The sequence below is a fragment of the Pseudoxanthomonas spadix BD-a59 genome (genome assembly GCF_000233915.3).
Classification (GTDB): Bacteria; Pseudomonadota; Gammaproteobacteria; order Xanthomonadales; family Xanthomonadaceae; genus Pseudoxanthomonas_A; species Pseudoxanthomonas_A spadix.
In genome coordinates, this window is sequence record NC_016147.2 from 1,814,925 (window position 1) to 1,871,899 (window position 56,975).

Below are 56,975 nucleotides of genomic sequence, written 5' to 3' on the forward strand. Positions count from 1 at the left end.
ATGAAAGCCTGCTGGCCGCAGGTGGCCGCTACGCCGAACTGTTCGAACTGCAGGCCGCCGGCTACCGTTGAACGCTGCCTACGCCCCCTCATCTGCCCTGCGGGCATCTTCTCCCCCACACGCGGGGGGAGAACCGGACGCGTCTTAGCGCAGCTCGAAGCGGTCGGCATCCAGCATCGCCGGGAAGTGCTCGCGATGCGCACGCAGTGCTTCGGCCGAGACCGCCGCGTAGGTGATGCCTTCGGACCCGTCGGCTTCGGCCAGCGGCTGGCCCAGCGCATCGAGCACCACGCTGTCGCCGCAATACCGATGGCCGTTGCCGTCGGTGCCGACCCGGTTGACCGCCGCCACCACGCACAGGTTCTCGATCGCCCGCGCGCGCAACAGCGTCTGCCAGGCATAGCGGCGCGGCGAAGGCCAGTTGGCCACGAACAGCTGCAGGTCGAAATCCAGCTGGCCCGGACGCTCCACATCAAAGCGGTTGCGGCAGAACACCGGGAAGCGCAGGTCGTAGCAGACCTGCGGGTTGATCCGCCAGCCCTTCCATTCCACGCTCAGCCGCTCGCGGCCCGGTGCGTAGCGCTTGTGCTCGCCGGCATAGCGGAACAGATGGCGCTTGTCGTAGTAGGCCAGCTGGCCGTCCGGGGTGGCCCACAGCAGCCGGTTGAACACACCCTGGTCGGTGCGCAGCTGCACGCTGCCGGTGACCGCGGTGTTCAACTGCACGGCCTGCTCGCCGATCCAGGCCACGGTCGGCCCGTCCATGCCTTCGGCCTTGTCAATGGCCTCGTTGGAGAAGCCGCTGGTGAAGGTCTCCGGCAGGATCACCAGGTCGGCGTTGCCCGCGGTCGGGGCGATCAGGTCGCCGTAATAGCTGCGGTTGCCGGCCGGATCGTGCCAGCGGGTCGCGCCCTGGACCAGGGCGATGCGTAGATCCTGCATGGGTGCCTCCATCTAAAGCTTGGCCAGTCGTTCGATTGCCGCATCCAGCGTGGCCGCGTTCTTGGCAAAGCACAGCCGCGCCAGACGCTGGCCGGGCGGCGGGGTCTGGTAGAACGGCGACAGCGGAACCGCGGTGACGCCATGCTCGACGGTCAGCCACTTGACGAAGGCGATGTCCTCCAGGTCGCTGACCGCCGAATAGTCCACCAGCTGGAAATAACCGCCCGGAACCGGCAAGGGCTTGAGCCGGGTGCCCAGCAGCTGCGCGCGGAAACGGTCGCGCTTGGCCTGGTAGAACGCGCCGAGTTGCTCGTCATGCTCCGGCTCGGCGTCCAGCATCGCGGCAAAGGCGTACTGGGCCGGGGCGAAACTGGTGAAGGTGTTGTACTGGTGAACCTTGCGGAATTCGGCGGTCAGCGCTGGCGGCGCGATCGCGTATCCGATCTTCCAGCCGGTGCAGTGGTAGGTCTTGCCGAAGCTGGACACCACAAAGGCGCGCGCGGCCAGGTCCGGCCAGCGCAACACCGATTCGTGGGCGCGGCCGTCGAACACGATGTGTTCGTAGACCTCGTCGGAGACCAGGAAGATCTCGGTGCCCTGCAGGATCCTGCTCAGCGCTTCCAGGTCGGCCTTGCCCAACATTGCCCCGGTCGGGTTGTGCGGGCTGTTGACCATGATCAGCCGGGTCCTGGGCGTGATCGCCGCGCGTACCCTGTCCCAGTCCACCGCGAAGGTCTGCCGGTCCAGCGCCACGTGCACCGCCCTGGCCCCGGCCAGCTCGATCGCCGGCTCGTAGCTGTCGTAGGCCGGGTCCAGCACGATCACTTCCTCGCCCGGGCGCACCACCGCGTGGATGGCGTCGAACAGTGCCTCGGTGGCGCCGCTGGTCACGGTGATCTCGGTATCGGGATTCACCTGGGCGCCGTAGCAGCGCAGGACCTTGTTGGCGATCGCCTGGCGCAGTGGCGCCACGCCGGCCATCGGCGGGTACTGGTTGTGACCGGCGCGCATGGCCTTGTCCAGCTCGTCCACCAGCCGCTGGGGCACCGGGAAATCCGGGAAGCCCTGGCCCAGGTTGACCGCGCCGTGTTCGCTGGCCAGCTGCGACATCACGGTGAAGATGGTGGTGCCCACGCGGGGCAACTTGGTCTGCGGCTGCATGGAAGCGGCATCCGGCCTGTTCATGAGGGGCCGGCCAGTGTACGCAATGCGCCGCGCCCGCCGGCCAATGCACCGCACCTCGGCGCGCGCGCGGCGACTCGACCTTCGGCTGATGGCGTGCCTGTCCCGAACTGACCATGATGCGCGCCATGACAGGGGACATCGAGCGGACACCGCCAACGCTGGGCGAACTGGCCAGGCTGTATGCGGCCGCGCATTACTTCGTGGCGGTAGGCCGGCAGGAATGGCTGTTCCAGGTCGGCCAGCCAGCCGGCGACGTGGAGCGCCAGCTGGAGGCGCGCAGTTTCCAGTTCGTGACTGCATGGAACCCGCATTCCAGGCCCGCCGGCGAGCACCGCAACCTGGAAGCCGGCCAGGCGCTGGAGGCCAGGCTGCTGGAATCGGGCCTGACCTTCCACCGCGCGCTGGGCTGCAACGCCCAGGGCGGCGCGATCGAGCACGGCTGGCTGGTCCTGGACCTCGCGCCCGAGCAGGCCGATGCGCTGGCCCGCGACTTCGGCCAGGCCGGCACCGTGTACTGGCACGCAGGCGAGCCGGTGCGGCTGCGGATGCAGCACCCCCAGCCGCACGACTACGCCGATGACGCGTTCACCGATTGGATCGCCTGAGCCAGCGCCAAGCCGCGCTGGATGATCGCGTCCTACAATGCGCGCGATGAGTTCCGACACCTCGCGCCCGCCCCTGCTGTCCGTCCAGGCACTGGCGTTCAGCCGCAACGAGGAACCGGTGTTCGGCCCGCTCGATTTCCAGGTCGACGCCGGCGAGGCACTGCTGGTCCAGGGTGGCAATGGCGCCGGCAAGACCACCCTGCTGCGGGTCCTGGCCGGCCTGCTGCGGGCCGACCAGGGGCGCATCGTGCTCGATGGCGTGCCCGCCACCAGCGCCGCACGTGCCCGGGCGATGGCCTACCTGGGCCATCTGCCGGCACTGAAGGGCGACCTGGGCGCGCTGGAGAACCTGGAATTCCTGTGCGGCCTGCATGGCCGCCGCCCGAACCAGCAGCCGATCCAGGCCATGGCGCTGACCGGCCTGGCAGGCTACGAGGACACCCCGGCCCGCCAGCTCTCGGCCGGTCAGAAGAAACGCCTGTCGCTGGCGCGCATGTGGCTGGCGCCCGCACCGCTATGGCTGATGGACGAGCCCTACGCCAACCTGGACCTGGATGGCATCACCCTGGTCAACCACATGGTCGCCGCGCACCTGCGCAGCGGCGGCGCGGCATTGGTCACCACCCACGGCGCCTATGCGGCGCCACCGGTGCGCACGCGGATGCTGGAGTTGGGTGCCCCGTCGTGCCTGGCGGATACCCTGTCGGCCTCTGCGACGGTGAACGCCCCGCCAAGGGCGGCGGGGCCGGGCCATCCAGAGGCGGGGACGTAGCGTCATGGACGGCATCGTGACGCTTCCCGGCGTGGCCGCGGCGCTGTTGAAGCGCGACCTGCGCCTGATGTGGCGCCGCCGTGGCGATGCCTTCCAGCCGGCCCTGTTCGCGCTGCTGGTGGTGGTGCTGTTTGCCCTGTCGCTGGGCGGCGCGCCGCAGCTGCTGTCAAAGGTCGCCGCCGGCGTGCTGTGGCTGGCGGTGCTGCTGGCCGGGCTGCTGGCACTGGACACACTGTTCCGCGGCGATGCCGAGGACGGTTCGCTCGAACAATGGATCCTGGCACCGGTGCCGCTGGCCTGGCTGGTGGCCGTGCGCGTGCTCAGCCACTGGCTGACCACCGCCCTGCCGCTGGTGGTGGCGACCCCGCTGCTGGGCGAGCTGCTGCAGCTGCCGCACGCGCAACTGCCGGTGCTGATGGCCTCGCTGCTGCTGGGCACGCCGCTGCTGAGCCTGCTCGGCGCGGTGGTCGCCGCACTGACCGTGGGCATGCCTCGCTCCGGCATTCTGTTGTCACTGCTGGCCCTGCCGCTGTACGTGCCGGTCCTGGTGTTCGGCGCCGGCAGCGTGGCGGCCAGCGCGCAGGGGCTCGATCCGGTGGGCGCGCTGCTGTTGCTGGCCGCCGGCCTGGTGGCAGCGCTGGTGCTGGCGCCGCTGGCGGCGGCTGCGGCGATCCGGATCGCATTGAACTGAGACCGGTGGCCGCTGCTGGTCCGGCCCGGAATCTGTCGTTCATGCTGCGTTGCAGCTTGACGTTGTAGGCGCTCGCGCGTGACCCTCATCCCAACATCACTTACGGCGTAGCCCAGCCGCCGCTCGTTGCGGCATCGCCAGGTGCGCGGGGATGGAACGGATGCGCCGATTCATGCTGGTGATGATGTGCGTGGCAGCCGCTGGCGCGCTGGCGATCGCGGCGTGGGTGGCACCGTCCTCCGCCTCCGGCATGGACCAGGCCAGGGTCAAGCTTCCCTCGACCCACTTCGGCGCCGAAAACCCAGCGGCCGTGCATGGATTCTCGCAGGTGACCGGGTTCGACCAGGCCAAGGTGGCGGTCAATCCGCAGGCCCCCGACGCCACGCCCGTGGGCCAGGCCACCTGCACCGCCTGCCACGCCAAGGAAAACCAGAACTTCACCCACACCACCCATGCCCTGGGCATGAACGCGGCCCTGGCCGCCAATCCAGCGACCGCCACCTGCGAGGCCTGCCATGGGCCAGGCTCCCAGCACGCGCAGAACCCGTCGCTGGAGGGCGCGATCATCGCCTTCACCAAGGACCGCGGCACGCCGATCAAGACCCAGACCGAAAGCTGCCTGGGCTGCCACGCAGGCGGGCCGCGCGACCAATGGCTGGGCTCGATCCACCAGCGCAACCAGCTGTCCTGCAGTGACTGCCACAACCCGATGGCGCAGTTGTCCGCCGAAGGACTGGAAGCCAAGCAGTCGATCAACGAGACCTGCGCCACCTGCCACAAGGACATCCGCCAGCAGTTCAACCGGCGCTCGCACATGCCGTTGCCGGAAGGCCAGATGGCCTGCGTGGATTGCCACAACCCGCACGGCACCATCAGCGCCTCGCTGCTGAAGACCGATACGGTCAACGAAACCTGCTACCAGTGCCATGCCGAAAAGCGCGGGCCGTTCCTGTTCGAGCACGCGCCGGTGCGCGAGAACTGCCTCAACTGCCACACCCCGCATGGCTCCAATCAACACGCGCTGCTGGTGGCGCCGGTGCCGATGCTGTGCCAGCAGTGCCATTCGCATACCCGCCATCCCAACGACATGTTCAGCGAACAGCAGCTCGCCACCGGCATGGCGCCGGACGAGCGCCTGATGGGGCGCGGGTGCGTGACCTGCCACGCGCAGGTCCACGGCTCCAACAATCCTGCAGGTCCACGGTTCCACAAGTAAGGGGAGTGCGGCGATGCGCAAGCGCCAACGCAATACCGCCCTGCAACTGGCCACCTTGACCTCGGCGTTGCTCGCGTCCAGCGCGTTGGCCCAGGACACCGGGCTGGGCACCGACCTCCAGTTCGGCAACGCCCTGGATCCCAGCAGCGGGCCCGCCGTCTACGGCTGCGATCCCGATGGCGCCAGCTGGCTGAACGGCGAGCGCAAGCGTACGCCGACCGGCTTCCTCTATGCCTGCCCGATCGCCTGGCCGGAATTCAAGGGCCAGGGCCCCTGGCAGTATCGCGGCACGCTCACGCTGGGTTACCTGGGCGTCTCCGGCGACGCAAACAACATGATCTGGCGGCGATTCTCGAACTGGGACGATGGCGCCTACCTGGGTGCGGACCTGCGCTTCGAGAAGCCCTCCGACGGCAGCTACTTCGACCTGCGCGCCAGCCGCCTGGCCGATGACAGCCAGTACGTGCGCGCCGTTTTCGGCCGCGCCGGCAAGTACCGCGTGCAGGCCTTCGCACGCAGCCAGCCGAACATCACCAGCGGCAACGCGCGCTCGATCTGGGATGGGGTGGGCAGCAACCACCTGACCCTCAAGGACGGCCTGACCCCCGGCGCCAGCACCCCGGCGCAGGCCGCCGCGGTCTCGGCCGCGCAGCCGGAACGGCTGCTGACGGTGGTGCGCGAAAAACAGGGCGTGGGCATCAACTACCTCATCAACACGCGCTGGGCGGTATTCGCCAATGCCAGCCACGAATCGCGAGAGGGCGCGCGGCCGTTCGGCGGTCCGTTCTTCTTCAACTTCGCCTTCGCCGACAACGGCGGCGCCTACGAGACCCCGCGACCCATCGACGACAGCACGGTCAATTTCAACGGCGGCGCGCGCTTCGTCGGCAACCTGTGGCGGATGGAGTTCGCCTACTCCGGTTCGTTCTTCCGCAACGCCAAGCGCAGCTTCGACTACCAGGTGCCGTTCGGGCTGACCCCGGTGGTGCCGGGCCTGACCTCACCGGTGCTGACCGATGGCTCGTTCTCGTACGAGCCGGACAACGACTACCACCACCTGCGCACCAGCTTCAGCCGCAAGGTCGCCTGGAACGGCACCGCCTCGCTGACCGCCTCGCTGGGAACCATGCGCCAGAACGACCAGCTGGTTCCGTCCATGGCCTGCCAGGGCCAGTTCGGCATCGCCGGCATCCCGGGCACGCTGTTCGACTGCGCGAACTGGAACACGACGCAGTCGCTGTCGCGGCAGCGCTCGGACCTGAGCATCAATACCCAGATGGTGGATGCCCGCGTGGTCCTGGCACCCAGCGATGCGCTCACCTGGCGGGCGAACGTCAAGTATGACCGCCAGGACTACGACGGCACCTACCGGGCCTACAACCCCCTGACCGGCCAGTGGGGCTATCCGTCGGAAAATGGTTCGCAGGGCAGCGTGGTTCCCGGCGAGGCCGGCATCTGGGACCGCCTGTCCAGTCCCGCTTCGCTGACCAGGATCCGCAACCTGCCGCTGGACCGCGAACTCAACGAGATTTCCTTTGGCGGCGACTGGCGCATCGACGACAGGAACACGCTCGGCGCCACCTATACCTTCGACCGCACCGAACGCACTCACCGCGAGGTCGCCACCACGCGCGATCATTCGCTGAAGCTCAACTGGAGCAACCGCGCACTGGACTGGCTGAGCTTGCGCGCCAACTACACCCACCTGCGCCGCACGGGCAGCGAATACGATTACGACCCCTACGAAGTCACCATGTCCAGATCCTTGCCCGGTTACGTGCCGCCGGTCACCGGCGACTTTGCCCATACCGTCGATGCGCTGCGCAAGTACGACGTCGGCGGACGGACCCAGGACAAGATCGACCTGATGGCGACCTTCACCGCGCCGCGCGACATGACCTTCTATGCCTCGGTGCGCGGCGACTGGAACGACTACGACGCCGTCCTCGGACGCCAGGGCTACGACACCCTCGGCGGCAGCCTGCAATGGGAATGGCAGCCGAACCCGGCCACCATGGCCAGCGCCTGGTACGGCTACGATCGCTCGACCCTGGATTTCGCCAACGTCAACGACGCCGTCCTGCTGCCGGATCCCAGCCTGGGTGGCGCGACCTATCCGGAGGCCAACCGCTGGTGGATGCACGATCGCCAGCGCAACCACTACGCCGGGGCCAACCTGAGCCGGCGCATCGGCCGGGCCACGCTCAACGCCGACTGGAACTGGACCTATTCGCGCGGGTTGACCAGCTACCGCTATGCCTCGCCGACCGCCCTGGCCAATCCGACGGCCGCCCCGCTGCTGACCGGCCGGTTCCCGGCCATGGTCTATCGCACCCATGCGCTGACCCTCGGCCTGACCATCCCGATCGCCCGGGACTTCAGCCTGCGCCTGTTCGACTCCTACCAGCGCGGCAACGTCTTCGACTGGCACTACCTTGGGTTCGAGGATGGGCAGGTCATGGACCATCGCGTCTACACCGACGGTGGCCCGGAGAACTACAGCGTCAACATGGTCGGCGTGCTGCTGGAGATTCAGCTATGAAGCCCTCGCGTCCGCGGCGGTGGATCGCGGCCGTGGCGACGGCGGCGGCCTGCGCCTGCGTGGCGGCCATGGCGATGGCGCAGGGCGTACCGGCCACCGGCGCGCAGGCGCAGGCCGAGCCAGCCGCCGCTCCGGTGGCGGTGCGCTACCTGGACCTGCGCCGACCCGAGCCGATCCACGGCGACGCCGCAGCGGGCAAGGCCAAGTCGGAGGTGTGCGCGGCCTGCCATGGGGTCACCGGGACCGCGACCACAGCGATCTTTCCGAACCTGGCCGGGCAGCGCGCCGAGTACCTGTACTGGGAACTGGTCGAGTACAAACGCGGCGCCCAGCCCGAATCGCCCATGACCCCGCTGGCCACGGGCCTGAGCGAACAGGACATGCGCGACCTGGCGGCGTACTACGCCAGCCAGCAGCGACAGCCGGCTGCACAGGACCCACAGGCCACCGTCGACCCGACCCTGGCCGAAGCCGGCCGCCGACTGTTCCTGAACGGCGATCCGGACAAGGGCATTGCGCCCTGCCAGGGCTGCCACGGACCCGAGGCCCTGGGATACCCGCTGGCCGCACAGGCCGATGGCGCACACCTGTCGCCCTATGCCCTGTACCCGGCGCTGCGTGGGCAGCAGTCCACCTACCTGCAGTCGCGCCTGAATGCCTTCCAACAAGGCACCCTGCTCGACTCGACCAACGATATGATCATGCATGGCGTCGCCCAGCGGTTGGATGCGCAAACCATCGAATCGCTTGCGGCATGGCTATCGAGCCTGCCACCCTGATCGGACCATTGCCCCTCGGCAGGCCGCGTCCGGCTTTCTTCGTTTCCTGCCAGGCTGACCCACAAGGAGTTATCCCGCATGTTGTGCAAAACGCTTGTCGCCGCCGTCCTGTTCGCCTCGTTCCCGCTTGTCGCCGGAGCGGCCACCTGCTCGGCCGATCTTGAGGGCAACGACGCCATGAAATTCAGCATGGCCAACATCGAGGTGCCCAAGAGCTGCACCGCCTTCACCATCAATCTCAAGCATGTCGGCAAGCTGCCAAAGAATGTAATGGGCCACAACGTAGTGGTGGCCAAGAGCAGCGACATGGCGGGGATCAACACCGACGGCGTCAAGGCCGGGCTGGCTGCCGACTACGTCAAACCGGGCGACAACCGGGTGATCGCGCACAGCAAGGTGATCGGCGGTGGTGAGAGCACCTCGATCAGCATTCCGGTGGCCAAGCTGAGCGAAGGCCCGTACTCATTCTTCTGCAGCTTTCCCGGCCACTCGGCGCTGATGAAGGGCACCCTGACCGTGAAACCCTGATGCCGGTGGCGGCAGGCAGCGTGTCGCGTGCTTGGCTTGGCCGGGAGAGTCGGTGAAAATAGCGGCTCCGGCAGCGTCAGGGTGCGTGCCACCGGGTGCCCGCGTGCGCCAGGGCCCCTTTCAGCGAGCGATGCGATGTCCGACATGAATCCGCTGGTCCGCTGGTTCCATCAACTGGGTTCGCCACCCTATTTCGACCGGTTTGCCGCGCGCTGGTCGCCCTGGTGCCATCTGGCGGGCCTGGTCCTGCTGGGGGTCGGGCTGTGGCAGGCGCTGTTCGTGGTGCCGGCCGACTACCAGCAGGGCGACAGCTTCCGGATCCTCTACATCCACGTGCCCAGCGCCTGGATGAGCCTGTTCGTGTTCGGGCTGATGGCGCTGTACGCAGCCATCGCCCTGGTCTGGCGGATCAAGCTGTGCGAGGTCCTGGCGATGGCCTGCGCGCCGATCGGCGCCGCCTTCACCGTCATCACCCTGGCCACCGGTTCGATCTGGGGCAAGCCGATGTGGGGCACGTGGTGGGACTGGGATCCGCGCCTGACCACCGAGCTGATCCTGCTGTTCCTGTACCTTGGCGTGATGGGCCTGTATGCCGCCATCGAAGACCGCCGCGCCGCCGCGCGCGCCGCCGGACTGCTGGCCATCGTCGGGGTGGCGCTGCTGCCGGTGATCCGCTATTCGGTGGTGTGGTGGAATTCGCTGCACCAGGGCCAGACCATCCGCCTGCTGGGCCAGTCCAGCATGGACGCCAGCATGATCATGCCGCTGTGGATCATGGTTCTGGCGACCAAGTTCTGGTTCGCCGGCTCGCTGCTGGCGCGCGCCCGTGCCGACAACCTGCGCCGCGAAGCCGGCAAGGACTGGCTGACCAGGCTGGCCGGAAGCAGCCCATGAGCTACCTGCCCTACGTCATCGCCGCCTACGCGGTATTCGCCCTGGTGCTGCTGTGGGACTTCTTGGTCCCGCGCCTGCAGGTGCGCCGGCTGCTGCGCGATGCGCGCCTGCGCGGCAGCCGCCGGCGTCCCGCCCCGGCGCCGGCCGCCGATACCGAGCTGGTGCGATGAACCCGGTCCGTCGCCGCCGGCTGCTGCTGGTGCTGGTGGTCGTGGCCGCCGCGGGCCTTGCGACCGCGCTGGTGGCCATGGCCCTGCAGCGCAACGTGGCCTACCTGTACACGCCTTCGGAGGTACTCAAGGGCCAGGCCGGCGGCCAGGCGCGGTTCCGCCTGGGCGGCATGGTCGAGCGCGGCTCGTTCCAGCGCGGCGAAGGCTCGCTGGATGCGCACTTCCGGGTGACCGACGGCGATGCGCAGCTGCCAGTGGTCTACACCGGAATCCTGCCGGACCTGTTCCGCGAGGACCAGGCAGTGATCGCCACTGGCACGATGCAGGGTCGCCGGTTCGTCGCCACCGAAGTGCTGGCCAAGCACGACGAGAGCTACATGCCCAGGGAAGTGGCCGACAAGATGGGCAAGGCGCATGTGAAGCATCGGGTGGAGACGGCGCGGTGAGGCTTGATGGAGCCGGGACCCGGGACCCGGGACCCGGGACCCGAAAAAATCAAGGGCGGCGGTGGCCGGGCTCGCGCTCCTGTTCTTGCTCTTCCGGGTCCCGGGTCCCGGGCCCCGGGTCCCGGCTTCCCCATGCTTCCTGAACTTGGTCAGGTCGCGCTGATCCTGGCGCTGCTGGTGTCATGCGTACAGGCCGTGCTGCCGCTGGCCGGCGCGCAGCGCGGCACGCAGGCATGGATGGCGGTGGCCCGGCCGGCCGCCTATGCGCAGCTGGCCAGCGTGCTGCTGGCCTTCGTGGTGCTGACCGCGGCCTTCGTCGGCCAGGATTTCTCGGTGAAGTACGTGGCCGAGAACTCCAACTCCCTGCTGCCCATCGTGTACCGCTACACCGCGGTGTGGGGTTCGCACGAAGGCTCGCTGCTGCTGTGGGCGCTGGTGCTGGCGCTGTGGACCGCGGCGGTGGCCGAGTTCTCGCGGGCGCTGCCGGAGCGGGTGGTCGCGCGGGTGCTGGGGGTCATGGGCATCATCAGCGTGGGCTTTCTGTCGTTCCTGATCTTCACCTCCAATCCGTTCGCGCGGCTGCTGCCGGCCGTTGCCGAAGGCCGCGACCTCAACCCGCTGCTGCAGGACCCGGGGATGATCATCCACCCGCCGCTGCTGTACCTGGGCTACGTGGGCTTCGCGGTGCCGTTCGCCTTCGCCATTGCCGCGCTGCTGGAGGGCGAAGTGGACGCGCGCTGGCTGCGCTGGACCCGGCCATGGACCAACCTGGCCTGGGCGTTCTTGACCGGCGGCATTGCGCTGGGCAGCTGGTGGGCCTATTCGGAACTTGGCTGGGGCGGCTGGTGGTTCTGGGACCCGGTGGAAAACGCCAGCTTCATGCCGTGGCTGGCCGGTGCGGCGCTGATCCACTCGCAGGCGGTGACCGAGAAGCGCGGCAGTTTCCGCGGCTGGACCCTGCTGCTGGCCATCGCCACGTTCTCGCTGTCGCTGCTGGGCACCTTCCTGGTGCGCTCGGGCGTGCTGACCAGCGTGCATGCGTTCGCCGCCGATCCAACGCGCGGCCTGTTCGTGCTGGTCTTCCTGGGGCTGGTGGTCGGCGGTTCGCTGCTGCTCTACGCGCTGCGTGCACCGCAGTTCGATGACGGTGCGCCATTCGCCGCCGGCTCGCGCGAGACCCTGCTGCTGGCCAACAACGTGCTGCTGGGCGCGGCCTGCGCGATGGTCGCGCTGGGCACGCTGTATCCGCTGCTGGCCGATGCGCTGGAGCTGGGCAAGATCTCGGTCGGCCCGCCCTATTTCAGCCTGCTGTTCACCCTGCTGATGACGCCGCTGGTGCTGCTGCTGCCGTTCGGCCCGCTGTTCAAATGGCAGCGCGAACAAGCCTCGCGGGTGATGGCAATGCTGCTGCCATGGGCAGCGCTGGCGCTGGCTGGCGGCGCGGCGGCGTTCTTCCTGGCGCCGCAGGGCAAGTGGAAGGCTGCCGCGGCGATTGTCGCTGCGCTGTGGGTGGCCGGCGGCACCCTGCGCTTTGTCTGGAGCCGGCTGCGCGCCCAGGGCCGGATGACCGCCGAGATGCTGGGCATGAGCCTGGCGCACTTCGGCCTGGCGGTGTTCCTGATCGGCGCGCTGATGGTCGAGGCACTCAACGTGCAGCGCGAGGTGGCGCTCAAGCCCGGACAGCACGTCGAGGTGGCCGATTACGGATTCAGCTTCGACGGCGTGGTCGAAACCCAGGGCCCCAACTACATCGCCGACCGCGCCACCGTGCAGCTCAGCCGTGGTGGCGAGCCGCTGCAGACCCTGCATCCGGAAAAGCGCGCCTATGCCGGCGGCGGCCAGGTGATGACCGAATCGGCGGTGCGTGCTGGCGTGCTGGGCGATGTGTACGTGGCGCTGGGCGAATCGCTGGGCGACGGTGCCTGGGCGGTGCGCATCCAGGTCAAGCCGATGGTGCGCTGGATCTGGGCCGGCGCGGTGCTGATGGCGCTCGGCGGCCTGGTCACTGCCACCGACCGCCGCTTCCGCCGCCGCAGGGAGCCGCAGCCGGCATGAGCGCCGCATCGCAACGACGCGGCATCTCGCGTACCGCAATGGTGATCGGGATGCTGTGCCTGCTGGCGGTGTTCGCGCTGCTGCTGGTATCGGTCCAGCGCTCGGACCGTCCCGACCGCCAGGCCCTGCCCTCGACGCTGATCGGCAGGCCGGCGCCGGCCACGGTGCTGCCGTTGCTGCACCAGCCCGACAGGACGCTGGATTTTGCCACCCTGCGCGGCAGGCCATACCTGCTCAACGTGTGGGGCAGCTGGTGCCCGGAATGCCAGGTCGAACACCCCGTCGTCAGCGCCTTGGCCAGGACCGGCAAGGTGCGCGTGATCGGCTACGACCTCAAGGACGAGCCGGCCGATGCGCTGCGCTGGCTGGACCAGTTCGGCGATCCCTACGACACCATCGTCAGCGATGTGGAAGGCAGGGCCTCGCTGGACTGGGGCATCTACGGGGCGCCGGAGACCTTCCTGATCGACGCAGCCGGCATCGTGCGCTGGAAGCATGTCGGCCCGCTGGATCAGGCCGTCATCGAAGCCGAACTGCTGCCGGCGCTGGCCAAGGCCGGGGGCGCGCGGTGATCGGGAGGTCGGCCGCGGGAAACAGCAGAGCAAGCGCCGCGCCCGGCAGGCACAGGCGCGTGGCCTGGCTGCGCGGCGTGTTGTGCATCTTTACCCTGCTCATCGCCGGCCACGTCCTGGCCCAGGTCAGCGACCCCACGCCGCTGAACTTCCGGGATGCCGCCGAGGAAGCCCGGTTCAATGCGCTCACCCACGAACTGCGCTGCGTGATGTGCCAGAACCAGTCGCTGGCCGACTCCAACGCGCAGATCGCTCAAGACCTGCGCCGCGAGGTCCTGCAGCTGATGCAGTCGGGCCGCAGCGACGCGCAGATCAAGAGCTACCTGGTGGAGCGCTACGGCGAGTTCGTGCTCTACCGTCCGCAGGTCCAACGCAACACCTGGCTGCTGTGGTTCGGCCCGCTCCTGCTGCTGGCAGGCGGCGCGCTGGTGGTGTGGCGGGTGGTGCGCCGGCGCAGCGCACGCGCGCTGCCGGGCGCCGATGACGGACAGGAATGGTGATGGCCAGTTTCGTCGTGGCGGCGGTATTGCTCGGCCTGCTGGTGCTGGGCGGCGCGCTGTGGCCATTGTGGCGCCGCGCGCCGCGCGCCGCTGGCGGGCTGCTGGTCGCGCTGGGGGTGTGCAGCCTTGCGCTGTACCGGCTGGTGGGGACGCCGCAGGCACTGCAGCCGCACGCCACCCAGGCGCCGGCCACGATGGATGCCGCCATCGCCCGCCTGCAGGACGAACTGCAGCGCAACCCGCAGGCGGCCGAAGGCTGGCAGTTGCTGGGCCGCGCGCTGGCAGCGCAAGGCAAGCCCGAGCAAGCGCGCGATGCCTTCGCCCGCGCCGCCCGGTTGCTGCCCGATGACCCCGACGCACTGGTCGAAGCCGCGCAGTCGCGCAGTCTGGCCGATCCGCAGCGGAGCCTGGACCAGGAAGCCGTGACCATGCTCGAACGCGCACTTGCGCTGCAGCCCAGCCATCAGCGCGCGCGCTGGTTCCTGGGGGTGGCCCAGCGCCAGCGCGGCCAGCCCGCGCAGGCCGCCGCGACCTGGGAGCCGCTGCTGACCCAGGTCGATGCCAGCACCGCCAACAGCCTGCGCGCGCAGATCAATGCCGCCCGCACCGAAGCCGGACAGCCGCCGCTGCAAGCCGACACGCCCGCCGCCGCACCCGCCAGTGCCGGCGTGAACGTCGAGGTATCGCTGGACCCGGACCTGGCCACAGGCGTGCACCTGTCCGGCGACGCCACCGTGTTTGTCATCGCCCGCCAGGCCGGCGGCCCGCCGATGCCGGTGGCCGTACAGAAGCACACCCTGCAGGACCTGCCGCTGCGCATCACCCTCGGCGACACCGACAGCCCGATGCCGACCATGAAGCTCTCCGCGTTGAAGGAGGTCGAACTGATCGCGCGCCTGTCGGCCAGCGGCAACGCCCAGCGCGGTGAGGGCGATCTGGAATCGGCGCCGGTGCGGGTGAAGTTGCCGGCCAAGGATCCGGTCAAGCTGGTGATCGGTGGCAGATAGCGCCGCCGGGCCCGGCCCTGCGCGGCACGCTGCGTTGCCGGTCGCGCACGACCTGGTGTGACCGCCTGGATCTGGCCGCAAGCTAAACTGGCCGGATGACCGAATTCATCCCGCCAGGCACCCGCTGGCACGCCCTGTCCTCGCCCTTCCCCATGAAACGCGGCGGCGCGCTGCATGGCGCGCGGATCGCCTACGAGACCTGGGGCACGCTCGCCGCGCAGCGCGACAACGCCATCCTGATCGTCACCGGCCTCTCTCCCGACGCACACGCCGCCGCCAACGCCGACAACCCGGCCGCCGGCTGGTGGGAGCCGATGCTCGGCCCGGGCAAGGCCATCGATACCAACCGCTGGTTCGTGGTCTGCGTGAACTCGCTGGGCAGCTGCAAGGGCTCGACCGGGCCGGCTTCGATCGATCCAGCCACCGGCGATCTCTACCGCCTGTCGTTTCCCGAATTGTCGGTAGAGGATGGCGCGGCAGCGGCGGTCGAGGTGGTCCGTGCGCTTGGCATCGGGCAGCTGGCGTGCGTGATCGGCAACTCGATGGGCGGCATGACCGCGCTGGCGCTGCTGCACGCCCATCCGGGCATTGCGCGCTGCCACATCAACATCTCCGGCAGCGCTCAGGCGTTGCCGTTCTCGATTGCGATCCGCTCGCTGCAGCGCGAAGCGATCCGCCTGGACCCGATGTGGAACGGCGGCCACTACAGCGACGCGGCATATCCGGAGAGCGGCATGCGCATTGCGCGCAAGCTGGGGGTGATCACCTATCGCTCGGCACTGGAATGGGATGGCCGCTTCGGTCGCGTGCGTCTGGAGTCCGACCGCCCGGGCGAGGACCCCTTCGGCCTGGAATTCCAGGTCGAAAGCTACCTGGAGGGCCACGCGCGCCGCTTCGTGCGCCAGTTCGATCCCAACTGCTATCTGTACCTGAGCCGGTCGATGGACTGGTTCGACCTGGCCGAGCATGCCGGCCAAAAGCATGTCGACGACCGGACGCAAGGAGATGATGTGATGGCTGCCCTGGCCAGCATCAGGCTGGAAAAGGCGATGGCCATCGGCGCGACCACCGACATCCTGTTCCCGCTGCAGCAGCAGGAGCAGATCGCCCTGGGCCTGCAGGCCGGCGGCGCCGACAGCAGCTTCGTCCCGCTGCCCTCGCCGCAGGGCCATGACGCCTTCCTGGTGGATATCGAGCGCTTCGACCCTGCAGTGCGTGGCTTCCTGGCCCGGCTGTGACGGCGGCGCTCACATCGAACAACGGCACTCACTTTTTTCGGGGACTATCCGTTTCCGTGTGGATGACAGAAGATGCGCACCGCGCCATGCGGGCGCGCAGATGCCCTGGGCAAGTCCAGGCCGCCCTTGAGTAGGTAGACCATGGTGCGCAGGATCGGCGAAGGCGCAGGAGGCGCGGTCAGCGGCGTTGGCCGCCTGGAGGCCGGCATTGATCGATTCTGCCCGGGCGCTGGGTTGGCCTGCCCAGTTCTCGTCTGCCTCCGCGTGTCCGTGGTGGGACCCGGACGCAACCTTCGGTCACGCTCGATCCGGCGCGCTCCTTGCGCAGGATCCCGGCGAGCCCCCGGTGTTGCCGGCGATCGGTCCGGCCATCAACGGGAGCTCGGCTGGCAAACTCGCTTATCCTCAATCGACACGGTTTGCTGCACTGCAACTTGTTGTCCCGGAACGGTCCGTATAGGCTCCCCGGACAGATGTCGAATATCGACAATAATATCGAAATTGTAACGGGCTACCTGCTGCCGACTCTGATGCAGGATGTGCGGGCGCAGGAGTGTTCTGTAATGACCAGGCGTGAAATGCGGTGAATGCGAGAACGTCCAACGGCGTCACCATGGGAGGCGACCCGGCGTTTGCCGATGTGCCGCCGATGCCCAATGCGAGTGGGCGAAGCCTGATCGAGGCAACGTTTCAGCGGCTGCGGGCAGACATCGTGGAGGGGCGACTGGCGGCCGGATCCAGACTGGCCATCGAGGATCTCAAGTCGCGCTACGAGGTCAGCGGCGGGACCGTGCGCGAGGCACTTTCCCTGCTGGTGGCCGACAATCTGGTGCAGGCACAGGCCCAGCGCGGATTCCATGTGACTCCGATGTCCCTGGACGACATGCGTGATCTGGCCGCCACGCGGGTCGCGCTGGAGTGCGAGGCACTGCGCCAAAGCGTGCTCAACGGCGACGCTGAATGGGAGGCGCGGGTGGTCAGTGCATTTCACCGGCTGTCCTTGATCGAGGAGCGCACCATGCGCGATCCGGTGCACTTGTTCAACCAATGGGAGCCAGTCAACCGTGACTTTCACGAGGCTCTGATTTCCGCTTGTCCGTCCGTCTGGACCCGGCGGTTCCTGTCGGTCCTGTATGTGCAGATGGAGCGCTATCGCCGGTTGACCTCAAGACACAACCAGCCTGCCAGAAACGTGCATGAAGAGCATCAGGCGCTTCGCGACAGCGCGCTGGCACGTGATGCCGAGCGCTGCACGGCGTTGTTGCGCGGGCACATTGAATCATCAATTTCGGTGGTTCGGCAGTTCGGTTTGTTGCGGTGAATGCAGACGCCGCAGCTTTTTTTCGGGGTGATGGAAGATGTTGGTGTTTTTCCGCCCTGCCAAGGGCCTTCAACGGAGAATTTAAATCATGAATACTTTGATCAAAGAACTACAGGAATCCCCTGTGAATATCCATCAAAGGAAAGAAGTACACGAATCCCCTGTGAAGGGAATCCCTGAGTGGACGCCGGAGACGATCCGGGCACTGGTCGACCAGGAAAAAGGCCTGCTGGACCCGCGCATTTACGCCGACCAGGGTTTATACGAACTGGAGCTGGAGCGGGTCTTTGCCCGCTCCTGGCTGTTGCTCGGACATGAGAGTCACATCCGCAAGACCGGCGACTTCATGACGACTTACATGGGTGAAGATCCGGTGGTCATGGTGCGCCAGCCAGACAAGAGCATCAAGGTGTTCCTGAACCAGTGCCGGCACCGCGGCATGCGCATCTGTCGCACCGACGCCGGCAACGCCAAGGCCTTCACCTGCAGCTATCACGGCTGGGCCTACGACATCGCCGGCAAGCTGGTGAACGTGCCGTACGAGAAGGAAGCCTTTTGCGACAAGAAAGAAGGCGACTGCGGCTTTGACAAGGCCGAATGGGGTCCGCTGCAGGCACGCGTGGCCACCTACAAGGGCCTGGTCTTCGCCAACTGGGATGCGCAGGCGCCCGACCTGGAGACCTACCTCGGTGACGCCCGTCCGTACATGGACATCATGCTGGACCGCACGCCGGCCGGGACCGAGGCGGTCGGCGGCATGCAGAAGTGGGTCATTCCGTGCAACTGGAAGTTTGCCGCCGAGCAGTTCTGCAGTGACATGTACCACGCCGGCACCATGTCCCACCTGTCCGGCATCCTGGCGGGCATGCCGCCGGAAATGGACCTGTCGCATGCACAGGTGCCCACCAAGGGCAACCAGTTCCGCGCCAGCTGGGGCGGACACGGCTCGGGCTGGTTTGTCGATGAGCCGGGCCTGCTCATGGCGGTAATGGGTCCCAAGATCACCCAATACTGGACCGAAGGTCCGGCGGCCGAGCTCGCCCAAGAGCGTCTGGGCCACACCATGCCGGTCCTGCGCATGTTCGGCCAGCACATGACGGTCTTTCCAACCTGCTCTTTCTTGCCCGGCATCAACACCATCCGGACCTGGCACCCGCGTGGTCCCAATGAAATCGAGGTGTGGGCCTTCACCCTGGTCGATGCCGATGCCCCGGCCGAGATCAAGGAAGAATTTCGTCGGCACAACATCCGCACCTTCTCTGCAGGGGGCGTGTTCGAGCAGGACGACGGTGAGAACTGGGTCGAGATCCAGAAAGTATTGCGTGGGCACAAGGCCAAGAGCCGGCCGCTCAATGCCCAGATGGGCCTGGGTCGGTCGCAGACCGGTCACCCTGATTTTCCTGGCAACGTCGGCTACGTCTACGCCGAAGAAGCGGCGCGGGGCATGTACCACCACTGGATGCGCATGATGTCCGAGCCCAGCTGGGCCACGCTCAAGCCCTGAGCGGGGCAATTGCCAGAGTTTCAATCGGATGACATTTATCGCGGAGCCGGACGCGCGCGCATACACAGCGCACCAAGGCTCCGCCCCCTGGTATCGACTCAGAGAACAACCATCATGACCAACCTATCCGCGCATTCCTACAAGGTCTTTGAATGGCCCAGCAAGACCGTGGCCCTTGAGCTGCAGAACGAGATCGAACAGTTCTACTACCGCGAAGCGCAGTTGCTTGACCACCGGGCCTACGAGGCCTGGTTTGCCCTGCTGGACAAAGACATCCGCTACTTCATGCCGCTGCGCACCAACCGCATGATCCGGGAGGGCGAGCTGGAATATTCCGGCGACCAGGATTTTGCCCATTTCGACGAAACCTACGAAACCATGTACGGGCGCATCCGCAAGGTGACCTCGGATCTGGGCTGGGCGGAAAACCCGCCTTCCCGCACCCGCCACCTGATCTCCAATGTCATCGTCAAGGAGACGGCCACGCCGGATACCTTCGAGGTCAATTCCGCATTCATCCTGCCAGGTCGACATCTTCGCCGGCGAACGCCGGGACGTGCTGCGCCGCGCCGACAACAACCTTGGCTTCAGCATCGCCAGGCGCACCATCCTGCTCGACGCCAGCACCTTGCTGTCGAACAACCTGAGCATGTTCTTCTAGCGAGTTCTTCTAGCGAGAAGCCACATCTCAGCCGGAACGGAGGACGCTGCCATGAGAAGAGCAAGGCTGTTTTTGATCGCCATCGGTGTGTTCTACATCATCAACCTCATTGGCACGCTTCCCTTCAGCACCCTGGGCTTGTTCGGCACCATGTATCCAGGCGTTGAACTGCATGTGGGCGCGCCGATCTTCACCTTGTTGCAGGATGCCTGGGCGGTGATCGGTCTCCAGTTGGGTGCCATCGGGGCGGTCGCTTTGTGGGGCGCCCGCGATCCGGGCCGCTATCGGGCCGTCATTCCAGTGGTCATTGCAACGGAAGTTGTCGATGGCCTCTGGGATTTTTACAGCATCGTGTGGAGCCACGAAGCCCTGTGGTTCGGGCTTGTCACGCTGGTGATCCATGTGCTGTGGATTGGCTGGGGCCTGCATGCCTGGCGAGCCATTGCGTTAAAATCGCCCATGGCACCTTGATTGACTCTTGCGCCACCAGTCACATCCGGCCACACCCAGGCAGGCCCGTGGCTGTTCGCCCGGACGATTTGACTCCTTTGAACCCCTACATGAAAGCGATATGAAATTTACCAAAGTCTGTGAGCGAAGCGATGTGCCCGAAGGCGAAGCCCTGAAGGTCGAAAGTGGAGACACCCCCGTCGCGATCTTCAATGTGGATGGCGAACTGTTTGCGACCCAGGACCACTGCACCCACGGTGACTGGTCCCTGTCCGAGGGCGGCTACCTTGATGGTGACGTGGTGGAATGCTCACTGCACATGGGGAAGTTTTGCGTTCGCACGGGCAAGGTCAAATCGCCGCCGCCCTGTGAGGCATTGAAGATATTTCCAATCCGCATCGAGGGAAATGACGTGCTGATCGACTTCGAAGCGGGGTATCTGACGCCATGATCGAAGCCATCTCCATCATCGGCGCCGGCCTGGCCGGGGCGACGGCTGCGCGCGCGTTGCGTGCCCAGGGGTATACCGGACGCCTTCACCTGGTCGGGGACGAACCGCGGCACGCTTATGACCGAACCACACTGTCCAAGGCGGTGTTGAAGGGCGAGCAGCCCGAGCCGCCTGCAATCCTGGACGCCTCCTGGTACGCATCGGCCGACGTGGACCTGCAACTCGGGCGACGGGTGAGTGGCCTGGATGTGGCCAACCGCGAGATTCAGTTCGAATCCGGTGCCTCGCTGGCCTACGATCGGCTGCTGCTGGCGACCGGCGCGCGCCCGCGACGCGTGGCGATTCCGGGTTGCGACCTGGCTGGCATCCACACCCTGCGAGACCTCGCCGACAGCGAGGCGCTGCGACGGGCGCTGCGCCCTGGCCAGTCGCTGGTCATCGTCGGCGGAGGCCTGATCGGCTGCGAGGTGGCGACCACCGCGCGCAAGGTCGGCGTCGATGTCACGATCCTGGAAGCAGGAGATGAGTTGCTGCTGCGTGTACTGGGTCATCGAACCGGGTCCTGGTGCCGAACCGAACTGGAACGCATGGGTGTCCGGGTGGAGCGCAATGCACAGGCCTCGCGCTTCGAAGGTGAGGGTCAGGTGCGCACCGTCGTCTGCGCCGATGGGCGCCAGGTGGCAGCCGACGTGGTGCTGGTCAGCATTGGCGCCGAGCCGGCGGACGAGCTGGCGCGGGCGGCGGGCATCGCCTGCGCACGCGGCGTGCTGGTCGACGCCACCGGCGCGAGCTCCTGCCCGGAGGTGTTCGCCGCCGGTGACGTCGCCGCATGGCCGCTGCGTCAAGGTGGCCAGCGCTCGCTGGAGACCTACCTGAATAGCCAGATGGAGGCCGAAGTCGCGGCCAGCGCCATGTTGGGCGCGCCCGTGCCGACGCTGCAGGTGCCGAGCTCCTGGACGGAGATTGCGGGCCACCGCATCCAGATGATTGGCGATGCCGAGGGGCCCGGGGAAATCATCCTGCGCGGCGATGCGCAGGCCGGCCAGCCACTGGTGTTGTTCAGGTTGCTTGACGGCTGTGTTGAAGCGGCGACGGCGATCAATGCCACCAGGGAATTTTCTGTGGCGACCCGACTGGTCGGCGCCCGGATTCCTGTCTCAGCCGAGCAGTTGCAGGATGTCGGCTCAAATTTGCGGGATTTGCTCAAGGCCAAATCAAGTTGATGCGCGTGGCTGGCGAATCGGTCTAACAATCAGGAGTTTGAGAATGAAATTGACAGGCGAAGTGGTGTTGATCACGGGAGGCGCCTCCGGGTTGGGGCGAGCGCTCGTGGACCGATTCGTGGCCGAAGGCGCAAAAGTGGCAGTGCTGGACAAGTCGGCCGAGCGTCTCGCACAGCTGGAAACCGATCATGGCGACAACGTGCTTGGCGTCACCGGCGATGTCCGTTCACTGGAAGATCAGAAGCAGGCGGCCAGCCGCTGCGTGGCCAAGTTCGGAAAAATCGACACCCTGATCCCCAATGCAGGCATTTGGGATTACTCGACGGCCTTGGTCGACCTGCCCGAAGAGAGCCTCGATGCCGCGTTCGATGAGGTCTTTCACATCAATGTCAAGGGTTATATCCATGCAGTGAAGGCCTGCCTGCCGGCCTTGGTCGCCAGCCGTGGCAACGTGATCTTCACGATCTCCAATGCGGGCTTCTATCCCAATGGCGGAGGCCCTCTCTACACCGCAGCCAAGCACGCCATTGTGGGCCTGGTGCGTGAACTGGCGTTCGAGCTGGCGCCATACGTGCGCGTCAACGGGGTGGGGCCGGGCGGCATCAATAGCGATCTGAGAGGCCCCTCCTCGCTGGGGATGGGCGGCAAGGCGATTTCGACCGTGCCGCTTGCCGACATGCTCAAGTCGGTGCTTCCGATCGGCCGCATGCCTGAGGCCGAGGAGTACACCGGGGCCTATGTGTTTTTTGCCACGCGAGGCGATGCGGCGCCTGCGACCGGGGCCTTGCTGAACTACGACGGTGGCTTGGGCGTTCGTGGATTCTTCTCGGGTGCCGGGGGTAATGACCTGCTCGAAAAGCTGAATATCAACCCCTGAGCATCGACGAAGGAGACAGTAATGAGCATCAAAACTTTGGGATACATGGGGTTTGCGGTCAGCGACGTAGCTGCTTGGCGTTCGTTTCTGACGCAGAAACTGGGCTTGATGGATGCAGGCACGACCGACAACGGCGACCTGTTCCGCGTCGATTCGAGAGCCTGGCGGATTGCCGTGCAGCAGGGCGAGGTTGACGATCTGGCCTATGCAGGCTACGAGGTGGCCGATGCGGCAGGGCTGGCGCAGATGGCTGACAAGCTCAAACAGGCCGGTATCGCAGTCACCACCGGCGATGCCTCACTTGCCAGGCGCCGCGGGGTGACGGGATTGATCACTTTTGCCGACCCGTTTGGCCTGCCGTTGGAAATTTATTACGGCGCCAGTGAGCTGTTCGAAAAACCGTTCCTGCCTGGTGCGGCCGTGTCGGGTTTCCTGACCGCCGAGCAAGGGCTGGGGCACTTCGTGCGCTGCGTTCCGGATTCGGACAAGGCGCTGGCGTTTTATACCGACGTGCTCGGCTTCCGGTTGTCTGACGTCATCCACATGAAATTGGGGCCGGACGTGACGGTTCCTGCGTATTTCCTGCACTGCAACGAACGCCACCATACCCTGGCGATCGCGGCATTCCCGCTGCCAAAACGCATTCATCACTTCATGCTCGAAGTCGCCTCGCTCGATGACGTCGGTTTTGCATATGATCGCGTTGACGCGGACGGCTTGATCACCTCTACGCTTGGACGCCACACCAATGACCACATGGTGTCGTTCTATGCAGCGACTCCGTCCGGACTGGAGGTCGAGTACGGATGGAGTGCCCGGACCGTCGACCGCTCCTGGTCCGTGGTGCGGCATGACAGCACAAGCATGTGGGGCCACAAGCCGGCGCGCAAAAAAGCATGAACAATAACCGCTACCCCCCTGGAGTCCTTGCATGAAGCTTTACTACAGTCCTGGTGCCTGCTCGCTGTCCCCGCACATTGCATTGCGCGAGGCCGGCCTGGATTTCGAGCTGGTAAAGGTCGACTTGGCAAGCAAGAAGACTGCCTCCGGGCAGAACTACCTAGAGATCAACCCGGCCGGGTACGTGCCTTGCCTGCAGCTTGACGACGGCCGTACCCTGACCGAGGGCCCCGCCATCGTGCAATACGTGGCCGATCAGGTGCCCGGCAAGCAGCTGGCGCCGACCAACGGCAGCTTCGAGCGCTACCGCTTGCAGCAATGGCTGAACTTCATCTCGAGCGAACTGCACAAGAGCTTCAGCCCCTTGTTCAACCCTGCGTCCAGCGACGACTGGAAAAACGCCGTGCGGCAGAGCCTGAACACCCGCCTGGGGCAGGTCGCGCGACAGCTCGAGCATGCGCCCTATCTGCTGGGTGACCAATTGAGCGTGGCCGACATCTATCTGTTTGTCGTGCTCGGTTGGAGCGCCTATGTCAAGCTTGATCTCTCGCCCTGGCCGGCGCTGCAGGCCTTCCAAGGCCGTGTCGGAGGCCGCGAAGCGGTACAGTCTGCGCTTCGCGCCGAAGGCTTGACCAAGGAGTGAAGATGCCCTTCCCGGGGCGCGGAAGCGGGCCTGGGAGAGCTGCCTCAAAGCAATGAACGCCCCGTCCTGGAATGATCCGAAACGCCATGACCCCTGAACTGATCGGAACGCTGGGTGACGAGCTGTACAGCGCGCTGTGCACACGCACCGTGGTCGAGCCATTGACCAGCCGCCATCCAGACATCATCATCGAGGACGCCTACCACATCCAGCAACGCATGATCTCGCGCCGCCTGCAGGCCGGCGAGCGCGTCGTCGGCAAGAAAATCGGCGTCACCAGCGCGGCCGTGATGAACATGCTGGGCGTCTACCAGCCCGACTTCGGCTATATGCTCGACGGCATGATCGTCAGCGACGGCGGCAGCATCTCGATGTCCTCCCTGATCCAGCCAAAAGCCGAAGGCGAGATCGCCTTTGTCCTGAAAAAGGACCTGATGGGCCCGGGCATTACCAACGCCGACGTGCTGGCGGCCACCGACTTTGTCATGCCCTGCTTCGAGATCGTCGACTCGCGCATCCGCGACTGGAAAATCAAGATCCAGGACACCGTCGCCGACAACGCCTCCTGCGGCATGTTCGTACTCGGTAGCACCGCCGCCGATCCACGCAAGATCGACCTGAAGACCTGTGGCATGGTGCTCGAGAAAAACGGGGAGATCATCGCGACCGGTGCCGGCGCGGCCGCCCTGGGCTCCCCGGTCAATGCCGTGGCCTGGCTGGCCAACACCCTGGGCCGCCTGGGTATCGGCCTGAAAGCCGGCGAGGTGATTCTCTCCGGCGCGTTGGCTGCCATGTTTCCGGCTCAGGCCGGAGACCACTTCCGCGTCAGCGTCGGCGGCATCGGCGACTGCTCGGTACAATTCCAATGACTCTTCCGGAAACTGAGAACATGACCAATAAAATCAAATGCGCCGTGATCGGACCCGGCAACATCGGCACCGACCTGCTGGCCAAGCTGCAGCGCAGCCCCGTACTGGAGCCGGTCTGGATGGTCGGCATCGACCCCGAGTCCGACGGTCTCAAGCGCGCCCGCGAGATGGGGCTCAAGACCACTTCTGACGGTGTGGACGGCCTGGTGCCGCACATGCAGGCCGACGGTGTACAGATCGTCTTTGACGCCACCAGCGCTTACGCCCATGCGGAGAACAGCCGCAAGGTGAACGCCGAAGGGGCGCTCATGATCGATCTCACGCCCGCGGCCATCGGCCCCTTCTGCGTGCCGCCGGTCAACCTCAAGGAGCATGTCGGCAAAGGCGAGATGAACGTCAACATGGTCACCTGCGGGGGCCAGGCCACCATCCCCATGGTGGCTGCCGTCAACCGCGTGCAGCCGGTGGCCTACGGTGAAATCGTCGCGACCGTGTCGAGCAAGTCGGCCGGGCCCGGTACGCGCAAGAACATCGACGAATTCACCCGCACCACGGCCGGCGGCGTGGAAAAAGTTGGTGGCGCGAAAAAGGGCAAGGCCATCATCATCCTCAACCCGGCCGAGCCGCCGCTGATCATGCGCGACACCGTGCACTGCCTGCTGGAGAGCGAACCGGACCAGCAGAAGATCACCGAGTCGATCCACGCCATGATCAAGGAGGTGCAGAAGTACGTGCCCGGCTACAAACTGGTCAACGGTCCGGTGTTCGACGGCAAGCGTGTCTCGGTCTTCCTGGAGGTCGAGGGCCTGGGTGACTACCTGCCCAAGTACGCCGGCAACCTCGACATCATGACCGCCGCCGCTGCCCGCACCGCCGAGATGTTTGCCGAAGAAATGCTCGCCGGGCAGCTGACACTCCAGCCCGTCCACGCCTGAATCACGCAGGAGAACCACCATGAACCTCAAAGGCAAGAAAATCACCGTTCACGACATGACGCTGCGCGACGGCATGCATCCCAAGCGCCACCTGATGACGCTGGACCAGATGAAGAGCATTGCCTGCGGCCTGGACGCCGCGGGCGTGCCGTTGATCGAAGTCACCCACGGCGACGGCCTGGGCGGCTCCTCGGTCAACTATGGTTTCCCGGCGCACAGCGACGAGGAATACCTGGGCGCCGTGATTCCGTTGATGAAGCAGGCCAAGGTCAGTGCCCTGCTGCTCCCCGGCATCGGCACCGTCGAACACCTGTTGATGGCCAAGGACCTGGGCGTGAATACCATCCGCGTGGCCACCCACTGCACCGAAGCCGATGTGTCCGAGCAGCACATCACCCAATCGCGCAAGCTGGGGCTGGATACCGTTGGCTTTCTGATGATGGCGCACATGGCCAGCCCGGAAAAGCTGGTGAGCCAGGCACTGTTGATGCAAGGCTACGGCGCCAACTGCATCTATGTCACCGACTCGGCTGGCTACATGCTGCCTGATGATGTGAAAGTGCGTTTGAGCGCCGTGCGCGCCGCGCTCAAGCCCGAGACGGAATTGGGCTTTCATGGCCATCACAACCTGGCCATGGGGGTGGCCAACTCGATCGCTGCGATCGAGGCCGGCGCCAACCGCATCGATGCCGCCGCCGCTGGCCTGGGCGCTGGCGCCGGCAACACGCCGATGGAGGTGTTCATCGCCGTCTGTGCGCGTATGGGGATCGAAACCGGAGTGGACGTGTTCAAGATCCAGGACGTGGCCGAAGACCTGGTGGTGCCGATCATGGACCACGTCATCCGCATCGACCGCGACTCGCTCACGCTGGGCTATGCCGGGGTCTACTCCAGCTTCCTGCTGTTTGCCAAACGCGCCAGTGAGAAGTATGGCGTGCCGGCGCGCGACATCCTGGTCGAGCTGGGACGGCGCGGCATGGTCGGCGGCCAGGAAGACATGATCGAAGACACCGCCATGACCATGGCGCGTGAGCGTGCGATTGCGAAGAAGGAAGCCGCATGAAGCTCGGCAGCAACAGATACATCACCGCTTTGACCAAACGCCGAAAAGCCCGCGGACCGTAGACGCAGGAGACGGCCAAGAGCATCAACGATCGAGCTGGCATAGGGGGTGGCGACCTTGACGGCTTCATGCCTGAGGGGTCGCCATGGCTCAGGCGACCCAGGCGCATCTCGACCGACGAGGTCTGGTGTTCCGACCGACCTGACAACGGTAACAAGCCAGACACACTGAAACTTGCGAGTGATGATCTATGTTTGCGAGAGATTTGGTCAAGCGCTGTGGGAACAACTTCCCGACCAAGATCGCCTACTACTGCGGCGAACGATCGCGTACCTGGCGCGAAATGGACCAGCGATCAGACCAGTTTGGAGTGGCGCTGCAGCAACTTGGCCACCGACCGGGCCAAACGGTGGCCATCCTCGCGCCCGAGAGCATCGAGGTCTATGAACACTTCTTTGCCTGCATGAAGATCGCGGCCCCACGCGTGGCGGTCAATACGGGATACGTCTGGCCCGAGATGCTGCACGTGCTGAAAGACAGCGAGGTCAAGTTCCTGTTGTTGGATGCCCGTTGCCGGGACTTGGTCGCCAGTCGGATGGACGAGCTGGAGACACTGGGCATCACGTTGATTGGTTACGGCGCAGGCCATGGCCTGGAGCACGATTACGAGAGCCTGCTGGCAAAGGCCGAGGGTGAGCCCCACTGGCCAACGTTGGCCCCCGACGACATCCTGTTTTTCAGCTATACCTCCGGCACCACCGGTGTGCCCAAGGGCGTGATGTTGCCGCAACTGAGCGGTGCCAATTGCATCATTCAGTCATTGGGTCATTTTGGCTTCTGTCCAGACGATGTTTGGGGAGCGGTAGGATCTTCGGCCTGGGTCGTCGTCATGTGCTACTTGCTGGGACTAGGCAACGGAATGACGACCGTCATTCCGGATGGCGGATACCAATTGCAGGCCTACCTGCGTGATGTCGAGCGTTTTCGCATTACGGCCGGGTTCCACGTCCCGACCATGCTCCAGCGCGCGATAGCTGAAATCCAAAGCAATCCCGTCTATGACCTGTCCTCATTGCGCATGATGGTGTACGGCTCTTCGCCGGCAACACCCAAACTGATCCGTGATGCCCGGGAGACCTTCAAGGGCATCAAGCTGCTGCAGATCTATGGCATGACCGAAACCGCGGCGGGCTGGGTCAGTTACTTGACAGATGCCGACCACGAGCACGCATTGCGCGATGAAATCGATTTGCTGAAGTCGGTGGGTCGCATCGGAACCAGCTACGACTGCACGATTCGTGACGAGTCGGGGCAACCGGTGCCGATCGGTCAATCCGGCGAGATCTGGCTGCGCGGCAATACGATGATGAAAGGCTACAAAAACCTGCCCGAGGCGACGGCGGAAGCCATGCCAGATGGCTGGTTACGCACCAACGATATCGGGCGCCTTGACGAGCGCGGTTATCTCTATTTGCTGGATCGTCAGAAATTCCTGATCAGCACCGGCGCCGTAAAAGTATTTCCAACCACGGTTGAGGCGATTCTCGTCGAGCACCCTGCGGTGGAGGAGGTCGCCGTGGTAGGCGTGCCGCATCCGGAATGGGGCGAGGCTGTCGTTGCCGTGGTTGTGCGAAAACCTTCGCAGCCCGATGTAACGGTGCAGGAAGTCATCGACTTCTGCCAAGGCAAGCTCAGTCGCCCTGAAACACCGAAGCACGTGGTGTTTGTGGATCAACTACCCAAGACCACGAACGGAAAACTCAAGAAGGCAGAGCTGAGAAGCTGGCTGTCCGGTGGCGCAGTGCAGCTGCCTTGGCGCATCGAACTTGCTTGAAAGCCTATCGGCCGTTGGGGCGCCCTGGACGTTGCTATCCCCCCCTACCCGCCGCATGATTTTTTACTTCGCGCTGCATATTAGCGCCCTGCCCCATGGGCTCCATCCCATTCACTGAAGGACAAGAAATGACAGCACTTACCGAAAGTTCGACCAGTAAATCCGTGAAAATCAATGAGGCAGGATTTTCGGATTTCAATATCCATTACAACGATGCCGGTCAGGGTGAAACCGTCATCATGCTGCACGGCGGGGGCGCCGGCGCCGGTGGCTGGAGCAATTATTACCGCAACATTGGCCCCTTCGTCGAAGCTGGCTACCGGGTGATCCTGAAGGATTCGCCCGGCTTCAACAAGTCCGACGCGGTGGTGGTGGAGGAGCAGCGGGGCTTGGCCAACGCCCGTGCAGTCAAGGGGCTGATGGACGCGCTGGGTATCGACCGGGCGCACTTGGTCGGCAACTCGATGGGGGGCGCCACAGCCCTGAACTTCGCTCTCGAATACCCCGAGCGTATCGGCAAAATGATCCTCATGGGACCCGGCGGACTGGGTCCGAGCATGTTCGCGCCGATGCCGATGGAAGGCATCAAGCTGCTGTTCAAGCTGTACGCCGAGCCATCCTATGAAACCCTGAAACAGATGATCCAGGTGTTTTTGTATGACCAGTCACTCATCACCGAGGAGTTGCTGCAGGGTCGCTGGGAAGCGATTCAGCGTCACCCGGAGCACCTGAAGAACTTCCTCATCAGCGCGCAAAAGGCGCCGCTCTCGAGCTGGGACGTGTCTGCCAGGCTCGGAGAAATCAAGGCCAAGACATTCGTGACTTGGGGACGCGATGACCGCTTCGTCCCCCTCGACCACGGCCTGAAGCTGCTGTGGACCCTTGGCGACGCACGTTTGCATGTGTTCTCCAAGTGTGGCCACTGGGCGCAATGGGAGCACGCCGACGAGTTCAACCGCCTGGTGATTGATTTCCTGAAGCATGATTAAATAGCAAGGCCTGGCTGCTGTCCTGAATCGCCATGGCAGCCAAACTGAATATTCCTGTTAATTAAAATTTTCGTTTCTGGGAGGGAACATAGATGAAGAATAAATTAATCACCCCGATTACCACCGGGCTGCTGCTGGCGATCGCATCACAGTCGGCTTGGGCGGTCAGCGACGTCTTTCGGTTCGTGGGGCATGGACCGATATCGGCGGCCATGGGCGGTGCCGGCACCGCGTTCGATGTGGGGGCCGCCGGTATGTTGATCAATCCGGCGACACTGTCGATGACGCCCGAAGGATCGGATTTTCATTTCGGTGCAGACGTCATTTTTGCAGACCTGTTGATCAAGAACACCGAGACAGGAGAGGTCGCCCGTTCCAAGACTCACTCAAAGAATCGCGGCCCCTATGCCGCGCCTCAGTTGGCATATACCTATCACGGTGGGCCTTGGACGTTTGGTGTTGGTCTCTTTCCGCAGGGCGGGGTGGGAACAGAATATGGAAACAACAGTTTTCTTTCCCGCGCCACAGGCGGGCTTGATACCGGGCTCGACAACGCCAGCCGCCTGCTGACCCTGAATATTCCTTTTGCGGCCAGCTACGAAGTCAATGACAAGCTGGCTGTTGGGGCAAGTCTCGATGCGATTTGGCAGGGCTTGAACCTCGGCTTGCTGCTTGGCGCCGATCAGGTCGGCTCGCTGATCGGGTCGGGCCGGGCGGACGGTAGCCTGGTACCCGTGCTCGGGGGCTTGCCTGACCTGCGCGGTGCGCATCTGGGCTTTATCAAGAACCAGCCAGTGGCCAGTGGTGCTGATGCATGGGGAATCGGCGGTCGCATCGGACTGACCTACAAGGTCTCGCAAGACACGACACTGGGTGGCGCGTACTCCTTCAAAAGTCATATTGATGACATGGAAGGTGACGCAACCCTGACGGCGGTCGACGCCCTGGTTGGCCAGGTTCCACTCAAGGGGAAAGTCAGTATCCGAGACTTCCAGACACCGGCACAATTGAACCTTGGCATCAGCCACCAGATCAATGCGCAATGGATGGTTGCCGCTGATATCTCCCGGATCTTCTGGAAGGACGCCATGGAGAACATCGATGTTGGATTTGTGGCGGATAATGGGGCCGATATCGACATTTTATTGCCTTTGAACTTCAAGGATCAGACTGCTCTGTCGCTCGGGGCCGCTTACCAAACCGGCAAGTGGACGTTGCGTGGGGGAGCCCGTTTCACGACCCAGGCATTGCCATCCAACACTCTGTTGGCGGTCACGCCTGGCATCACGACCCGGTTTGGATCAGCGGGCTTTTCTTACCAGTTCTCGCCGAAGAGCAAGGTGGATCTTGCCTGGACCCGTTCCTTCAAGAAAAAGATGGGTAATGACAGGTTGCCAAATACTTCCGCACCAATCAGCGCCGAGCATGGCCAGGACAGCATTGGCCTCGCCTACAACTACATGTTCTAGATCTTCCGGAAAGATTGTTTAGGTGGCCCGGCCAAGTGCCCTGCGCGCACCTGACCTGTCCGATCTCGTGTGATCCGCAGCGCGCGGGGCTTTCTGTTCCCTGCCTGCGCGCTGCGGAGCATGGCCTGCCATCGCGGGACGACATGGGAGCCTGCGACGTTCGTGTCACGAGGGAAGAACGGGCGTCGGCACAGCGCGTTGGAGCTTCGCGCGGTGCCGGCGCAATCGTGTGATACCAACCCGCTGTCGCAGGGTCCGCTGGGTGCAGGGGCTAGGAGCCTGTCGGACTTTGGCCGGCCGGGCTGCAAATCCGGCTGTGCGGTCCATATTTCCGTCGCTTCTTGCCCCATAGAACCACTATGGGGCGGCGAATCGGCGAAAATCTGTCCTCGCGCAGCCGAATTTTCGCCTCGACCGCCAAAGCCCGACAGACTCCTAGGAGCCGGCGCGGCCGGCAGACCACGCGCTGTACTCAGCGATCAACCTTGCGGCCGCATCAACCCTGCCAGCCAGGCGCCCACAAATACCAGCACCAGCCCGCCCATCAGGCTGGTCCCCAGGTTGGTCAGCATCGCCATGCTGCGGCCCGCACGCGCCAAGATCAGGCTTTCGATCATCAACGAGGAGAACGTGGTCAGTCCGCCCAGGATGCCCACGATCAAGAATGCGCGCAGGTACAGCGCCGCCTGGCCGCGGTCTTCCAGCCACACCACCAGGAAGCCGCCGGCCAGCGAGCCAATGAAGTTCACCGCCAGCGTGCCGTAAGGCAGGCCGTTGCCGAAGTGACGCAGCATCTGCCCGCCGATCCAGAACCGCAGGCCTGCGCCGAATGCGCCGCCGGTCATCACCAGCGCCAGCTGCTGCCACCAGATGGCAGGGGTCATGGCTTGCCTTTCTCGGCCCGCGCCTGCGCACGTGCGGCGCGCAAGGCATCGAGCTTCTGCTTGAGCTTGATCTCAAGGCCACGCTCGACCGGCGCGTAGTACACGCGCTCGCCCAGTGCATCAGGGAAGCCGGTCTGATCCAGCGCGATCCCGCCTTCGGCTTCGTGGTCGTACTGGTAGCCGGCGCCGTAGCCGAGGCCTTTCATCAATCTGGTCGGTGCGTTGCGCAGATGCATCGGCACTTCCTGGGTGCCGCTCTCACGCACGTCGGCCTTGGCCAGGTTGAAGGCGGCGTAGCCGGCGTTGGACTTGGCGGTGGAGGCCAGGTACAGCACCAGCTGGGCCAGGGCCAGTTCGCCTTCCGGGCTGCCCAGGCGCTCGTAGATGTCCCAGGCTTCCAGCGCCATCTGCTGGGCGCGTGGATCGGCCAGGCCGATGTCCTCGATCGCCATGCGTGTCAGCCGCCGTGCCAGGTAGGCGCGGTCGCAGCCGCCGTCGAGCATGCGCGTGAGCCAGTACAGCGCCGAATCGGGATTGGAGCTGCGCACCGACTTGTGCAGCGCCGAGATCTGGTCGTAGAACTGCTCGCCACCCTTGTCGAAGCGGCGCGTACGGTCGGCCAGTACCTGCACCAGGGTGGCTTCGGTGATCTGGCCGCCTTCATCAAGGGCCAGTTCGGCGGCGATTTCCAGCAGGGTCAGCGCGCGGCGCACATCGCCGTCGGCGGCGCCGGCGATCTGCAGCAGGGCCTGTTCCGACACCTTCAGGCCCTGCCCACCGAGCCCGCGCGTTTCATCCTCCAGCGCGTGGCGCAGCGCCTGGGCGATGTCGGTTGCGGCCACCGCTTCCATCACGTGCACGCGGCATCGCGAGAGCAGCGCCGAGTTCAGTTCGAAGGAAGGGTTTTCGGTGGTGGCGCCAACGAACAGGATCGTGCCGCGCTCGATGTGCGGCAAAAACGCATCCTGCTGGCCCTTGTTGAAGCGGTGCACCTCGTCGACGAACAGCACCGTGCGCCGGCCTTCGGCAAACCGATGCGCGGCCTCGGCCAGCACCTGGCGCACCTCCGGCAGGCCGGACAGCACCGCGGAGATGGCCTTGAACTGCGCATCGGCATAGCGCGCCAGCAGCAGCGCCAGGGTGGTCTTGCCGCAGCCCGGCGGCCCCCACAGGATCATCGAATGCACGTGGCCCGACTCGACCGCGCGGCGCAGCGCGCTGCCCGGTGCCAGCAGGCGGCGCTGGCCGACCATCTGGTCGAGCGTGCGCGGGCGCATGCGCTCGGCCAGCGGCTGCATCGCGCTGCGGTCCACGCTCAGCAGGTCCGGCGCGTCGCCGGGAAGGGTCTTTGCTCTGGCCACGGCATCATTCTATCGGGCCCGACGCCAGGCACCACGGCTGCGGCGATCAGCCGCCGCCGACCACGTCCACGCCCGGGGCGGGCTTGTAGGTGAAGGTGTCAGCGGCGAAGGCCGGGTTGCGCTTCCAACCGGCGAAATGCACCTGGATGCGCTGGCCGGTGGCATCGATCACGTCCATCTGCACCAGCTGCCCGTCGGCGAAGCCCAACCTGGCCACTTCGAAGCCGCTGGCCGAGTCATTGCGCTTGGGGGTGAGCGTCATCCAGTCCAGGCCCTGCTCGGCCGGGCCTTCGGACACATCGAACCTGCCATCCAGCTCGTTGGGCTTGAGCAAGGCGGCCAGCGGGCTGTTCTGCGCCTCGTTGCCCTGCTCACGCACGGTGACCTGCTCCAGGTCGGTGTCGTAGATCCACACCTTCTTGCCATCGGCCACGATCAGCTGCTCATAGGGCTTGGCGTACTCCCAGCGGAACAGATCCGGCACCGACAGCGCCACCCGACCGCTGGAGCTTTCCTTCAAGCCACCGTTGGGATTGAAGACCTTCTGGGTGAACTGCCCCTCCAGGCCCCTCAGGCCGTTGGTGAAGGTGGCCAGTTCGTCGCGGGCGCCGGCCAGCGCGGTGCCGGCCAGCAGCGCGGTGCCCAGGACGGCCAGTTTGAACGTGCGGATCATGCAGCAACCCCTGATGTTTCGATATGGCAAGTGTGACCGGTCCAGTCTGAATCCGCCTGCGACCGGCAGCGGGCCTCCGCGCGCGGATTCAGCCGTCGCCCAGCCCGCGAAAGGTCAGCGCTGGCCTGCACCGTGGATGGCTCGCCATGAAGCTTCTGGCCGCAGGAGCCACCCTGCAGGTCCTGATACGGCGCGCAGCCATCTTGCTTGCCCATCAGCGCGGCGGCGGCGGTGCCAGCACGCTGCGGTCGCCATTGTGCTCGGGCGGGCTGACCACGCCGGCCGCTTCCATCGCCTCGACCAGGCGCGCGGCGCGGTTGTAGCCGATCTTGAGCCGGCGCTGGACGCCGGAGATCGACGCCCGGCGGGTCTCGGTGACGATCTTCACCGCCTCGTCGTACAGCGGGTCGGATTCGTCACCGCCACCGCCGTTGGATTCGGGCAAGCCGGTCGGGCCGACCATGACCCCCTCGCCCATCGACTGCATTTCTTCCAGCACCCCTTCGAGGTAGTCGACCGGTCCGCTGGCCTTGAGGTGCTCGACCACCCGATGCACTTCCTCGTCGGACACGAATGCACCATGCACGCGGTCGGGCATTGCGGTGCCCGGCGGCAGGTACAGCATGTCGCCATGGCCCAGCAGGGTCTCGGCACCGGACTGGTCCAGGATGGTGCGCGAGTCGATCTTGGAGCTGACCTGGAAGGCGATCCGGGTGGGGATGTTGGCCTTGATCAGGCCGGTGATCACGTCCACCGACGGGCGCTGGGTGGCCAGGATCAGGTGGATGCCGGCCGCGCGCGCCTTCTGCGCCAGGCGGGCGATGAGTTCTTCGACCTTCTTGCCGACGATCATCATCATGTCGGCGAATTCGTCGATGAAGATCACGATGAACGGCAGCGTCTCCAGCTGGCGCGGCATCTCGTCCAGGTCCGGGTTGGGCTTGAACAACGGGTCCATCAGCGGCTGGCCGGCGTTGAGCGCGTCGGTGACCTTCTTGTTGAAGCCGGCCAGGTTGCGCACGCCCACCGCGCTCATCAGCTTGTAGCGGCGCTCCATCTCGGCCACGCACCAGCGCAGGCCGTTGGCGGCCTCCTTCATGTCGGTGACCACCGGCGCCAGCAGGTGCGGGATGCCCTCGTAGACGCTCAGTTCCAGCATCTTCGGGTCGATCATCAGCATCCGCAGCTCTTTCGGGCTGGCCTTGTACAGCAGGCTCAGGACCATGGCGTTGACCGCCACCGACTTGCCCGAACCGGTGGTGCCGGCCACCAGCAGATGCGGCATGCGCGCCAGGTCGGCCACGGTCGGCTGGCCGGCGATGCCCTTGCCCAGCGCCAGGGTCAGCGGACTGGCCGACTTGTCGTATTCCTTGGAACGCAGCAGCTCGGACAGATAGATCATCTCGCGGCTGGTGTTGGGAATCTCCAGGCCGATCACCGACTTGCCCGGAATCACATCGACCACGCGCACCGCCTTGACCGACAGGCCACGGGCGATGTCCTTGTCCAGCGAGCTGATCTGGCTGACCTTCACCCCCGGTGCCGGTTCCAGCTCGAAGCGGGTGATCACCGGGCCCGGATAGGCGCCGACCACCTGCACCTCGATGCGGAAATCCTTGAGCTTGAACTCGATCTGCCGCGACAGGGTTTCCAGGGTTTCCTCGGAATAGCCCATGGCCTGCGGCTTGGGATCATCCAGCAACGCCAGCGGCGGCAGGCCGTCGGCAGTGGCGCCGGTGCCATGGAACAGCGGGATCTGGGTCTCGCGCTTGGCGCGCTCGCTCTTTTCCACCACCGGCGCGACTGGCGGCTCGATCCTGACCGGCTCGCGTTTGGCCTGCTTGACTGCATCGACCTTGCGCACTTCCTCGCGCTGCTCGCGCATGGCGCGGGTTTTCTGCCAGTCCTCGGCCTGCTTGCCGCTGCGGCGCAGCAGGCCCGGCAAGGCACTCACGCCCTGCCCGATCCGCTCCATCAGCGCGAACCAGGACAGCCCCGTGCCCAGGGTCACCGACACCAGAAACAGGACCAGCAGGAACAGGTTGCCGCCCAGCTCGCCGAATAGCATGGTCAGCGAACGACCGACCAGGCGACCCAGGATGCCGCCAGGTCCCGCGGAGAAATCCGTCGCCGAGACATGGCGGACGTAGAGCAGCCCCGTCGAGGAGATCAGGAAGCCCACCATGCCGATCAGGCGCAGTGCCGGACCGAGATCGGATTCGCCATCGCCATCCTTGTCCATGCCGAACAGGGCGATCCAGGCGATTGCACCCAGGATCAGCGGCAGCAGGAAGGCGATGTAGCCACAGAAGCCCAGCAGCAGGTCGGCCACGATCGCGCCGACCTTGCCGCCCATGTTGTGGATCGGCGCGGTCAGGTTGCTGGCCTGGGTCCAGCTGGGATCCTGCGGGGAATAGGTGAACAGGCAGGCCAGCAGGTACAGCAGCACCGGCGCGATCACGATCAGCGCCAGGTCGCGCCACAGCCGCTGGCGGCGTGGATTGGGCGGGGAGGACGGCCTGGTGCGGCGCGCGGCAGGGGCGCCTTTGGCTTTGCCGCGTTCCGGGAGCGCTTTTGCCACCTTGGGATCAGACCTCAGGAATATTTCGTTAGTACTTGATAATAAACGAATCGCCTGCGGAATTCAGCGAGGTCAGCTGCCGTGCCGGCCGGTGGACCGTCCCGCCGGCAATCGCCCTGGCCAGCAGGCGGCGGCCGGTGCATTCCATCGGCGCGCCTTGATTCGGCGTGGCTGCGCAGCCACTCTATGGACCGTCCGCAGCGGGCCGAACGCATCGGCTTGCGCGCTTTTTACCCCCACTTTTTGAGTATACATGAGCACTTCCAAGCACAGCCGCCTGTTGATCCTGGGCTCCGGCCCGGCCGGCTGGACCGCTGCGGTCTATGCCGCGCGCGCCAATCTCAAGCCGGTGGTGATCACCGGCCTGCAGCAGGGCGGCCAGCTGATGACCACCACCGAAGTGGACAACTGGCCGGGCGACGCCCACGGCCTGATGGGTCCGGACCTGATGGCGCGCATGCAGGCCCATGCCGAACGCTTCGAGACCGAGGTCATCTTCGACCACATCCACACCGCAGACCTGTCCCAGCGCCCGTTCAGGCTGATCGGCGACAGCGCCGAGTACACCTGCGACGCGCTGATCATCGCCACCGGCGCCACCGCCCGGTACCTGGGGCTGGAATCGGAAGAGGCCTTCAAGGGCCGCGGCGTGTCGGCCTGCGCCACCTGCGATGGGTTCTTCTACCGCGACCAGGACGTGGCCGTGGTCGGCGGCGGCAACACCGCCGTGGAAGAGGCGCTGTACCTGTCCAACATCGCCAACAGGGTCTACCTGATCCACCGCCGCGACACCCTGCGCGCCGAGAAGATCATGCAGGACAAGCTGCAGGCCAAGATTGACACCGGCAAGATCGTGCCGGTCTGGCACCACACCGTGGAGGAGGTGCTGGGCGACGAAGCCGGCGTCACCGGCCTGCGGGTCAGGTCGGTGCTCGACGGCAGTACCCGCGACCTGGTGGTGCACGGGTTCTTCGTGGCCATCGGCCATACGCCCAACACCAGCCTGTTCGACGGCCAGCTGGCCATGAACAACGGCTACCTGATCATCAAGTCGGGCCTGGACGGCAACGCCACCCAGACCACGGTGCCGGGGGTTTTCGCTGCCGGCGACGTGGCCGACCAGCACTACCGCCAGGCCATCACCTCGGCCGGCTTCGGCTGCATGGCCGCGCTGGACGCCGAACGCTTCCTCGACAAGGGCACCTGAGCAGCAATGGAGGCACCGGGTTGCGCGGTGCGTAGGGCGGGTCTCGACCCGCCGCTTTCGGCCGTGGTCATGTATGGAATGTGCACGCATGCGCGGCGGGGTTTTGCGGTGGCGGGCCAGAAGGCCCGCCCCTACAAAGCTCGGCATCGCCGTAAGGCGGGTCTCGACCCGCCGCTTTCGCTTACGGAGCGGCCGGAGTAGTGGGTGGCGGGTCAAGACCCGCCGCTCGTGGTTCGACCGGTATCGCGGTGGCGGGTCAAGACCCGCCCTACAAAGCTTGGCGTTGGGCGGTGAAATATGCTGGCGGGCATTGGCGGGTCGAGGCCGCCCGACGAAGCTTGGCGTCCAGGCACGCCGCGTGCTCCAACACGCTCGGCCTGGCAGGGCTTGCCCGCGTGAGCCAGAGCCGGCTGCAGATTCGCCTGTTTCAAGCCGATCACCATCGACCTGCGCGAGCCGAGCCCGTAGCATCACCGTTCGATGTGCCAGATCCGTCTCCTGTCCTCGTTGTCCTCGATTGCGCCCGAAGCCTGGGACGCCCTGCATGACGGGCGCAACCCGTTCATTCGTCACGCCTTCCTGTCCGGCCTGGAGCGCACCGGCTGCCTGCGCACCGACTGGGGCTGGACCCCGCAGCACCTGAGCGTCTGGGAGGGCGAACGCCTGGTCGCGGCGGCGCCGGGTTACCTCAAGGCCAATTCCCATGGCGAGTTCGTGTTCGACCATGCCTGGGCGCACGCCTACGCACGCCATGGCGAGGATTATTTCCCCAAGTGGCTGTGCGCGGTGCCGTATTCGCCGGTGACCGGTCCGCGCCTGCTGGCCGCCACGCCCGAGGGCCGCCAGGGGCTGCTGACGGCGATGACCGACCACGTGCGCCGGCACGGCCTGTCCTCGGCCCACGTCAATTTCCACACTGAAGCCGAGGATGCCGACTTCGGTTCCGACTGGCTGGCCCGCACCGACGTGCAGTACCAATGGCACAACACCGCCGGCTGGGACGACTTCGACGCGTTCCTGGGTGCGATGGACCACAAGCACCGCAAGAACATCCGCCAGGAGCGGGCCAAGGTGGCCCGCTCAGGGGTGCGCTTCCGGGTGCTGCATGGCGATCAGGCCAGCGACGACGACCTGGATGCGATGTATGGCTTCTACCTGCAGACTTTCCACGAATACGGCAATTCGCCGGCCCTGACCCTGGATTTCATCCGCCACCTGGCGCGGTCCATGCCGCGCGCGCTGGTGATGTTCCTGGCCGAGTTTGAAGGCCGGCCGGTCGCCGGTGCGTTGTGCCTGCGCGGTGGCGACACCCTCTACGGGCGCTACTGGGGCGCCGATGCCACCCTGCCCGGTCTGCATTTCGAGACTTGCTACTACCAGGGCATCGACTACTGCCTGCGCGAAGGCCTGGCCCGCTTCGAACCCGGTGCCCAAGGCGTGCACAAGATCGCGCGCGGATTCCTGCCGACCTTCGTGCGCAGCCGGCACTGGATCGCCGACGCGCGTTTCCGCGAAGCCCTGCGCCGCTGGTGCGCGCAAGAAACCGCCGAGGTGCGCGAACACGCGCAGCTGCTGGTCGGGCGCTCGCCGTTCCGCGCCGCGCAGGACTGAGCCGCGCGCATGCGCCGGCGGCTGCCGTTCCTGCTGGATCCTTCGGCCGATGCGCCCTTCCCCGATCCACGCCTGGCGCTGCGTGAGCCGGACGGGTTGCTGGCGATCGGCGGTGACCTGGAGCCGCAGCGCCTGCTCAACGCCTATCGCGCCGGCGTGTTTCCCTGGTACTCGCAGGGCCAGCCGTTGCTGTGGTGGTCGCCGGATCCGCGCACCGTGTTCGGCACCGACCGCGTGCACCTGAGTGCGCGCTTCCGGCGCCAGCTGCGCACCAGCAACTGGGTGTTGCGCGCCGACACCGCGTTTGCGCAGGTGATGAGCGCCTGCGCCCACGCGCCGCGACCCGGCCAGGACGGCACCTGGATCACGCCTCGGATGCTGGATGCCTATACCGCCCTGCATCGCCTCGGCCATGCCCATTCGATGGAGGTCTGGGACGGCCAGGCGCTGGTCGGCGGCATCTACGGCGTGGCCATCGGCCAGATGTTTTTCGGCGAAAGCATGTTCAGCGCGGTTTCCGGCGGCTCCAAGGCAGCCCTCGCCGGGCTTGCGCGGATCCTGGCCGGATGGGGCTGGCCGCTGATCGATGCCCAGGTCGACAACGACCACCTGCGCCGCATGGGCGCCGAGCAATGGCGGCGCGAGCGATTCCTGGCGCTGGTTGACCGGCAGGTGGCGCTGGACGCACCTGCCCAGGCCTGGACCGCCCGGATCGGCGACCTTGCCGCCTCCACGCTGGCAGGCGTTTAACGCAAATTTGGCGATACCGAGCGCAGCGGGGTATAATGCGCGGCTTCGCCGGCAGCGCTTTCCGTTGCCGCACTCCCAGCAGGCTTCCATGTCGAAAGACGATTCAATCGAATTCGAAGGCGCCGTCACCGAGACGCTGCCCAACACCATGTTCCGGGTGAAGCTGGAAAATGGTCATGAGATCATCGCCCACATCTCCGGCCGCATGCGCAAGAACTACATCCGCATCCTCACCGGCGACAAGGTCAAGGTCGAGATGACGCCCTACGACCTGACCAAGGGCCGCATCACCTACCGCATGAAATAAGCCGCCCGCGCGGCTCGTTCACGAGAGGCAGCCCTGGCTGCCTTTTTGCGTTGGGCGATGTCGCGCCCTCGCCTGTTCCAGCCCGATGCCCACACACGTGAAAGGCGGCTTGCGCCGCCTTTCACGCACTTACCTCAGGCGAGGCCGGATCACTCGACCGTCGCCGGCAGCAGCCGCTCCGGCTCGGACTGCGTGGTCACCACCAGCTCGTCGTCCTTGACATCGATGCTGACCTTGCCGCCGTTGATGAGCTTGCCGAACAGCAACTCGTCGGCCACCGGGCGCTTGATCTTGTCCTGGATCACGCGCGCCATCGGCCTGGCACCCATCTGCGGGTCGAAACCATGCTGGGCCAGCCAGTCGCGTGCTTCCGGCGTGGCCGAGAGCGTGACGTGCTTGTCGTGCAGCAGCATTTCCAGCTCGATCAGGAACTTGTCCACCACCCGCAGGATGTGATCGAAGCCCAGCGCCTGGAACTGCACGATCGCATCCAGGCGGTTGCGGAACTCCGGGGTGAAGCCGCGCCGGATCACTTCCATCGCATCGGTGGAGTGGTCCTGCTTGGTGAAGCCGATCGACCGGCGCGAGGCCTGCGCGGCACCGGCATTGGTGGTCATCACCAGGATCACGTTCTTGAAGTTGGCTTCGCGGCCATTGGTGTCGGTCAGCACCCCCCGGTCCATGACCTGCAACAGGATGTTGAAGATGTCCGGGTGGGCTTTTTCCACCTCGTCCAGCAGCAACACGCAGTGCGGGGTCTTGACGATCTTCTCGGTCAGCAGGCCGCCCTGGTCGAACCCGACATAGCCCGGAGGCGCGCCGATCAGGCGACTGATCGAATGCGGCTCCATGTATTCGGACATGTCAAAACGGACCAGTTCGATCCCCAGCTGCATGGCCAGCTGCTTGGTCACCTCGGTCTTGCCCACGCCGGTGGGACCTGCGAACAGGAAATTGCCGATCGGCTTGTCCGGATTGCCCAGGCCGCTGCGCGCCAGCTTGATCGCCGAGGCCAGTGACTGGATCGCCGGATCCTGGCCGAAGATCACCATCTTCAGGTTGCGCTCCAGGTGCTGCAGCACGTCCTTGTCGGTCGCGCTGACCTGCTTGGCCGGGATGCGCGCCATCTTGGCCACGATCGTCTCGATCTCCTCGACGTCGATCAGGCTCTTGCGCCGTTCCTCCGGCAGCAGCCGCTGACGGGCGCCGGCCTCGTCGATCACGTCGATCGCCTTGTCCGGCAGCAGGCGGTCACCGATGTGCTTGACCGACAGGTCCACTGCTGCCTGCAACGCGTCGTCGGCATAGCTGACGTTGTGGTGCGCTTCATACCTGGGCTTGAGGCCCAGCAGGATCTCGTAGGTCTCGGCGATGGTCGGCTCGACCACATCGATCTTCTGGAAGCGACGGGCCAGGGCGCGATCCTTCTCGAAGATGCCGCGGTACTCCTGGAAGGTGGTCGAGCCGATGCAGCGCAGCTCGCCCGAGGCCAGGGCCGGCTTGATCAGGTTGGAGGCGTCCATGGTGCCCCCCGAGGCCGAACCGGCCCCGATGATGGTGTGGATCTCATCGATGAACAGCACCGCGTGGGGCACCTTCTTCAGCGCCGACAGGACCGCCTTGAGGCGCTTTTCGAAATCGCCCCGGTACTTGGTGCCGGCCACCAGCGCGCCCAGGTCCAGCGAGTAGATGACCGCGTCCTCCAGGACTTCGGGCACCTCGCCGTCGACGATGCGTTTGGCCAGGCCTTCGGCCAGGGCGGTCTTGCCCACGCCGGCCTCGCCCACGTACAGCGGATTGTTCTTGCGCCGGCGGCACAGGACCTGGATGGTGCGTTCGATCTCCTCGGCGCGGCCGACCAGGGGGTCGATCTTGCCGTTGCGCGCGGCCTCGTTGAGGTTGCTGGCGTATTCGGTCAGGGCGTCGCTCTTGGCTTCGCCCTCACCCGCCTCGGCCTTGCCCTCGCCCGGCTCGCCCGAGCCCTGCGGCTCGCCGTCGCCCTGCTTGGCAATGCCGTGGGACAGGTAGTTGACCACGTCCAGCCGGGTCACATCCTGCTGGTTGAGGAAATAGACCGCGTGGGAGTCCTTTTCGCCGAAGATCGCCACCAGCACGTTGGCGCCGGTGACCTCCTTCTTGCCCGAGGACTGGACGTGGTAGACCGCCCGCTGCAGGACCCGCTGGAAGCCCAGGGTGGGCTGGGTATCGCGGCCGTCGTCCTCGGCCAGGCGGGACACGGAGGCCTCCACTGCCTGGTCCAGGTCCGCGCGCAGGCGGGCGGTATCGGCACCAGTGGCCTTGAGGACCGCCTGGGCGGAGGGGCTGTCGAGTAATGCGAGCAGGAGGTGTTCGACGGTCATGAACTCGTGGCGCGCCTCGCGGGCACGCTTGTAGCACTGGCCGATGGTCTGCTCGAGGTCTTTGCTAAACATGGAATGGCTCCCAACTGCTGTTGCCAACGATATGCGGCCTGTAGCGGGAATTTCCACAGCGGGTCTGGATTGCTGTGTTCAGCCGGCGGTGGGCCGGGCGAGGTAAGGGATCAGGTTTGTTCCATCGTACACAGTAACGGGTGCTGGCTCATCCGGGAAAACTCGTTCACCTGGGCCACCTTGGACTCTGCCACTTCGCGCGTGTAGACGCCGCACACGCCACGGCCGCGGGTGTGCACGTGCAGCATCACCTGGGTGGCTTTCTCCAGGTCCATGTTGAAAAACTGCTGCAGCACGGAGATGACGAAATCCATTGGCGTGTAGTCGTCATTGAGCAGCAGGACCTGATAGAGCGGCGGCGGTACGACTTCCGGCTTGCCGGCTTCGACCAGAACGCCGTGCTCGTGCTCATGTTGGGGGGTACGGGGCATGGAACAATTATACGGATTGGACGGGCCGGGTCTGCGCACGCACAATTTGCACGATGAGAACGCCCACCGCCACTGCACGCGCAATGGATTTATGTGCAACTGTCCCAATATCGGACCGATCTTCCTGATGGCACGTCCGCGATGACGTTCGAAAACGCGCGTCTCTGGCAACCTGACACGACCGTGGCCACCATCGTGGCGCACGGCGGCAAGCTGCTGATGGTCGAGGAACACGCCGAAGGCCGGCTGGTGCTCAACCAGCCGGCCGGCCATCTGGAACCGGACGAGAGCCTGCTCGACGCCGCCTTGCGCGAGACCCGGGAGGAGAGCGCCTGGACGGTACGTCTGCGCCATTTCGTCGGCGCCTACCAGTGGAAGGCGCAGACCGGCCGGCATTACCTGCGCTTTGCCTTTGCCGCCGAACCGGTGTCGCACGATCCGGCGCTGGCGCTGGACCAAGGCATCGTGCGCGCGCTCTGGATGACGCCCGACGAGCTGCACAAGGCCCACGCCCGCCATCGCAGCCCACTGGTGTGGCGGGTAGTGGCCGACTACCTGGCCGGGCGGCGCTATCCGCTTTCGGCCCTGAGCCAGCTGGCATGAGCACGCCGCGGATCGTGGTGGGCGTGTCCGGCGGCGTGGATTCGTCGGTGGCCGCCCTGCAGCTGGTGCGCGCTGGCGAGCCGGTGGCCGGGTTGTTCATGCAGAACTGGGCGGACGGTGGTGATGCGCAGGACAGCGCGAGTGGCGCTGAAGGCAGGCCGGAAGATGCACCTGGCGTTTCCGGCACTTCCGGCACTCCCGCCGCCTCTGGCGGTCGGGCCCCGAGAGCGGCCAGCAACTGCCGGGCCGAGGACGATCGCCGCGACGCGGTCGCGGTCTGCGGGCGGCTGGGCATCCCCTTCCACTTCCGTGATTTCTCCAGGGAATACTGGGATGGGGTGTTCGCCCACTTCCTGGCCGAGTATGCCGCTGGCCGCACGCCCAATCCGGACGTGCTGTGCAACCGCGAGGTGAAGTTCAAGCACTTCATCGATGCCGCGCGCGCGCTGGGCGCGGAGAAGATCGCCACCGGCCACTATGCGCGGGTCGAGCAGCGCCGGGCGCGCTGGCACCTGCTGCGCGGCGCCGACCCCGGCAAGGACCAGAGCTATTTCCTGCATCAGCTGGGCCAGGAGCAGCTGGCGGCCACGCTGTTTCCGATCGGCCACCTGCACAAGCCGGACCTGCGCGGCATTGCCCGGCAGGCCGGGCTGCCGGTCCACGACAAGAAGGATTCGACCGGGATCTGTTTCATCGGCGAGCGCGATTTCCGCCAGTTCCTGGGCCAGTACCTGCCGGCAAGAACTGGCGAGATGCGCGACCCTGACGGTGTGGTCATCGGTCAGCATCCGGGAGTGTTCTTCTTTACCCTTGGCCAGCGCGAGGGCCTGAACATCGGCGGCGTGCGTGGCCGCGCGGCCGCGCCGTGGTACGTGGTCGGCAAGGACGTGGCGGGCAACGTGCTTTACGTCGACCAGGACACGGCCAGCCCCTACCTGCAGTCCACCCGGCTGCGCAGCGAGCCCATGCACTGGATTGGCGGCAGCCCACCGGCGGCGCGCCTGCAATGCAGCGCACAGACCCGCTACCGGCAGGCCGCCGAGGCCTGCGCGGTCCACGTACAAGAGGACGGAACACTGGATATCCAATTCGCACGCCTGCAACGCGCCGTCACCCCCGGACAGTCCGTGGTGCTCTATGACGGCGACGACTGCCTCGGGGGGGCGGTCATCGCCAGCACCGATGCACCGCTGGAAGTGCGGCTGCAGGAGCGCGCGGCGTGAGCGCGCCCCTGCCCGAACGCGTGCTGGCGCTGGCCGCGCTGGCCCAGGCCCTGGCCCAGGTGCGGCGCATCGCCGAAACCGGCCAGTCGGACAACAGCGCAGCCGGCACGGTGCTGGACAGCGTGTTCCGCATGGACGCAGCGACCACCGAGGCGGTCTACGGCCGCGCCGCCAACCTGGGGCCCGGGCTTCGCCTGGTCCGCGACTACTTCGGCGGTGAGAACAAGGACCCGTCCCTGCCGCGCCTGGCGATGGCCGTGCTGCAGGTCGAGCGCCGCTTCATCCGCGAAACCGATACCGTCAAGGCTGTCAGCGGCGGACTGGAGGCGATCGCACCGCAGGCCAGCGAACGCGGCAGCACCCATCCGGATGTGCTGATGGCGCTGGGCACGCTCTACGCCGACACCATCAGCCGCCTGCGCCCGCGGGTGATGGTCCAGGGCAATCCGCATTACCTGGCCCAGCCGGGCGTGGTCTCGGAAATCCGTGCGATCCTGCTGGCCGCGGTACGCGCGGCGGTGCTGTGGCGGCAGCTGGGCGGCAGCCTGTGGGACTTTGTGTTCTCACGCAAGGCGATGGTCCAGGCGGCCCGCGGATGGCTGGGCGCGTGACCGCAACGACCACGCCTTCAGGCAAACGCCCACGAAAAAGCCCGGCATTGCTGCCGGGCTTTTTCCTTAGCGACTCGGTCGACCGATCAGGCGGCGGTTGCCTCGCTGCGCTGGTATTCCTCGATCTGGTCGAAATTCATGTAGCGGTAGATCTCGCTGCTGCTGGCATCCAGCACGCCCACGCCTTCCATGTACTCGGCCTTGGTCGGGATGCGGCCCAGGCGCGAGCAGATCGCGGCCAGCTCGGCCGAACCCAGGTAGACGTTGGAGTTGCGGCCCAGGCGGTTGGGGAAGTTGCGGGTGGAGGTGGAGAACACCGTCGCGCCCTCCTTGACCTGCGCCTGGTTGCCCATGCACAGCGAGCAGCCCGGCATTTCCATGCGCGCGCCGGCGCTGCCGAAGGTGCCGTAGTGGCCTTCCTTGGTCAGCTCGGCGGCGTCCATCCTGGTCGGCGGGGCCACCCACAGCTTGGTCGGCAGGTCGCGCTTGCCTTCCAGCAGCCTGGAGGCGGCGCGGAAGTGGCCGATGTTGGTCATGCACGAACCGATGAACACTTCGTCGATGGTCGCGCCGGCCACTTCGGACAGGGTCTTGACGTCGTCCGGATCGTTCGGGCAGGCCAGGATTGGCTCGTGCACGTCGGCCAGGTCGATCTCGATGACCGCGGCGTATTCGGCATCGGCGTCGCGTTCCAGCAACTGCGGATCGGCCAGCCAGGCTTCCATCTTCTCGATCCGGCGCTGCAGGCTGCGCGGGTCCTTGTAGCCCTCGGCGATCATCCACTTCAACAGCGTGATGTTGCTGTTGATGTACTCGATGATCGGCGCCTTGTTCAGGTGCACCGTGCAACCGGCCGCCGAACGCTCGGCCGAGGCGTCGGACAGCTCGAAGGCCTGTTCGACCTTCAGCTCCGGCAGGCCTTCGATCTCCAGGATGCGGCCGGAGAAGATGTTCTTCTTGCCCTGCTTGGCCACGGTCAGCAGACCGGCCTTGATCGCATACAGCGGGATCGCGTTGACCAGGTCACGCAGGGTCACGCCCGGCTGCAGCTTGCCCTTGAAGCGCACCAGCACGCTCTCGGGCATGTCGAGCGGCATCACCCCAGTGGCCGCGGCGAAGGCCACCAGGCCCGAACCGGCCGGGAACGAGATGCCGACCGGGAAGCGGGTGTGCGAATCGCCGCCGGTGCCGACGGTGTCGGGCAGCAGCATGCGGTTGAGCCAGCTGTGGATCACTCCATCGCCCGGACGCAGCGAGATGCCGCCACGGGTGGAGATGAACTCCGGCAGGGTGTGGTGGGTCCTGACGTCCACCGGCTTGGGGTAGGCGGCGGTATGGCAGAACGACTGCATCACCAGGTCGGCCGAAAAGCCCAGGCACGCCAGATCCTTGAGCTCGTCGCGGGTCATCGGGCCGGTGGTGTCCTGGGAACCGACCGAAGTCATCTTCGGCTCGCAGTAGGTGCCCGGGCGCACGCCCTGGCCTTCCGGCAGGCCGATGGCGCGGCCGACCATCTTCTGCGCCAGCGTGTAGCCCTTGCCGGTATCGGCCGGCTGCTGCGGCAGGCGGAACAGGTCGGTCACCGGCAGGCCCAGCGCCTCGCGCGCCTTGGCGGTCAGGCCACGGCCGATGATCAGTGGAATGCGGCCACCAGCGCGCACCTCGTCGAACAGCACCTCGGACTTGACCTGGAACTCGGCAATGACCTTGCCATCCTTGAGCGCCTTGCCCGCATACGGATGCAGCTCGATCACATCGCCCTGCTCCATCTGCGACACGTCCAGCTCGATCGGCAAGGCGCCTGCGTCCTCCATGGTGTTGTAGAAGATCGGCGCGATCTTGGAGCCCAGGCAGACGCCGCCGAAACGCTTGTTCGGAATGAACGGGATGTCCTGTCCGGTCCACCACAGCACCGAGTTGGTCGCCGACTTGCGCGAGGAACCGGTGCCGACCACGTCGCCGACGTAGGCCACCAGGTGGCCCTTTTTCTTGAGCTCCAGGATCTGCTGGATCGGGCCACGCTTGCCGTCTTCCTCCGGAGTGAACGGCGCGCCATCGCGCTTGTTCTTCAGCATCGCCAGGGCGTGCAGCGGGATGTCCGGGCGCGTGGTCGCGTCCGGCGCCGGCGACAGGTCGTCGGTGTTGGTCTCGCCCGGCACCTTGAACACGGTCAGGGTCATCGAGGCCGGCACTTCCGGCTTGCTGGTGAACCACTCGGCATCGGCCCAGCTCTGCAGCACGGCCCTGGCGTTGGCGTTACCGGTGTCGGCCTTGTCCTTGACGTCATGGAAGGCGTCGAACACCAGCAGCGTGTGCTTGAGCGCATCGGCTGCGATCGCGCCGACGGCGGCGTCATCCAGCAGCTCGACCAGCGGGTGCACGTTGTAGCCACCCAGCATGGTGCCCAGCAGCTCGGTGGCGCGCTCGCGGCTGATCAGGGCGTTCTTCTCGGTGCCAAAGGCCAGGGCGGCCAGGTAAGACGCCTTGACCTTGGCAGCATCGTCCACCCCGGCCGGCACGCGCTGGGTGATCAGATCCAGCAGGAAATCCTGTTCAAAAGACGCGGCTTCGCCCGCCGGCGGGGCCTTGAGCAGTTCGATGACCTGCGCGGTCTGCTGCGCGGTCAGCGGCAGCGGCGGGATGCCCAGCGCGGCGCGCTCGGCAACGTGGTGACGATAGGCTTCCAACATGATCAAACTCCCGGTACGAAGGTGCGAATATGGAAATGGTGAAGTGTCAGGCCTGCGGCACGATCAGCCGCAGGCCCTTGAAGTAGTCTCGGTAGAACGGCTGGCTGTGGGTGATCAGCGCGTCGCACTGGAGCAAGGCATGGGCGCCCACCAGGAAATCGGGCAGCGTCTGCGGGCCACCGCCGCGCTGGCGATAGCGCCGCTGCATCTCCCCGGCGCGCAGCGCGGACTTGGCCTCCAGCGCACTGAAGTGGATGCCCATTTCCTCCAGCACGCCCAGCGCCTCGGCGCCATTGCGCAGCGCGCCGCAGACTTGGGCCAGGGTGACATCGCAGACCACCACACGGCCGCTGGCCAGGCACTGGCGCAGGCAGGCTTCGGCGGCGTCGGCCTGCGGACCGTTGGCCAGCAGGTCCACCAGCACGGCAGAATCGATGGCAATCACGTCGCGTCCGTCTTCAGGACTTGGACGGCTCGCCGGTGGCGCGCACGGCGGCCTCGGGCGATTCGAACCCGTCCAGCGCAAATCGCCCGCGCGCCCTGGAAATGGCATCGTCCACGCTCTTGCGCAACACGATCCGGCTGCCGTCCAGCTCGACTTTCAGCAGCGTCCCCTTGGTCAGGCCCAGCGCATCGCGCACGGCCTTGGGCAGGGTGATCTGACCTCTCTCGGCGACGGTCGCTTCCATGGGAAGCCCTCTTGAAGTATGCATGGATTATACATACTTCTCGTTCCATACTGGGCGCTGACCACATTGTCCTGCCCGTGCCCTGCGGCCGATACCCGTTTGTCACGCCGCGGCGTGGATACTGAACAGGCAAGGAGTCTGTCGGGCTTTGGCGGTCGAGGCGAAAATTCGGCTGCGCGAGGACAGATTTTCGGCGATTCGCCGCCGCATAGTGGTTCTATGGGGCAAGAAGCGACGGAAATATGGACCGCACAGCCGGATTTGCAGCCCGGCCGGCCAAAGTCCGACAGGCTCCTAGGTCATCGGACCGCCAGCGCCGGACGGTCATGCCCACCGCGCACGTCACATCGAACAGGAGCCTGACATGAGCGATTCCTTCAAGACCCGCAGCCAGCTGGACGTGGCCGGGACCTCTTACACCTACTTCAGCCTGCCCACCCTGGGCCAGCGCTTCGATATCACCGGCCTGCCCTACTCCATGAAGATCCTGCTGGAGAACCTGCTGCGCTGCGAGGATGGCGTCAGCGTCACCCCCGAGCACATCCAGGCCGTTGCCACCTGGGACCCGGAGGCCGAGCCGGACACCGAGATCGCCTTCATGCCCGCGCGCGTGGTCCTGCAGGATTTCACCGGCGTTCCATGCGTGGTCGATCTGGCCGCCATGCGCGATGCGGTGGTCAAGCTGGGCGGCAATGCCGACCAGATCAATCCGCAGATTCCTTCCGAACTGGTGATCGACCATTCGGTCCAGGTGGACGTGTTCGGCAGCCCCGACGCGCTTGACCTCAACGGCAAGATCGAGTTCCAGCGCAACAAGGAACGCTACAGCTTCCTGCGCTGGGGCCAGAAGGCGTTCGACAACTTCAAGGTCGTCCCGCCCAGCACCGGCATCGTCCACCAGGTCAACCTTGAGAATCTGGCCCGGGTGGTGATGACCCGCGAGCAGGACGGCACGGTGTTCGCCTATCCCGATACGGTGTTCGGCACCGACTCGCACACCACCATGATCAATGGCCTGGGCGTGCTGGGCTGGGGCGTGGGCGGCATCGAGGCCGAGGCGGCGATGCTAGGCCAGCCCTCGTCCATGCTGATTCCGCAGGTCGTCGGCTTCGAGCTGACCGGCAAGCTGCCCGAAGGCGCCACCGCCACCGACCTGGTGCTCACCATCACCCAGATGCTGCGCAAGCATGGCGTGGTGGGCAAGTTCGTCGAATTCTTCGGCCCGGGGCTGCAGCACCTGCCATTGGCCGACCGCGCCACCATCGGCAACATGGCGCCCGAATACGGCGCCACTTGCGGCATCTTCCCGATCGACCAGGAATCGCTGAACTACCTGCGCCTGTCCGGCCGCGAAGAGAACCACATCGCCCTGGTCGAGGCCTACGCCAAGGCCCAGGGCCTGTGGCACGACGCTGGCAGCGCCCCTGCCAGATACAGCGCCACCCTGCGCCTGGACATGGGCGAAGTGAAGCCCTCGCTGGCCGGCCCCAAGCGCCCGCAGGACCGCGTGCTGCTCAGCGACATGAAGGCCAACTATCGGCAAAGCGTGGCGCCCCTCGTCCAGGCGCGCGAGAACAAGCGCAACAGCGACCTCAAGCAGGAAGAGCGCCTGGCCAACGAGGGCGGTGGCGGCACCGCGGTGGGCGCCGAAGCCGCCCACCGCGAACCGGCCGGCGACACCGGCTCGGGCTGGCAACTCAAGGATGGCGCGGTGGTGATCGCCGCGATCACCTCGTGCACCAACACCTCCAACCCGGCGGTGATGCTCGGCGCCGGCCTGCTGGCGCGCAACGCGGTGGCCAAGGGCCTCAAGGCCGCGCCGTGGGTCAAGACCTCGCTTGGCCCGGGCTCGCTGGTGGTCACCGATTACCTGAAAAAAGCCGGGGTGATGGATGATCTGGAGAAGCTGGGCTTCTACCTGGTCGGCTACGGCTGCACCACCTGCATCGGCAACTCCGGTCCGCTGCCGGACGATGTATCGGCTGCGATCGCCGAGGGCGACCTGGCGGTGACCTCGGTGCTGTCGGGCAACCGCAACTTCGAAGGTCGCGTGCATCCGGAAGTGAAGATGAACTACCTGGCCTCACCGCCGCTGGTGGTGGCCTACGCGATCGCCGGCACCACCGACATCGACCTGACCTGCGAGCCACTGGGCAAGGGCAGCGACGGCAAGGACGTCTACCTCAAGGACATCTGGCCGACCAACAAGGAAATCGGCGACTTCATCGCCAGGACCATTGGCCCGGAGATGTTCAAGAAGAACTATGCCGACGTGTTCAAGGGCGACAGCCGCTGGAACAGCATCCAGTCGCCCGACGGCAGCCTGTATGTGTGGGACGCCGACTCGACCTACATCAAGAACCCGCCCTATTTCGAGGGCATGTCGGCCCATCCGGGCACGGTCGACGACGTGCACGGCGCGCGGATCATCGGCGTGTTCGGCGACTCGATCACCACCGACCACATTTCCCCGGCCGGCAACATCAAGAAGGATTCGCCGGCAGGGCGCTTCCTGCTGGCCCGCGGCGTCCAGCCGGCGGACTTCAACAGCTATGGCAGCCGGCGCGGCAACGATGATGTGATGGTGCGCGGCACCTTTGCCAACATTCGGATCAAGAACCTGGTGTTCGGCGGCGAGGAAGGCGGCAACGCGCTGTACTACCCCAAGGCCGGCGGCAGCCCGGAAAAGCTGGCGATCTACGACGCGGCGATGAAGTACAAGGCCGACGGCGTGCCGCTGGTGGTGCTGGCCGGCAAGGAGTACGGCACTGGCTCCTCGCGCGACTGGGCGGCCAAGGGGACCAACCTGCTGGGCATCAAGGCGGTGATCGCCGAGAGCTTCGAGCGCATCCACCGCTCCAACCTGGTGGGCATGGGCGTGCTGCCGCTGCAGTTCAAGGAGGGCGAAAATGCGCAGTCGCTGGGGCTGGATGGCTCGGAGGTCATCGATGTCACAGGGCTCAACGACGGTGATTCCAGGACCGCCCAGGTCGTGGCGAAGAAGGCCGATGGCTCCGAGGTGAAGTTCGAGGCCCGCGTCCTGCTGCTGACGCCGAAGGAAGTGGAGTACTTCCGCCACGGCGGCCTGCTGCATTACGTGCTGCGCCAGTTGGCTGCAAAAAAGGCCGCCTGACACCGGAACCGGCGCAAGCCGGCCCTCGCGGTGCGCGAGGGCGTTCGAGGGCGCGCGAACCAATGGTTCGCAAAACGCGCCCTCTCACCCACCACGGCGGCCTGTTGCATGACGCGTCGCACCAGTTGGCTGCGAAGAAAGCCGCATGGCGGGGCGAAAGTGGGACCGCGATCGGCGCAGCTGACCTGATCGTCATCGCAACAACGCGAAAGGCCCGCAATGCAGGGCCTTCCGCGATCAAGCCAACGCCACACCACCGCCTCGGCGCGGGCATAGGAGTCGGGATGAGCCAGGATCAGGGCCAGCCAGGTCAACCAGACCATGCGCCCGGGTACTGAAAGATTCCGGTTTGGGCCGCCTGCCGGTATGCTCATCGCCACGATTTTTGCAGGGGACACCGGATCGCCCGGCTGCACCCGAACCGAGCACCCCTGGGAGGGGCAGACGATGATGCAGGACCGACCCTGGTTTGCCAGCTATCCCGATGGCATGCCGCACGAGATCGACGTTGAGGAATACCGCTCCATCGTCTCTGCCCTCGAGTCAACCATCGACAAGTACCGCGACCGGCCGGCCTACCTCAACTTCGGCAAGATCCTGACCTACGCTGACCTGGATCGCCTGAGCGGGCAGATGGCCAGCTATCTGCTGCACGAACTCAAGCTCAAGCGCGGTGCCCGCGTCGCGGTGATGATGCCCAACTGCCTGCAGTTCCCGATCTCGATCTTCGGCATCCTGCGCGCGGGTCTGACCGTGGTAAACGTCAATCCGCTCTACACTTCGCGCGAACTGCACCACCAGCTGCAGGATTCCGGCGCCGCGGCGCTGATCGTGATCGACAACTTCGGCGACACCGCGGCGCAGGCGCTGCCCGGCACCCAGGTCAAGCACGTGGTCAGCACGGCGCTCGGCGACATGCTCGGCTTGCCGAAGGGACCGCTGGTGAACTTCGTCCTGCGCTACCTGAAGAAAATGGTGCCGGACTATGAAATCGACGGCGCGGTGCGTTTCCGCGATGCCCTCGCCCTGGGCAAGGGCAAGTCGCTGCCCAAGCTGGACATCCAGCCCGACGACATCGCCTTTCTGCAGTACACCGGCGGCACCACCGGCGTGGCCAAGGGCGCGATGCTGACCCACCGCAACCTGGTGGCCAACATGCAGCAGGCTTCCATCTGGGTGGGCAGCAAGGCCCGGCCGGGCGAGGAATACATCATCACCGCGCTGCCGCTCTACCATATCTTCGCCTTGACGGCCAACTGCCTGGTCTTCATGAAGTTTGGCGCGCTCAATCACCTGATCACCAATCCGCGCGACATGAAGGGCTTCGTCAAGGAGCTGTCCAAGGCCCCGTTCACCGCCATCACCGGCGTCAATACGCTGTTCAACGGGCTGCTCAACACGCCCGGCTTCGACAAGGTCGATTTCAGCAGGCTGCGCCTGACCCTGGGCGGCGGGATGGCCGTGCAGCGCGCCGTGGCCGAGCGCTGGAAACAGGTCACCGGCGCGACCCTCGTGGAGGCCTACGGCCTGACCGAAACCTCGCCGGCCGTGTGCATCAACCCGATGAACCTGGCCGACTACAACGGCTCCATCGGCCTGCCGGTGCCTTCCACCGACTGTTGCCTGAAGGACGACGACGGCAACCTTGTCGAAGGCGACGAGAACGCGGTGGGTGAGCTGTGCGTCAAGGGTCCGCAGGTCATGAAAGGCTACTGGAACCGCCCCGATGAGACTGCCAAGGTCATCGATGCCGATGGCTGGCTGCACACCGGCGACATGGCACGCATGGACCGGCAGGGCTTCTTCTATATCGTCGATCGCAAGAAGGACATGATCCTGGTGTCCGGCTTCAACGTGTACCCGAACGAAGTCGAGGACGTGCTGGCCGGGATGCCCGGCGTGCTGGAAGTGGCGGCGGTCGGCGTGCCCGACCCACATTCTGGCGAGGTGGTCAAGGTCTTCATCGTGCCCAAGGACCCCGGCCTCACCGTTGAGCAGGTCAAGGCGTTCTGCCGCGAGAACCTTGCCGGCTACAAGCAGCCGCGCCACGTCGAATTCCGCACCGAGCTGCCCAAGACCAATGTCGGCAAGATCCTGCGCAAGGAACTACGCAGGCAGGAAGAAGCGGCACGCTGAGCGTGCGGCTGCGCGCCCTGCGGGCGCGCATCTGGAGCCTGCGTCGCCCTCTGGCAGGGTGCCCGGGCGACGCGTGGCCTGCGGGCGCGCGCCGGTGCTTTTGTGACGAGCATCCCATAAACAATGGCGATCCTGCTGAACGGCATAAGCCGTTGAGTTAATTCATTTTTCCGAATTATTTAACAGTCCGTTCAGGTGTAGCATCGTTTGCGCCGCGGCCAACGTGGCGCTTGCCTTCCCACAGCCTCCAGGATATCGCCATGAACCAGATCGAAAAGCTCCAGCGCACTCGCCCCTTCTCCACCATCCGCACCGAACTGACCCACGAGGACAGCAGCCATTGGCTGTTCATGCATGCCGATGCCGCCGAAGGTATCCGTCCGTGCTGCCGCCCGGAAATGCTCGACGAGATGTGGGCATTCATGAGTTCGATCACGCGCGCGCCTGCGCAGCGTCGCAGCGGCGAGTTGCGCCATTTCGTGCTGGCCTCCGATGCCAATGCCTACAACCTCGGTGGCGACCTGAACCTGTTCACCAGGCTCATCCGCGAAGGCAATCGCGATCGCCTGCTGGCCTACGCGCAGCGCTGCGTGGAAGGCGTGCACCACCTGCATGTCGGCTTTGGCGGCGACGTGCGCAGCATCGCGCTGATCCAGGGCGATGCGCTGGGCGGTGGCCTGGAAATGGCGCTGGCCTGCCACACCATCGTGGCCGAGGAAGGTTCCGGCATGGGCCTGCCGGAAGTGCTGTTCGGCCTGTTCCCGGGCATGGGGGCCTATTCGTTCCTGTGCCGTCGCGTGGCGCCGCAGGTGGCCGAGAAAATCATCCTGGAAGGCCGCGTTCATAGCGCCGAGGAAATGTACAGACTGGGTGTCGTCGACATTCTCGTGCCCAAGGGCCAGGGCGTGGCCGCGGTCGAGGACCTGATCCGCCAGCAGCGGCGTATTCCCCATTCGTATCTGGCAATGAACCAGGCGCGCAACCTGGCCCAGGCAGTTAGCTACGACGAACTGCTGGAGATCACCAAGGTCTGGGTGGAAACCGCACTGGCCCTGGGCGACAAGTCGCTGCGCACCATGGACCGACTGGTCAAGGCGCAGACCCGTCGCGCCACGCTCGAGGTCGTCGCCTGAGCGCGGTACCGGTCTGAGGAAGGGATTCCGGCCCGGCCCTTGCCGGGCCCGTGACCACGCTTCGCCGATCGCTGCGGCCACCGCGTCTGCCGATGGCCGAGGCGGCTAGCAGCCTGTCGGGCTTTGGTGGTCGAGGCGAGAATTCGGCTGTGCGAGGTCAGATTTTCGACGGTTCGCCGGCCCATAGTGGTGCTATGGGCCAAGAAGCGGCGGAAAGATGGACCGCACAGGCGGATTCGCAGCCCGGCCGACCAAAGTCCGACAGGCTGCTAGCGCTCGGCTCCGCCGTCGCGGGCCTTGTGTCGCTGTGCACGTGCGATCAGCGCTTCACGGCCCATGTCCAGGTGCGTGTGCAATTGGTGCATGCGCTGGCGCCATTCGGATTTGACCTGCCAGTCGGCCATGCGCATGAACTGGCCGCCCTCCTCGGCCAGCCGCGTCAGGCCCAGATTACCGGCCACCCCTTTCAAGGCATGTGCGTGTTCGCGCACGCGCTCCCATTCGTGCTGTTCGCCGGCGCGGGTCAGCCCGGCGAAACAGGCATCGGCATCGGCCAGGCACTGCTGAATGAATTCCTGCTCGAACGCCTCGCCCATCCCCAGCTGCGCCAGCTCGTCCAGCACGCGCGGGTCCAGCACCTGGTGCTGCTGGCCGGCCTGCGTGACGTCGGCCCCGCGTACCGGAGTCAGCTTGGACGGCGTGCGCAGGCTGGCGTTGACGGCGATTTCGCCGAGGTAATCCAGCAATTTGGACGCGGCCACCGGCTTGGCCAGGAAGGCGTAGGCGCCAGCCTGCTCGCAGCGGCTGATCGATTCGGGCGTCACGTCGGCGCTGAGGACCATCACCGGTGTGATCGGCCCACCGCCAGCCTGCATCACCCGCAGTTCCTTGAGCAGGTCCAGGCCGCTCATGCCAGGCATGTGCAGGTCGATGATCACCGCGTCGTAGTCGGACATGGCCATGGCATCGAGCACGTCCTCGCCGCCGTTGACGCAACTGACGCGATGGCCGGCCTTTTGCAGCAAGCGCTGTAGCACCATGCGGTTGGCCTGGTGATCGTCGGCCACCAGGATATGCATGCAGCGCACGCGCGCGCGGTGACGCAGGAACGGATCGGAGAAGGCGATGACGTTCTCGGCCGTGCCGAGGTGCTGAGGCTGGACTTCGGCCTGGGTCTGCTCCTCCAGCG

The 56,975-nt window shown here is 65.7% G+C and carries 53 protein-coding genes (2 of these 53 cut by a window edge); 41 read left to right on the top strand and 12 right to left on the bottom strand.

Annotated features, from left to right (window positions below):
- Positions 1–71, top strand: partial view of an ABC transporter ATP-binding protein gene (locus DSC_RS08095; RefSeq protein WP_043290484.1) — the end only. The gene continues 1,807 nt to the left of window position 1, outside the view; only the last 71 of its 1,878 coding nucleotides appear in the window; its start codon lies beyond the left edge, outside the window; its stop codon occupies positions 69–71.
- Between the two features lie 73 nt (positions 72–144).
- Here DSC_RS08095 and DSC_RS08100 read toward each other — a convergent pair whose 3' ends face one another.
- Together DSC_RS08100 and DSC_RS08105 are read right to left on the bottom strand one after the other, a co-directional pair.
- The gene (locus tag DSC_RS08100; RefSeq protein WP_014160672.1) at positions 145–942 is read right to left on the bottom strand and encodes an amidohydrolase; all 798 of its coding nucleotides are present in this window, start codon (positions 940–942) and stop codon (positions 145–147) included.
- 12 nt (positions 943–954) lie between these two features.
- Positions 955–2,103, bottom strand: a complete 1,149-nt coding sequence (locus DSC_RS08105; protein WP_014160673.1) for a pyridoxal phosphate-dependent aminotransferase — start codon at positions 2,101–2,103, stop codon at positions 955–957.
- 149 nt (positions 2,104–2,252) lie between these two features.
- Here DSC_RS08105 and DSC_RS08110 point away from each other — a divergent pair, with 149 nt between their 5' ends.
- The 30 genes from DSC_RS08110 to DSC_RS08255 all read left to right on the top strand — a co-directional run bounded on the left by DSC_RS08110 (position 2,253) and on the right by DSC_RS08255 (position 31,331).
- Positions 2,253–2,732 (top strand): DUF3293 domain-containing protein, encoded by a 480-nt coding sequence (locus tag DSC_RS08110; RefSeq protein ID WP_014160674.1) that lies wholly within the window; start codon positions 2,253–2,255, stop codon positions 2,730–2,732.
- Between the two features lie 46 nt (positions 2,733–2,778).
- The gene (gene ccmA, locus DSC_RS08115) at positions 2,779–3,504 is read left to right on the top strand and encodes a heme ABC exporter ATP-binding protein CcmA (protein ID WP_014160675.1); all 726 of its coding nucleotides are present in this window, start codon (positions 2,779–2,781) and stop codon (positions 3,502–3,504) included.
- Between the two features lie 4 nt (positions 3,505–3,508).
- Positions 3,509–4,195, top strand: a complete 687-nt coding sequence (ccmB, locus tag DSC_RS08120) for a heme exporter protein CcmB (RefSeq protein ID WP_014160676.1) — start codon at positions 3,509–3,511, stop codon at positions 4,193–4,195.
- 160 nt (positions 4,196–4,355) lie between these two features.
- Positions 4,356–5,411 (top strand): DmsE family decaheme c-type cytochrome, encoded by a 1,056-nt coding sequence (locus tag DSC_RS08125; protein ID WP_238527630.1) that lies wholly within the window; start codon positions 4,356–4,358, stop codon positions 5,409–5,411.
- Positions 5,412–5,424: 13 nt separating this feature from the next.
- Entirely contained in the window at positions 5,425–7,953 is a 2,529-nt protein-coding gene (locus DSC_RS08130) for an MtrB/PioB family outer membrane beta-barrel protein (RefSeq protein ID WP_014160678.1), read from the top strand.
- Positions 7,950–8,732, top strand: a complete 783-nt coding sequence (locus tag DSC_RS08135) for a c-type cytochrome (protein ID WP_014160679.1) — start codon at positions 7,950–7,952, stop codon at positions 8,730–8,732. Before DSC_RS08130 ends, DSC_RS08135 begins: the two co-directional genes overlap by 4 nt.
- Positions 8,733–8,810: 78 nt before the next feature.
- The gene (gene azu / locus DSC_RS08140) at positions 8,811–9,260 is read left to right on the top strand and encodes an azurin (protein ID WP_014160680.1); all 450 of its coding nucleotides are present in this window, start codon (positions 8,811–8,813) and stop codon (positions 9,258–9,260) included.
- A gap of 144 nt (positions 9,261–9,404) precedes the next feature.
- Positions 9,405–10,154: a heme ABC transporter permease CcmC gene (gene ccmC, locus DSC_RS08145; protein ID WP_014160681.1), complete on the top strand. Its 750-nt coding sequence runs from the start codon at positions 9,405–9,407 to the stop codon at positions 10,152–10,154.
- Positions 10,151–10,324: a heme exporter protein CcmD gene (ccmD, locus tag DSC_RS08150; protein ID WP_014160682.1), complete on the top strand. Its 174-nt coding sequence runs from the start codon at positions 10,151–10,153 to the stop codon at positions 10,322–10,324. The genes ccmC and ccmD overlap by 4 nt, the downstream gene beginning before the upstream one ends.
- On the top strand, positions 10,321–10,770 hold the full coding sequence (ccmE, locus tag DSC_RS08155) for a cytochrome c maturation protein CcmE (protein ID WP_014160683.1): 450 nt from the start codon (positions 10,321–10,323) through the stop codon (positions 10,768–10,770). Before ccmD ends, ccmE begins: the two co-directional genes overlap by 4 nt.
- A gap of 132 nt (positions 10,771–10,902) precedes the next feature.
- Complete coding sequence (locus DSC_RS08160) at positions 10,903–12,825, top strand: heme lyase CcmF/NrfE family subunit (protein ID WP_014160684.1); 1,923 nt, start codon at positions 10,903–10,905, stop codon at positions 12,823–12,825.
- Positions 12,822–13,397: a DsbE family thiol:disulfide interchange protein gene (locus DSC_RS08165; RefSeq protein ID WP_043290485.1), complete on the top strand. Its 576-nt coding sequence runs from the start codon at positions 12,822–12,824 to the stop codon at positions 13,395–13,397. Before DSC_RS08160 ends, DSC_RS08165 begins: the two co-directional genes overlap by 4 nt.
- Before the next feature lie 59 nt (positions 13,398–13,456).
- A complete protein-coding gene (locus DSC_RS08170; RefSeq protein WP_014160686.1) occupies positions 13,457–13,897 on the top strand; it encodes a cytochrome c-type biogenesis protein in 441 nt (146 codons plus the stop codon).
- Complete coding sequence (locus DSC_RS08175) at positions 13,897–14,904, top strand: tetratricopeptide repeat protein (RefSeq protein WP_043291138.1); 1,008 nt, start codon at positions 13,897–13,899, stop codon at positions 14,902–14,904. The genes DSC_RS08170 and DSC_RS08175 overlap by 1 nt, the downstream gene beginning before the upstream one ends.
- A 95-nt stretch (positions 14,905–14,999) precedes the next feature.
- Positions 15,000–16,142, top strand: a complete 1,143-nt coding sequence (metX, locus tag DSC_RS08180; RefSeq protein WP_014160688.1) for a homoserine O-acetyltransferase MetX — start codon at positions 15,000–15,002, stop codon at positions 16,140–16,142.
- 613 nt (positions 16,143–16,755) lie between these two features.
- Positions 16,756–17,463, top strand: coding sequence for a GntR family transcriptional regulator (locus DSC_RS08185; RefSeq protein WP_014160689.1), 708 nt, complete (start codon positions 16,756–16,758; stop codon positions 17,461–17,463).
- A 163-nt stretch (positions 17,464–17,626) separates the two neighbouring features.
- Positions 17,627–18,967, top strand: a complete 1,341-nt coding sequence (locus DSC_RS08190) for an aromatic ring-hydroxylating dioxygenase subunit alpha (protein WP_014160690.1) — start codon at positions 17,627–17,629, stop codon at positions 18,965–18,967.
- Positions 18,968–19,081: 114 nt separating this feature from the next.
- Positions 19,082–19,795, top strand: coding sequence for an aromatic-ring-hydroxylating dioxygenase subunit beta (locus DSC_RS08195; protein WP_202944875.1), 714 nt, complete (start codon positions 19,082–19,084; stop codon positions 19,793–19,795).
- Complete coding sequence (locus tag DSC_RS08200) at positions 19,680–20,099, top strand: BphX family protein (RefSeq protein ID WP_043290487.1); 420 nt, start codon at positions 19,680–19,682, stop codon at positions 20,097–20,099. Before DSC_RS08195 ends, DSC_RS08200 begins: the two co-directional genes overlap by 116 nt.
- A gap of 100 nt (positions 20,100–20,199) precedes the next feature.
- Positions 20,200–20,529, top strand: coding sequence for a non-heme iron oxygenase ferredoxin subunit (locus tag DSC_RS08205; protein WP_014160692.1), 330 nt, complete (start codon positions 20,200–20,202; stop codon positions 20,527–20,529).
- A complete protein-coding gene (locus DSC_RS08210) occupies positions 20,526–21,752 on the top strand; it encodes an NAD(P)/FAD-dependent oxidoreductase (protein ID WP_014160693.1) in 1,227 nt (408 codons plus the stop codon). Before DSC_RS08205 ends, DSC_RS08210 begins: the two co-directional genes overlap by 4 nt.
- A 43-nt stretch (positions 21,753–21,795) precedes the next feature.
- On the top strand, positions 21,796–22,629 hold the full coding sequence (bphB, locus tag DSC_RS08215) for a cis-2,3-dihydrobiphenyl-2,3-diol dehydrogenase (protein ID WP_014160694.1): 834 nt from the start codon (positions 21,796–21,798) through the stop codon (positions 22,627–22,629).
- 21 nt (positions 22,630–22,650) lie between these two features.
- Complete coding sequence (bphC, locus tag DSC_RS08220) at positions 22,651–23,529, top strand: biphenyl-2,3-diol 1,2-dioxygenase (protein WP_014160695.1); 879 nt, start codon at positions 22,651–22,653, stop codon at positions 23,527–23,529.
- A gap of 31 nt (positions 23,530–23,560) precedes the next feature.
- Complete coding sequence (gene gstA / locus DSC_RS08225) at positions 23,561–24,172, top strand: glutathione transferase GstA (protein WP_014160696.1); 612 nt, start codon at positions 23,561–23,563, stop codon at positions 24,170–24,172.
- 86 nt (positions 24,173–24,258) lie between these two features.
- Positions 24,259–25,041 carry a 2-oxopent-4-enoate hydratase gene (dmpE, locus tag DSC_RS08230; protein WP_014160697.1) on the top strand — a complete coding sequence of 261 codons (783 nt, stop codon included), beginning with the start codon at positions 24,259–24,261 and terminating at the stop codon, positions 25,039–25,041.
- A 20-nt stretch (positions 25,042–25,061) separates the two neighbouring features.
- The gene (gene bphJ, locus DSC_RS08235; RefSeq protein ID WP_014160698.1) at positions 25,062–25,976 is read left to right on the top strand and encodes an acetaldehyde dehydrogenase BphJ; all 915 of its coding nucleotides are present in this window, start codon (positions 25,062–25,064) and stop codon (positions 25,974–25,976) included.
- A gap of 19 nt (positions 25,977–25,995) precedes the next feature.
- Positions 25,996–27,039, top strand: coding sequence for a 4-hydroxy-2-oxovalerate aldolase BphI (gene bphI / locus DSC_RS08240; RefSeq protein ID WP_014160699.1), 1,044 nt, complete (start codon positions 25,996–25,998; stop codon positions 27,037–27,039).
- 250 nt (positions 27,040–27,289) lie between these two features.
- Positions 27,290–28,873 (top strand): class I adenylate-forming enzyme family protein, encoded by a 1,584-nt coding sequence (locus DSC_RS08245; RefSeq protein ID WP_014160700.1) that lies wholly within the window; start codon positions 27,290–27,292, stop codon positions 28,871–28,873.
- Positions 28,874–29,001: 128 nt separating this feature from the next.
- The gene (gene bphD, locus DSC_RS08250; protein WP_043290490.1) at positions 29,002–29,862 is read left to right on the top strand and encodes a 2-hydroxy-6-oxo-6-phenylhexa-2,4-dienoate hydrolase; all 861 of its coding nucleotides are present in this window, start codon (positions 29,002–29,004) and stop codon (positions 29,860–29,862) included.
- Positions 29,863–29,954: 92 nt separating this feature from the next.
- Positions 29,955–31,331 (top strand): OmpP1/FadL family transporter, encoded by a 1,377-nt coding sequence (locus tag DSC_RS08255; protein ID WP_014160702.1) that lies wholly within the window; start codon positions 29,955–29,957, stop codon positions 31,329–31,331.
- A gap of 479 nt (positions 31,332–31,810) precedes the next feature.
- On the opposite strand, the gene crcB is transcribed toward DSC_RS08255, so the two are convergent.
- From crcB to DSC_RS08275, 4 genes are all read right to left on the bottom strand, one after another.
- Complete coding sequence (crcB, locus tag DSC_RS08260; protein ID WP_014160703.1) at positions 31,811–32,215, bottom strand: fluoride efflux transporter CrcB; 405 nt, start codon at positions 32,213–32,215, stop codon at positions 31,811–31,813.
- Entirely contained in the window at positions 32,212–33,513 is a 1,302-nt protein-coding gene (locus DSC_RS08265) for a replication-associated recombination protein A (protein ID WP_148268194.1), read from the bottom strand. Before DSC_RS08265 ends, crcB begins: the two co-directional genes overlap by 4 nt.
- Before the next feature lie 109 nt (positions 33,514–33,622).
- Positions 33,623–34,249 carry an outer membrane lipoprotein periplasmic chaperone LolA gene (gene lolA, locus DSC_RS08270; RefSeq protein WP_014160705.1) on the bottom strand — a complete coding sequence of 209 codons (627 nt, stop codon included), beginning with the start codon at positions 34,247–34,249 and terminating at the stop codon, positions 33,623–33,625.
- Positions 34,250–34,463: 214 nt separating this feature from the next.
- The gene (locus tag DSC_RS08275) at positions 34,464–36,830 is read right to left on the bottom strand and encodes a DNA translocase FtsK (protein ID WP_014160706.1); all 2,367 of its coding nucleotides are present in this window, start codon (positions 36,828–36,830) and stop codon (positions 34,464–34,466) included.
- A gap of 253 nt (positions 36,831–37,083) precedes the next feature.
- Between DSC_RS08275 and trxB the strand changes: the two genes are divergently transcribed.
- The 4 genes from trxB to infA all read left to right on the top strand — a co-directional run bounded on the left by trxB (position 37,084) and on the right by infA (position 40,705).
- Positions 37,084–38,037, top strand: coding sequence for a thioredoxin-disulfide reductase (gene trxB, locus DSC_RS08280; protein WP_014160708.1), 954 nt, complete (start codon positions 37,084–37,086; stop codon positions 38,035–38,037).
- A gap of 480 nt (positions 38,038–38,517) precedes the next feature.
- Positions 38,518–39,648 (top strand): GNAT family N-acetyltransferase, encoded by a 1,131-nt coding sequence (locus tag DSC_RS08285; protein ID WP_014160709.1) that lies wholly within the window; start codon positions 38,518–38,520, stop codon positions 39,646–39,648.
- A gap of 9 nt (positions 39,649–39,657) precedes the next feature.
- Positions 39,658–40,398: a leucyl/phenylalanyl-tRNA--protein transferase gene (gene aat / locus DSC_RS08290; protein ID WP_014160710.1), complete on the top strand. Its 741-nt coding sequence runs from the start codon at positions 39,658–39,660 to the stop codon at positions 40,396–40,398.
- An 88-nt stretch (positions 40,399–40,486) separates the two neighbouring features.
- Complete coding sequence (infA, locus tag DSC_RS08295; protein ID WP_014160711.1) at positions 40,487–40,705, top strand: translation initiation factor IF-1; 219 nt, start codon at positions 40,487–40,489, stop codon at positions 40,703–40,705.
- 149 nt (positions 40,706–40,854) lie between these two features.
- Here infA and clpA read toward each other — a convergent pair whose 3' ends face one another.
- Positions 40,855–43,137, bottom strand: a complete 2,283-nt coding sequence (gene clpA, locus DSC_RS08300) for an ATP-dependent Clp protease ATP-binding subunit ClpA (protein ID WP_014160712.1) — start codon at positions 43,135–43,137, stop codon at positions 40,855–40,857.
- A 110-nt stretch (positions 43,138–43,247) separates the two neighbouring features.
- Complete coding sequence (gene clpS, locus DSC_RS08305; RefSeq protein ID WP_014160713.1) at positions 43,248–43,568, bottom strand: ATP-dependent Clp protease adapter ClpS; 321 nt, start codon at positions 43,566–43,568, stop codon at positions 43,248–43,250.
- 141 nt (positions 43,569–43,709) lie between these two features.
- Between clpS and DSC_RS08310 the strand changes: the two genes are divergently transcribed.
- The 3 genes from DSC_RS08310 to hflD are packed head-to-tail and all read left to right on the top strand — an operon-like array spanning position 43,710 to position 46,005.
- Entirely contained in the window at positions 43,710–44,171 is a 462-nt protein-coding gene (locus tag DSC_RS08310; protein WP_014160714.1) for an NUDIX hydrolase, read from the top strand.
- Positions 44,168–45,394 carry a tRNA 2-thiouridine(34) synthase MnmA gene (mnmA, locus tag DSC_RS08315; protein ID WP_014160715.1) on the top strand — a complete coding sequence of 409 codons (1,227 nt, stop codon included), beginning with the start codon at positions 44,168–44,170 and terminating at the stop codon, positions 45,392–45,394. Before DSC_RS08310 ends, mnmA begins: the two co-directional genes overlap by 4 nt.
- Positions 45,391–46,005 (top strand): high frequency lysogenization protein HflD, encoded by a 615-nt coding sequence (gene hflD / locus DSC_RS08320; RefSeq protein WP_014160716.1) that lies wholly within the window; start codon positions 45,391–45,393, stop codon positions 46,003–46,005. Before mnmA ends, hflD begins: the two co-directional genes overlap by 4 nt.
- Positions 46,006–46,091: 86 nt before the next feature.
- Here the strand turns inward: hflD and acnB are convergent, their stop codons facing one another.
- Genes acnB through DSC_RS08335 form a run of 3 tightly spaced genes read right to left on the bottom strand, consistent with a single transcriptional unit; the run spans position 46,092 to position 49,384 of the window.
- A complete protein-coding gene (acnB, locus tag DSC_RS08325) occupies positions 46,092–48,695 on the bottom strand; it encodes a bifunctional aconitate hydratase 2/2-methylisocitrate dehydratase (RefSeq protein WP_014160717.1) in 2,604 nt (867 codons plus the stop codon).
- Between the two features lie 46 nt (positions 48,696–48,741).
- Complete coding sequence (locus DSC_RS08330; RefSeq protein WP_014160718.1) at positions 48,742–49,140, bottom strand: type II toxin-antitoxin system VapC family toxin; 399 nt, start codon at positions 49,138–49,140, stop codon at positions 48,742–48,744.
- Between the two features lie 13 nt (positions 49,141–49,153).
- Positions 49,154–49,384 carry an AbrB/MazE/SpoVT family DNA-binding domain-containing protein gene (locus tag DSC_RS08335; protein ID WP_014160719.1) on the bottom strand — a complete coding sequence of 77 codons (231 nt, stop codon included), beginning with the start codon at positions 49,382–49,384 and terminating at the stop codon, positions 49,154–49,156.
- A gap of 364 nt (positions 49,385–49,748) precedes the next feature.
- Here DSC_RS08335 and acnA point away from each other — a divergent pair, with 364 nt between their 5' ends.
- The 3 genes from acnA to DSC_RS08350 all read left to right on the top strand — a co-directional run bounded on the left by acnA (position 49,749) and on the right by DSC_RS08350 (position 55,786).
- Positions 49,749–52,517, top strand: a complete 2,769-nt coding sequence (gene acnA / locus DSC_RS08340; protein ID WP_014160720.1) for an aconitate hydratase AcnA — start codon at positions 49,749–49,751, stop codon at positions 52,515–52,517.
- Between the two features lie 447 nt (positions 52,518–52,964).
- Complete coding sequence (locus DSC_RS08345; protein ID WP_014160721.1) at positions 52,965–54,653, top strand: AMP-binding protein; 1,689 nt, start codon at positions 52,965–52,967, stop codon at positions 54,651–54,653.
- Between the two features lie 260 nt (positions 54,654–54,913).
- The gene (locus DSC_RS08350; RefSeq protein WP_014160722.1) at positions 54,914–55,786 is read left to right on the top strand and encodes a crotonase/enoyl-CoA hydratase family protein; all 873 of its coding nucleotides are present in this window, start codon (positions 54,914–54,916) and stop codon (positions 55,784–55,786) included.
- 269 nt (positions 55,787–56,055) lie between these two features.
- On the opposite strand, the gene DSC_RS08355 is transcribed toward DSC_RS08350, so the two are convergent.
- On the bottom strand, positions 56,056–56,975 hold the final stretch of the coding sequence (locus DSC_RS08355; RefSeq protein WP_043291142.1) for an ATP-binding protein. 1,303 nt of this gene lie beyond the right edge of the window; only the last 920 of its 2,223 coding nucleotides appear in the window; its start codon lies beyond the right edge, outside the window — the gene reads right to left on this strand; it ends in the stop codon at positions 56,056–56,058.

Bases quoted from the DNA above. Each gene is read 5' to 3' on its own strand.
- metX (WP_014160688.1), top strand. From the start codon at position 15,000: ATGACCGAATTCATCCCGCCAGGCACCCGCTGGCACGCCCTGTCCTCG.
- gstA (WP_014160696.1), top strand. From the start codon at position 23,561: ATGAAGCTTTACTACAGTCCTGGTGCCTGCTCGCTGTCCCCGCACATT.
- DSC_RS08195 (WP_202944875.1), top strand. From the start codon at position 19,082: ATGACCAACCTATCCGCGCATTCCTACAAGGTCTTTGAATGGCCCAGC.
- mnmA (WP_014160715.1), top strand. From the start codon at position 44,168: ATGAGCACGCCGCGGATCGTGGTGGGCGTGTCCGGCGGCGTGGATTCG.
- infA (WP_014160711.1), top strand. From the start codon at position 40,487: ATGTCGAAAGACGATTCAATCGAATTCGAAGGCGCCGTCACCGAGACG.
- azu (WP_014160680.1), top strand. From the start codon at position 8,811: ATGTTGTGCAAAACGCTTGTCGCCGCCGTCCTGTTCGCCTCGTTCCCG.
- bphI (WP_014160699.1), top strand. From the start codon at position 25,996: ATGAACCTCAAAGGCAAGAAAATCACCGTTCACGACATGACGCTGCGC.
- DSC_RS08185 (WP_014160689.1), top strand. From the start codon at position 16,756: ATGGGAGGCGACCCGGCGTTTGCCGATGTGCCGCCGATGCCCAATGCG.
- DSC_RS08310 (WP_014160714.1), top strand. From the start codon at position 43,710: ATGACGTTCGAAAACGCGCGTCTCTGGCAACCTGACACGACCGTGGCC.
- DSC_RS08350 (WP_014160722.1), top strand. From the start codon at position 54,914: ATGAACCAGATCGAAAAGCTCCAGCGCACTCGCCCCTTCTCCACCATC.
- acnA (WP_014160720.1), top strand. From the start codon at position 49,749: ATGAGCGATTCCTTCAAGACCCGCAGCCAGCTGGACGTGGCCGGGACC.
- crcB (WP_014160703.1), bottom strand. From the start codon at position 32,215: ATGACCCCTGCCATCTGGTGGCAGCAGCTGGCGCTGGTGATGACCGGC.
- DSC_RS08255 (WP_014160702.1), top strand. From the start codon at position 29,955: ATGAAGAATAAATTAATCACCCCGATTACCACCGGGCTGCTGCTGGCG.
- dmpE (WP_014160697.1), top strand. From the start codon at position 24,259: ATGACCCCTGAACTGATCGGAACGCTGGGTGACGAGCTGTACAGCGCG.
- DSC_RS08105 (WP_014160673.1), bottom strand. From the start codon at position 2,103: ATGCAGCCGCAGACCAAGTTGCCCCGCGTGGGCACCACCATCTTCACC.
- DSC_RS08110 (WP_014160674.1), top strand. From the start codon at position 2,253: ATGACAGGGGACATCGAGCGGACACCGCCAACGCTGGGCGAACTGGCC.
- clpS (WP_014160713.1), bottom strand. From the start codon at position 43,568: ATGCCCCGTACCCCCCAACATGAGCACGAGCACGGCGTTCTGGTCGAA.
- bphB (WP_014160694.1), top strand. From the start codon at position 21,796: ATGAAATTGACAGGCGAAGTGGTGTTGATCACGGGAGGCGCCTCCGGG.
- ccmB (WP_014160676.1), top strand. From the start codon at position 3,509: ATGGACGGCATCGTGACGCTTCCCGGCGTGGCCGCGGCGCTGTTGAAG.
- ccmA (WP_014160675.1), top strand. From the start codon at position 2,779: ATGAGTTCCGACACCTCGCGCCCGCCCCTGCTGTCCGTCCAGGCACTG.
- trxB (WP_014160708.1), top strand. From the start codon at position 37,084: ATGAGCACTTCCAAGCACAGCCGCCTGTTGATCCTGGGCTCCGGCCCG.
- DSC_RS08175 (WP_043291138.1), top strand. From the start codon at position 13,897: ATGGCCAGTTTCGTCGTGGCGGCGGTATTGCTCGGCCTGCTGGTGCTG.
- aat (WP_014160710.1), top strand. From the start codon at position 39,658: ATGCGCCGGCGGCTGCCGTTCCTGCTGGATCCTTCGGCCGATGCGCCC.
- DSC_RS08135 (WP_014160679.1), top strand. From the start codon at position 7,950: ATGAAGCCCTCGCGTCCGCGGCGGTGGATCGCGGCCGTGGCGACGGCG.
- DSC_RS08205 (WP_014160692.1), top strand. From the start codon at position 20,200: ATGAAATTTACCAAAGTCTGTGAGCGAAGCGATGTGCCCGAAGGCGAA.
- DSC_RS08265 (WP_148268194.1), bottom strand. From the start codon at position 33,513: ATGCAGCCGCTGGCCGAGCGCATGCGCCCGCGCACGCTCGACCAGATG.
- DSC_RS08345 (WP_014160721.1), top strand. From the start codon at position 52,965: ATGATGCAGGACCGACCCTGGTTTGCCAGCTATCCCGATGGCATGCCG.
- ccmE (WP_014160683.1), top strand. From the start codon at position 10,321: ATGAACCCGGTCCGTCGCCGCCGGCTGCTGCTGGTGCTGGTGGTCGTG.
- DSC_RS08200 (WP_043290487.1), top strand. From the start codon at position 19,680: ATGAGAAGAGCAAGGCTGTTTTTGATCGCCATCGGTGTGTTCTACATC.
- DSC_RS08130 (WP_014160678.1), top strand. From the start codon at position 5,425: ATGCGCAAGCGCCAACGCAATACCGCCCTGCAACTGGCCACCTTGACC.
- bphC (WP_014160695.1), top strand. From the start codon at position 22,651: ATGAGCATCAAAACTTTGGGATACATGGGGTTTGCGGTCAGCGACGTA.
- ccmD (WP_014160682.1), top strand. From the start codon at position 10,151: ATGAGCTACCTGCCCTACGTCATCGCCGCCTACGCGGTATTCGCCCTG.
- DSC_RS08245 (WP_014160700.1), top strand. From the start codon at position 27,290: ATGTTTGCGAGAGATTTGGTCAAGCGCTGTGGGAACAACTTCCCGACC.
- DSC_RS08335 (WP_014160719.1), bottom strand. From the start codon at position 49,384: ATGGAAGCGACCGTCGCCGAGAGAGGTCAGATCACCCTGCCCAAGGCC.
- bphD (WP_043290490.1), top strand. From the start codon at position 29,002: ATGACAGCACTTACCGAAAGTTCGACCAGTAAATCCGTGAAAATCAAT.
- DSC_RS08125 (WP_238527630.1), top strand. From the start codon at position 4,356: ATGCGCCGATTCATGCTGGTGATGATGTGCGTGGCAGCCGCTGGCGCG.
- lolA (WP_014160705.1), bottom strand. From the start codon at position 34,249: ATGATCCGCACGTTCAAACTGGCCGTCCTGGGCACCGCGCTGCTGGCC.
- DSC_RS08285 (WP_014160709.1), top strand. From the start codon at position 38,518: ATGTGCCAGATCCGTCTCCTGTCCTCGTTGTCCTCGATTGCGCCCGAA.
- DSC_RS08160 (WP_014160684.1), top strand. From the start codon at position 10,903: ATGCTTCCTGAACTTGGTCAGGTCGCGCTGATCCTGGCGCTGCTGGTG.
- DSC_RS08165 (WP_043290485.1), top strand. From the start codon at position 12,822: ATGAGCGCCGCATCGCAACGACGCGGCATCTCGCGTACCGCAATGGTG.
- acnB (WP_014160717.1), bottom strand. From the start codon at position 48,695: ATGTTGGAAGCCTATCGTCACCACGTTGCCGAGCGCGCCGCGCTGGGC.
- ccmC (WP_014160681.1), top strand. From the start codon at position 9,405: ATGAATCCGCTGGTCCGCTGGTTCCATCAACTGGGTTCGCCACCCTAT.
- bphJ (WP_014160698.1), top strand. From the start codon at position 25,062: ATGACCAATAAAATCAAATGCGCCGTGATCGGACCCGGCAACATCGGC.
- DSC_RS08210 (WP_014160693.1), top strand. From the start codon at position 20,526: ATGATCGAAGCCATCTCCATCATCGGCGCCGGCCTGGCCGGGGCGACG.
- clpA (WP_014160712.1), bottom strand. From the start codon at position 43,137: ATGTTTAGCAAAGACCTCGAGCAGACCATCGGCCAGTGCTACAAGCGT.
- DSC_RS08100 (WP_014160672.1), bottom strand. From the start codon at position 942: ATGCAGGATCTACGCATCGCCCTGGTCCAGGGCGCGACCCGCTGGCAC.